This is a genomic window from Povalibacter uvarum (assembly GCF_014202975.1).
GTDB lineage: Bacteria > Pseudomonadota > Gammaproteobacteria > Steroidobacterales > Steroidobacteraceae > Steroidobacter > Steroidobacter uvarum.
Window position 1 is genome coordinate 1 of the sequence record NZ_JACHHZ010000006.1, and the last position, 57,671, is coordinate 57,671.

Annotated in this window: 43 protein-coding genes, 22 tRNA genes and 2 rRNA genes (1 of these 67 running past the window's edge); 41 read left to right on the forward strand and 26 right to left on the reverse strand. The window is 58.4% G+C overall.

Annotated elements, in window-relative coordinates:
* Together HNQ60_RS22265 and HNQ60_RS22270 are read right to left on the reverse strand one after the other, a co-directional pair.
* On the reverse strand, positions 1 to 2,636 hold a 2,636-nt coding region (locus tag HNQ60_RS22265), incomplete at its 3' end, for an ATP-binding protein (protein WP_184335014.1).
* A gap of 126 nt (positions 2,637 to 2,762) precedes the next feature.
* On the reverse strand, positions 2,763 to 3,152 hold the full coding sequence (locus tag HNQ60_RS22270; RefSeq protein ID WP_184335015.1) for a response regulator transcription factor: 390 nt from the start codon (positions 3,150 to 3,152) through the stop codon (positions 2,763 to 2,765).
* Positions 3,153 to 3,344: 192 nt separating this feature from the next.
* Here HNQ60_RS22270 and HNQ60_RS22275 point away from each other — a divergent pair, with 192 nt between their 5' ends.
* The 27 genes from HNQ60_RS22275 (at position 3,345) to HNQ60_RS22405 (ending at position 11,492) form a co-directional block, all read left to right on the forward strand.
* Positions 3,345 to 4,010, forward strand: a complete 666-nt coding sequence (locus tag HNQ60_RS22275) for a response regulator transcription factor (protein WP_407676464.1) — start codon at positions 3,345 to 3,347, stop codon at positions 4,008 to 4,010.
* Positions 4,011 to 4,760: 750 nt separating this feature from the next.
* Positions 4,761 to 4,836 (forward strand) — tRNA-Gly (locus HNQ60_RS22280).
* Between the two features lie 62 nt (positions 4,837 to 4,898).
* Positions 4,899 to 4,975 (forward strand) — tRNA-Gly (locus tag HNQ60_RS22285).
* Between the two features lie 7 nt (positions 4,976 to 4,982).
* Positions 4,983 to 5,059 (forward strand) — tRNA-Ala (locus tag HNQ60_RS22290).
* A gap of 5 nt (positions 5,060 to 5,064) precedes the next feature.
* Positions 5,065 to 5,140: transfer RNA gene (locus HNQ60_RS22295), tRNA-Thr, on the forward strand.
* Between the two features lie 6 nt (positions 5,141 to 5,146).
* A tRNA-Leu gene (locus tag HNQ60_RS22300) sits at positions 5,147 to 5,230 on the forward strand.
* 23 nt (positions 5,231 to 5,253) lie between these two features.
* On the forward strand, positions 5,254 to 6,471 hold the full coding sequence (locus HNQ60_RS22305; RefSeq protein ID WP_184335017.1) for an RtcB family protein: 1,218 nt from the start codon (positions 5,254 to 5,256) through the stop codon (positions 6,469 to 6,471).
* Between the two features lie 49 nt (positions 6,472 to 6,520).
* Positions 6,521 to 6,606: transfer RNA gene (locus HNQ60_RS22310), tRNA-Leu, on the forward strand.
* A 77-nt stretch (positions 6,607 to 6,683) separates the two neighbouring features.
* A tRNA-Leu gene (locus tag HNQ60_RS22315) sits at positions 6,684 to 6,769 on the forward strand.
* 1 nt (position 6,770) lies between these two features.
* A tRNA-Lys gene (locus tag HNQ60_RS22320) sits at positions 6,771 to 6,846 on the forward strand.
* A gap of 14 nt (positions 6,847 to 6,860) precedes the next feature.
* Positions 6,861 to 6,934, forward strand: a tRNA-Lys gene (locus HNQ60_RS22325).
* 5 nt (positions 6,935 to 6,939) lie between these two features.
* Positions 6,940 to 7,013 (forward strand) — tRNA-Gln (locus tag HNQ60_RS22330).
* A 14-nt stretch (positions 7,014 to 7,027) separates the two neighbouring features.
* A tRNA-Asp gene (locus HNQ60_RS22335) sits at positions 7,028 to 7,103 on the forward strand.
* Between the two features lie 10 nt (positions 7,104 to 7,113).
* Positions 7,114 to 7,201 (forward strand) — tRNA-Phe (locus tag HNQ60_RS22340).
* 6 nt (positions 7,202 to 7,207) lie between these two features.
* Positions 7,208 to 7,283, forward strand: a tRNA-Asn gene (locus HNQ60_RS22345).
* A 10-nt stretch (positions 7,284 to 7,293) separates the two neighbouring features.
* A tRNA-Val gene (locus tag HNQ60_RS22350) sits at positions 7,294 to 7,370 on the forward strand.
* A 6-nt stretch (positions 7,371 to 7,376) separates the two neighbouring features.
* A tRNA-Arg gene (locus tag HNQ60_RS22355) sits at positions 7,377 to 7,454 on the forward strand.
* A gap of 16 nt (positions 7,455 to 7,470) precedes the next feature.
* A tRNA-Gln gene (locus tag HNQ60_RS22360) sits at positions 7,471 to 7,545 on the forward strand.
* Between the two features lie 14 nt (positions 7,546 to 7,559).
* Positions 7,560 to 7,636: transfer RNA gene (locus tag HNQ60_RS22365), tRNA-His, on the forward strand.
* A 28-nt stretch (positions 7,637 to 7,664) separates the two neighbouring features.
* A tRNA-Cys gene (locus tag HNQ60_RS22370) sits at positions 7,665 to 7,752 on the forward strand.
* Between the two features lie 10 nt (positions 7,753 to 7,762).
* A tRNA-Pro gene (locus tag HNQ60_RS22375) sits at positions 7,763 to 7,840 on the forward strand.
* 9 nt (positions 7,841 to 7,849) lie between these two features.
* A tRNA-Ile gene (locus tag HNQ60_RS22380) sits at positions 7,850 to 7,925 on the forward strand.
* Positions 7,926 to 7,940: 15 nt separating this feature from the next.
* Positions 7,941 to 8,513 (forward strand): HNH endonuclease, encoded by a 573-nt coding sequence (locus HNQ60_RS22385; RefSeq protein ID WP_184335018.1) that lies wholly within the window; start codon positions 7,941 to 7,943, stop codon positions 8,511 to 8,513.
* A gap of 185 nt (positions 8,514 to 8,698) precedes the next feature.
* Positions 8,699 to 8,806 carry an SEC-C metal-binding domain-containing protein gene (locus tag HNQ60_RS28380; protein ID WP_221304440.1) on the forward strand — a complete coding sequence of 36 codons (108 nt, stop codon included), beginning with the start codon at positions 8,699 to 8,701 and terminating at the stop codon, positions 8,804 to 8,806.
* A gap of 195 nt (positions 8,807 to 9,001) precedes the next feature.
* Positions 9,002 to 9,076, forward strand: a tRNA-Val gene (locus tag HNQ60_RS22395).
* Between the two features lie 395 nt (positions 9,077 to 9,471).
* A complete protein-coding gene (locus HNQ60_RS22400; RefSeq protein WP_184335019.1) occupies positions 9,472 to 10,617 on the forward strand; it encodes a slipin family protein in 1,146 nt (381 codons plus the stop codon).
* A 101-nt stretch (positions 10,618 to 10,718) separates the two neighbouring features.
* Positions 10,719 to 11,492 carry a hypothetical protein gene (locus tag HNQ60_RS22405; RefSeq protein WP_184335020.1) on the forward strand — a complete coding sequence of 258 codons (774 nt, stop codon included), beginning with the start codon at positions 10,719 to 10,721 and terminating at the stop codon, positions 11,490 to 11,492.
* A gap of 901 nt (positions 11,493 to 12,393) precedes the next feature.
* On the opposite strand, the gene HNQ60_RS22410 is transcribed toward HNQ60_RS22405, so the two are convergent.
* The 7 genes from HNQ60_RS22410 to hsdR all read right to left on the reverse strand — a co-directional run bounded on the left by HNQ60_RS22410 (position 12,394) and on the right by hsdR (position 22,972).
* Positions 12,394 to 12,765 (reverse strand): ASCH domain-containing protein, encoded by a 372-nt coding sequence (locus HNQ60_RS22410; RefSeq protein WP_184335021.1) that lies wholly within the window; start codon positions 12,763 to 12,765, stop codon positions 12,394 to 12,396.
* Positions 12,743 to 13,789 (reverse strand): N-acetyltransferase, encoded by a 1,047-nt coding sequence (locus HNQ60_RS22415; RefSeq protein WP_184335022.1) that lies wholly within the window; start codon positions 13,787 to 13,789, stop codon positions 12,743 to 12,745. The genes HNQ60_RS22410 and HNQ60_RS22415 overlap by 23 nt, the downstream gene beginning before the upstream one ends.
* Positions 13,790 to 13,987: 198 nt before the next feature.
* Positions 13,988 to 15,013, reverse strand: a complete 1,026-nt coding sequence (locus HNQ60_RS22420; RefSeq protein ID WP_184335023.1) for a YaaC family protein — start codon at positions 15,011 to 15,013, stop codon at positions 13,988 to 13,990.
* 39 nt (positions 15,014 to 15,052) lie between these two features.
* Entirely contained in the window at positions 15,053 to 16,297 is a 1,245-nt protein-coding gene (locus tag HNQ60_RS28170) for a restriction endonuclease subunit S (RefSeq protein WP_184335024.1), read from the reverse strand.
* The gene (locus tag HNQ60_RS22430; protein ID WP_184335025.1) at positions 16,294 to 17,766 is read right to left on the reverse strand and encodes a class I SAM-dependent DNA methyltransferase; all 1,473 of its coding nucleotides are present in this window, start codon (positions 17,764 to 17,766) and stop codon (positions 16,294 to 16,296) included. Before HNQ60_RS22430 ends, HNQ60_RS28170 begins: the two co-directional genes overlap by 4 nt.
* Positions 17,767 to 17,804: 38 nt before the next feature.
* Complete coding sequence (locus tag HNQ60_RS22435; protein ID WP_184335026.1) at positions 17,805 to 19,574, reverse strand: AIPR family protein; 1,770 nt, start codon at positions 19,572 to 19,574, stop codon at positions 17,805 to 17,807.
* Positions 19,575 to 19,591: 17 nt separating this feature from the next.
* A complete protein-coding gene (hsdR, locus tag HNQ60_RS22440; protein WP_184335027.1) occupies positions 19,592 to 22,972 on the reverse strand; it encodes a type I restriction-modification system endonuclease in 3,381 nt (1,126 codons plus the stop codon).
* 332 nt (positions 22,973 to 23,304) lie between these two features.
* Here hsdR and HNQ60_RS28385 point away from each other — a divergent pair, with 332 nt between their 5' ends.
* From HNQ60_RS28385 to HNQ60_RS22455, 3 genes are all read left to right on the forward strand, one after another.
* Complete coding sequence (locus HNQ60_RS28385) at positions 23,305 to 23,628, forward strand: helix-turn-helix domain-containing protein (RefSeq protein WP_184335028.1); 324 nt, start codon at positions 23,305 to 23,307, stop codon at positions 23,626 to 23,628.
* On the forward strand, positions 23,628 to 24,902 hold the full coding sequence (locus tag HNQ60_RS22450) for a type II toxin-antitoxin system HipA family toxin (RefSeq protein ID WP_184335029.1): 1,275 nt from the start codon (positions 23,628 to 23,630) through the stop codon (positions 24,900 to 24,902). Before HNQ60_RS28385 ends, HNQ60_RS22450 begins: the two co-directional genes overlap by 1 nt.
* Positions 24,903 to 25,135: 233 nt before the next feature.
* The gene (locus HNQ60_RS22455; protein WP_184335030.1) at positions 25,136 to 28,384 is read left to right on the forward strand and encodes an SNF2-related protein; all 3,249 of its coding nucleotides are present in this window, start codon (positions 25,136 to 25,138) and stop codon (positions 28,382 to 28,384) included.
* Between the two features lie 42 nt (positions 28,385 to 28,426).
* On the opposite strand, the gene HNQ60_RS22460 is transcribed toward HNQ60_RS22455, so the two are convergent.
* From HNQ60_RS22460 to HNQ60_RS22475, 4 genes are all read right to left on the reverse strand, one after another.
* The gene (locus tag HNQ60_RS22460; protein WP_184335031.1) at positions 28,427 to 29,434 is read right to left on the reverse strand and encodes a relaxase/mobilization nuclease domain-containing protein; all 1,008 of its coding nucleotides are present in this window, start codon (positions 29,432 to 29,434) and stop codon (positions 28,427 to 28,429) included.
* Positions 29,415 to 29,993 (reverse strand): plasmid mobilization relaxosome protein MobC, encoded by a 579-nt coding sequence (gene mobC / locus HNQ60_RS22465; RefSeq protein ID WP_184335032.1) that lies wholly within the window; start codon positions 29,991 to 29,993, stop codon positions 29,415 to 29,417. Before mobC ends, HNQ60_RS22460 begins: the two co-directional genes overlap by 20 nt.
* 476 nt (positions 29,994 to 30,469) lie before the next feature.
* Complete coding sequence (locus HNQ60_RS22470) at positions 30,470 to 30,697, reverse strand: transposase (protein WP_184335033.1); 228 nt, start codon at positions 30,695 to 30,697, stop codon at positions 30,470 to 30,472.
* 225 nt (positions 30,698 to 30,922) lie between these two features.
* Positions 30,923 to 31,690 carry a hypothetical protein gene (locus HNQ60_RS22475; protein ID WP_184335034.1) on the reverse strand — a complete coding sequence of 256 codons (768 nt, stop codon included), beginning with the start codon at positions 31,688 to 31,690 and terminating at the stop codon, positions 30,923 to 30,925.
* Positions 31,691 to 32,200: 510 nt separating this feature from the next.
* Between HNQ60_RS22475 and HNQ60_RS22480 the strand changes: the two genes are divergently transcribed.
* Positions 32,201 to 32,908, forward strand: a complete 708-nt coding sequence (locus HNQ60_RS22480) for a hypothetical protein (protein WP_184335035.1) — start codon at positions 32,201 to 32,203, stop codon at positions 32,906 to 32,908.
* 104 nt (positions 32,909 to 33,012) lie between these two features.
* Complete coding sequence (locus HNQ60_RS22485) at positions 33,013 to 34,083, forward strand: hypothetical protein (RefSeq protein ID WP_184335036.1); 1,071 nt, start codon at positions 33,013 to 33,015, stop codon at positions 34,081 to 34,083.
* A 311-nt stretch (positions 34,084 to 34,394) separates the two neighbouring features.
* Here the strand turns inward: HNQ60_RS22485 and HNQ60_RS22490 are convergent, their stop codons facing one another.
* The 3 genes from HNQ60_RS22490 to HNQ60_RS22500 all read right to left on the reverse strand — a co-directional run bounded on the left by HNQ60_RS22490 (position 34,395) and on the right by HNQ60_RS22500 (position 37,979).
* On the reverse strand, positions 34,395 to 35,513 hold the full coding sequence (locus tag HNQ60_RS22490) for a TIR domain-containing protein (protein WP_184335037.1): 1,119 nt from the start codon (positions 35,511 to 35,513) through the stop codon (positions 34,395 to 34,397).
* 328 nt (positions 35,514 to 35,841) lie between these two features.
* A complete protein-coding gene (locus HNQ60_RS22495; RefSeq protein ID WP_184335038.1) occupies positions 35,842 to 36,246 on the reverse strand; it encodes an antirestriction protein in 405 nt (134 codons plus the stop codon).
* Between the two features lie 953 nt (positions 36,247 to 37,199).
* On the reverse strand, positions 37,200 to 37,979 hold the full coding sequence (locus HNQ60_RS22500) for an RNA polymerase sigma factor (protein WP_322096894.1): 780 nt from the start codon (positions 37,977 to 37,979) through the stop codon (positions 37,200 to 37,202).
* 411 nt (positions 37,980 to 38,390) lie between these two features.
* Between HNQ60_RS22500 and HNQ60_RS22505 the strand changes: the two genes are divergently transcribed.
* The 5 genes from HNQ60_RS22505 (at position 38,391) to HNQ60_RS22525 (ending at position 43,474) form a co-directional block, all read left to right on the forward strand.
* A complete protein-coding gene (locus tag HNQ60_RS22505; protein WP_184335040.1) occupies positions 38,391 to 38,630 on the forward strand; it encodes a helix-turn-helix domain-containing protein in 240 nt (79 codons plus the stop codon).
* A 266-nt stretch (positions 38,631 to 38,896) separates the two neighbouring features.
* Positions 38,897 to 39,496 (forward strand): NIF family HAD-type phosphatase, encoded by a 600-nt coding sequence (locus tag HNQ60_RS28390; RefSeq protein WP_184335041.1) that lies wholly within the window; start codon positions 38,897 to 38,899, stop codon positions 39,494 to 39,496.
* Positions 39,497 to 39,844: 348 nt separating this feature from the next.
* Positions 39,845 to 40,885 (forward strand): DUF262 domain-containing protein, encoded by a 1,041-nt coding sequence (locus tag HNQ60_RS22515; protein ID WP_221304398.1) that lies wholly within the window; start codon positions 39,845 to 39,847, stop codon positions 40,883 to 40,885.
* Positions 40,885 to 41,889, forward strand: coding sequence for a RelA/SpoT domain-containing protein (locus tag HNQ60_RS22520; protein ID WP_184335042.1), 1,005 nt, complete (start codon positions 40,885 to 40,887; stop codon positions 41,887 to 41,889). Before HNQ60_RS22515 ends, HNQ60_RS22520 begins: the two co-directional genes overlap by 1 nt.
* Before the next feature lie 412 nt (positions 41,890 to 42,301).
* The gene (locus tag HNQ60_RS22525; RefSeq protein WP_184335043.1) at positions 42,302 to 43,474 is read left to right on the forward strand and encodes a tyrosine-type recombinase/integrase; all 1,173 of its coding nucleotides are present in this window, start codon (positions 42,302 to 42,304) and stop codon (positions 43,472 to 43,474) included.
* A 39-nt stretch (positions 43,475 to 43,513) separates the two neighbouring features.
* Here the strand turns inward: HNQ60_RS22525 and HNQ60_RS22530 are convergent.
* From HNQ60_RS22530 to ctlX, 7 genes are all read right to left on the reverse strand, one after another.
* Positions 43,514 to 43,589, reverse strand: a tRNA-Thr gene (locus HNQ60_RS22530).
* An 84-nt stretch (positions 43,590 to 43,673) separates the two neighbouring features.
* Complete coding sequence (locus HNQ60_RS22535; protein WP_184335044.1) at positions 43,674 to 44,420, reverse strand: SPOR domain-containing protein; 747 nt, start codon at positions 44,418 to 44,420, stop codon at positions 43,674 to 43,676.
* 32 nt (positions 44,421 to 44,452) lie between these two features.
* Complete coding sequence (locus HNQ60_RS22540) at positions 44,453 to 44,701, reverse strand: c-type cytochrome (RefSeq protein ID WP_184335045.1); 249 nt, start codon at positions 44,699 to 44,701, stop codon at positions 44,453 to 44,455.
* An 83-nt stretch (positions 44,702 to 44,784) separates the two neighbouring features.
* Positions 44,785 to 45,537 (reverse strand): type III pantothenate kinase, encoded by a 753-nt coding sequence (locus HNQ60_RS22545; RefSeq protein WP_184335046.1) that lies wholly within the window; start codon positions 45,535 to 45,537, stop codon positions 44,785 to 44,787.
* 13 nt (positions 45,538 to 45,550) lie between these two features.
* On the reverse strand, positions 45,551 to 46,573 hold the full coding sequence (birA, locus tag HNQ60_RS22550) for a bifunctional biotin--[acetyl-CoA-carboxylase] ligase/biotin operon repressor BirA (protein ID WP_184335047.1): 1,023 nt from the start codon (positions 46,571 to 46,573) through the stop codon (positions 45,551 to 45,553).
* A gap of 3 nt (positions 46,574 to 46,576) precedes the next feature.
* A complete protein-coding gene (gene plsY, locus HNQ60_RS22555; protein ID WP_184335048.1) occupies positions 46,577 to 47,221 on the reverse strand; it encodes a glycerol-3-phosphate 1-O-acyltransferase PlsY in 645 nt (214 codons plus the stop codon).
* A gap of 64 nt (positions 47,222 to 47,285) precedes the next feature.
* Positions 47,286 to 48,215, reverse strand: a complete 930-nt coding sequence (gene ctlX, locus HNQ60_RS22560; RefSeq protein ID WP_221304399.1) for a citrulline utilization hydrolase CtlX — start codon at positions 48,213 to 48,215, stop codon at positions 47,286 to 47,288.
* 178 nt (positions 48,216 to 48,393) lie between these two features.
* Between ctlX and lexA the strand changes: the two genes are divergently transcribed.
* The 4 genes from lexA to HNQ60_RS22580 are packed head-to-tail and all read left to right on the forward strand — an operon-like array spanning position 48,394 to position 54,262.
* Entirely contained in the window at positions 48,394 to 49,014 is a 621-nt protein-coding gene (gene lexA, locus HNQ60_RS22565) for a transcriptional repressor LexA (RefSeq protein ID WP_184335049.1), read from the forward strand.
* Between the two features lie 6 nt (positions 49,015 to 49,020).
* Complete coding sequence (gene imuA / locus HNQ60_RS22570; protein ID WP_184335050.1) at positions 49,021 to 49,725, forward strand: translesion DNA synthesis-associated protein ImuA; 705 nt, start codon at positions 49,021 to 49,023, stop codon at positions 49,723 to 49,725.
* A gap of 11 nt (positions 49,726 to 49,736) precedes the next feature.
* Positions 49,737 to 51,173, forward strand: a complete 1,437-nt coding sequence (locus tag HNQ60_RS22575) for a Y-family DNA polymerase (RefSeq protein ID WP_184335051.1) — start codon at positions 49,737 to 49,739, stop codon at positions 51,171 to 51,173.
* Positions 51,170 to 54,262 (forward strand): error-prone DNA polymerase, encoded by a 3,093-nt coding sequence (locus HNQ60_RS22580; RefSeq protein WP_184335052.1) that lies wholly within the window; start codon positions 51,170 to 51,172, stop codon positions 54,260 to 54,262. The genes HNQ60_RS22575 and HNQ60_RS22580 overlap by 4 nt, the downstream gene beginning before the upstream one ends.
* 125 nt (positions 54,263 to 54,387) lie before the next feature.
* Here HNQ60_RS22580 and HNQ60_RS22585 read toward each other — a convergent pair whose 3' ends face one another.
* The 3 genes from HNQ60_RS22585 to HNQ60_RS22595 all read right to left on the reverse strand — a co-directional run.
* Positions 54,388 to 54,582: a hypothetical protein gene (locus HNQ60_RS22585; RefSeq protein ID WP_184335053.1), complete on the reverse strand. Its 195-nt coding sequence runs from the start codon at positions 54,580 to 54,582 to the stop codon at positions 54,388 to 54,390.
* Positions 54,583 to 54,674: 92 nt separating this feature from the next.
* Positions 54,675 to 54,790 (reverse strand): 5S ribosomal RNA (rrf, locus tag HNQ60_RS22590).
* Between the two features lie 159 nt (positions 54,791 to 54,949).
* Positions 54,950 to 57,671 (reverse strand): 23S ribosomal RNA (locus HNQ60_RS22595); it runs 184 nt beyond the window's last position.

Consider the following 57,671-nt stretch of genomic DNA (forward strand, 5'->3'; position numbering starts at 1 on the left):
AGCCTCGGCCGGGTGCCGCCCCTCACCTTCATGCCGAGGCGAGCAAGCGCTGGAAAGTCTACTTTGGAGTTGTGTCCTTGACGGGGGAGCTTACGGAGCCATTCCAGGAACACATCGACGCTGCGGTCGCTACGGTCAAGCGTCGTGTAAAGGGTGAGTCGCAATCGCGTGACCACGCAGTAGTCGTGGCGGTTCCGCGCACGACGTGCGAGCTCAGACAGCCTCTCCTCCGCGGCAATCATGTCAGCCGTGAGCAGTTCGCACTCTGCCATCAGGTACTCGATGGCGAAGATGAGTCCGTAGTTCTGATCCCAGGTCTCTTCTCCCAAAAGCGCACGGCCTGCCCTCAGGTATTTGAGCGCCGAGACATAGGCCGTCGATACCTTCGCGCGCCGACCGGCGATCAGGTTGAGATCCGCGACGCGCTCGCGTTGCCCAGTGGAGGCAATCAGATGGGAACCACGGTTCAGCTGGTTGACGATTTCGAAGACGGACTCTTCGACGTGTGCTGCCGGCGTGTGCTCTGCGAGCAGCATGCCGATATGCAAGTGCGCTGCGGCACGCTGCTGCTGCGGGATCAACGAATACGCCGCCTCCTGCACCCGGTCGTGCAGAAATCGATAGGAATCTTCAGACCGGAAGATCAGGCCTGCGAGAACCGCGTCCCAGAGATGGCCATGAAGTCGGTCCACCGATTCCTCGTAGACCATGCTGAGCATGCCGAACTCCGCACGGTTGCCCATGCACGCAAACTGCTGGAGCGCTTTCTGCGTTGCCGCGGGCAGCCGCGCCAGCTTTCCGACCATGAGTTCGACGACATTGTCCGTGTAGCCTTTGGCCCGAATGCTTTCGAGATTCCACTCCCAGCGCCCGCCGACGTAGTCGAAGGCCAGTAATCCTTCATCAGCAAGCGTCCCGATGAACTGGATGGCGAAGAAGGGATTGCCGGTCGTTTTTTCGTGGAGCAGATGCGCCAGTGGCGCAGCTCGCTCGGGTTCGCATCGCAATGAATCTGAGAGAAGCTGCTCCAGATCGTCGCGCGTGAGCGGCGCCAGGACGATGTCCCGCAACGTCGCGCCGCCCTGCCGCATGATCTGAAGCTTGCGCATCAGCGGATGTGTGGCGCTGACTTCGTTGTCTCGATAAGCCCCGATGAGAAGCAGGTTCTGAAGATCCGGCTGCGTCAGCAGGTCTTCCAGCAGGTCGAGCGTCGCTACGTCAAGCCATTGCAGGTCATCCAGAAAGAGGGCCAGAGGATGCTCGGGCGTGGCAAACACGCTGATGAACCGGCGAAAGACCAGTTGAAAACGACGTTGCGCTTCCTGCGGTGCAAGCTCCGGCACGGGCGGTTGCTCGCCCATGATGTGCCTCAGTTCCGGAACCAGATCGACGATCAACGAAGCGTTCGGATCCAGCGCCTCGCGTAACGCATCGCTCCAGATCTGCAGTTCCCGCTCATTCTTGCTCAGCAGCGGCCGGACCAGGCTCTGAAACGCCTGGGCCAGCGTTGCATATGGAATGTCCCGTTTGTACTGATCGAACTTTCCGGAGGCGAATAACCCGCGGGGCGGCACGAGCGGTTTGTGCAGTTCATTCACAACCGCGGATTTACCGATGCCGGAGTATCCGGACACAAGGACCAGTTCGGGACGGCCACCGGCCACGATGCGATCGAATGCAGTGAGCAGCGTGTCGATCTCGACGTCGCGACCGTACAGCCTCTCGGGAATGTTGAGTCGATCGGGGGCTTCGCGCACACCGGGCGCGAAATCGCTGACCAGCCGCTGTGATTCCCACTCCAGCAGACACCGTCGCAGGTCGCCTTCTACTCCCGCCGCCGTTTGATATCGCTCCTCCGCTGTCTTCGAAAGCAGTTTCATCGTGATCGCAGACACGGATTGCGGCAGATCGGCGCGCCGCTCGATCGGTGCCGGCGGTTGCCTTGCGATGTGGCAATGCACCCACTCCATCGGATCCGCTGCAGTGAATGGCAGCGCACCGGTGAGCATCTCGTAGAACGTCACGCCCAGGGAGTAGAGATCACTGCGGGAATCGATCGAGCGATTGACGCGCCCTGTCTGCTCCGGGGCCATATAGGCGAGCGTTCCGGCGATGAACTCGGGCGGCGCCGGCGGCTGCCGTTCGCGCGGCAGTCGGGAGGCAATGCCGAACCCGGTCAGCCAGATTTTCTCTGTGTCGGCGTCCGCAAGCACGTTGGCGAGCTTGATGTCTTTGTGGATGACGCCGCGTCCATGCAATCGGCTGAGTGCACCCGACATGCCGATGGCGAGTCGCAGGAACTTGCCGATCTCCATGGGGCCTTGAACGATGTGATCGAGCGGCTCGCCGCCGGCGTAGTCGACGATCAGCATCGTGCGCCCGTCCGTTCGAACCAGCTCGAGCGGGCGAACAGCCCATGAAGCATCGAGGTGATCTTTGAGTTCGTATTCGCGGGTCAGCCGGCTGAGACCCTCGACCGTCGGATAGTCGGCATCGGGCGGCACAGGAATGAACGCGTACCCGCCACTGCTCCCGCCATCGCCCCGCAACTTGCAGAATGCGCGCTCCGTGTCATGCCACAGGATCTCGGCTCCTGCAGGCACCGACTCGATCAATTGCGGGTTGCTGAGACGCATCGTCCGATCCCACCGCCATTGCTTCGTGTTCGTGTTGTCGCATGGACCAGGGTCGCAGAGCACTGGCATGGTATCCCCGTAGACGCGGGCCAGGAACGCTCCATGAAAGAAGTCTGCCGAAAATCACTACTCTGAAGATGTGCCCAAACGGCGCGCGCAGGCGGACCGCAGGCACCCGATCAATGCGGATTCATCCAGCGGCTTGCGCAGATAGCACTCGACGCCCAGAGTCCGCATGCGTTCTTCGGTGTGAACGTTCGGATAGCCAGTGACGAGAATCGTGGGGATCGACTGCCCGGTAGCCAGCAGATGCTCGAACAGTTCCACCCCTGTCATCAGCGGCATCTGGACGTCGGCCACCAGGCAATCGGTGGAGGCTAGCCGGGACGATGCGAGAAAGTGGGCGGCCGATGGATAAGCAGCAACATCGTACCCCAACGACTTGAGGAGTCTCCTCATCGAGTCGAGAAACGATCGGTCATCATCGACGATCGCGATCAGTGATGGATGGGACAACACGCCCTCTGGCCTCGCAGCCGAAATGCCGCGCAACCGCGGTATGTGCAGAACCTCTGCGTCAAGAATGACACCTGTAACCACAATGACACCCTAAGCCTTGGTTTAGAGCGGCGGCATGGGCAAGGGGCTAAGGTGAAGCTAGACTCATATAACAAGGGCGGGAATGTGCTGGGGATAGAGGGCACCACCGTGGATCTTCGTTCGCGGGCCAAGCCTGCGCCGGATGCCGGCGCATGCGTCGTCGTCATCGACGATGATGCCGAGTTCCGCGAATCTCTCGGACGACTGTTGCGATCAGTAGACCTGCAGCCGCGTCTATTCGCGTCCATCGCCGATTTTCTGTCATCCGAACTTCCCGACGCACCGACCTGCCTTGTACTCGACGTTCGCCTGCCCGGGCGAAGCGGCCTGGACTTTCAGCGAGATCTTGCGGAGGCCAGCATCGATCTGCCGATCATCTTCATCACAGGATACGGCGACATTCCGATGACCGTTCAGGCGATGAAGGGTGGCGCCATTGAGTTTCTCACGAAGCCGTTTCGCGATCAGGACCTGCTGGACGCAGTTAATGTCGGATTGGCCCGCGACAGCTCTCGGCGGGAAAACGAGGAATCCCTGAGCGCCCTTCGAGCGCGATTCGAAGTTCTCACGCCTCGTGAGCGGGAGATTCTCTTTCAGATTGTGGAAGGCCGGCTGAACAAACAGATTGCGAGCGACATGGGTGTCACCGAGACGACCATCAAGGTTCATCGCAGCAATCTGATGCGGAAGATCAAGGCGCCGTCGTTCGCGGAACTCTGCCGGATGGTCGACAGGTTGAAGGTGTCGGCGAAAGGCAAGGATGATGGGAGGTGAGCCATTTCGGCCCACGCAACGAAGGTTCAGCGAGCCGCAGCGATTCAGATGGGAACCACGCTCTACCTTATGTAGCGCTCGCGCTTACCTTGCCTTCTTGAACATCGTCACAACAAAAATAGTTGCGAACGCAACTGTTCGCCGCTAGGCTTCCCGCCGTTCCAGTAGTTTTGTGCGGCGAAAGCTGCAATCGAAGAGAGAAGAGACTTCCATGTTGTCGAACGGCACAGCCATCTTTAGAACGCTACGCGATACGAATCGCGCCGCGCTCGGCTGCCCGTCGATTCTGGGTAGCGGGTCGCTGCCGTTCGCGAAAGATTGTCGCGAACCCGGGACCCAACCCGCCGTCTGACCGCCTTCTGAGCTCCCGAGCCCCGAAGGCATAAGCCGGACGGGGCACTACCCAGAAATGGGATGTGGGAGCCAAATACCACCCGAGATTCATCGGGATCGGTCCAAAACCCCCAAGTGTCCTGTCCGCACGGATTCGCACGTTCGCGCGTGCGTTTCCCCTGCGACGCAAGCTCGTCACAGGTCGCTGTTTAACAACTTGGTTTGATCATGGGCTCTCGCCCAAGGTCTCGCACACGCGCCTGCCCATGTATATCAACTTGGCAGGCGAGCGGGATCGGTCTGCGCGTCAAACACGCGATTGAAGATCTGCGGCGAGTTCGAGGGTGAGAGCCCAGGAGCAAGTGAGAATTTTTGAAGCACGTTCACGCGTGAGGGTCTCACTCGCTTACGAAATTTGCGGAGGTAGCTCAATTGGCAGAGCGCGAGTCTTCCAAACTCGAGGCTATGGGTTCGATTCCCATCTTCCGCCCCATTCCTTGATGCACGTTCTTGCTCCCGATGCGTTGCGAGCGAACGGGCATCTTAGTCGATCATGCGGATGTAGTTCAGTCTGGCAGAACGCGACGTTGCCAACGTCGAGGTCAGGGGTTCGAGCCCCCTCGTCCGCACCAGCCCTTCGGGCCTGTAGCTCCAATTGGCAGAGCCGCTGCTTTGCAAGCAGATGGATGTGAGTTCGAGTCTCACCAGGTCCACCAACTTCGCCCGTGTAGCTCAGCTGGCAGAGCAGCCGCCTTGTAAGCGGCAGGTCGTCGGTTCGATGCCGACTGCGGGCACCAATTTACGCCGATGTGGTGGAACGGCATACACACCAGTTCGAGGGGCTGGCGGCGCAAGCCCTGTCGGTTCGAGTCCGACCATCGGCACCATATTTTTCAACAAGGAGAATGTCATGAGCATCGAGGCAATGACGAAGATCGACAACCTGAAGTCATGGACCTCGGGCGTCGATATCGATTGGGAGTCGGTGAACCAGCTGCGCAACATCGCACGGCTGCCGATTCTCGCCGGACACGTAGCAGTGATGCCGGACGTGCATCTCGGGAAGGGAGCAACTGTAGGTTCGGTGATTCCTACGAAGGCGGCGATCATCCCGGCCGCGGTCGGTGTGGACATCGGCTGCGGAATGATTGCGCTGCGCACGGAGTTGAAGGCCAATGACCTGCCGGATTCGCTCGCTCGCCTGCGTTCGCGCATCGAGGCTCGCGTGCCGGTCGGATTCAACCATCACGATGCACCGGTCAACCCGCTGCATGATGGACTGCGCGGCCGCGGTCTGGTGAATGCAGGCAAGCAGCTGTCTGCTCGATATGACGATCTGTCGATCATGGAAAGGATCGGCAAGTTCGATCATCAGCGCGTCTCCCGACAGTTGGGAACGCTCGGCGGGGGTAATCACTTCATCGAGCTGTGCCTGGACGAGTCGAACGATGTGTGGGTGATGTTGCACTCCGGGTCCCGGAACATTGGCAAGACGATCGGGGAATGTGCGATCCATATGGCCCGAAAGATCGCTGAGGCGAAGGAAACGCACCTCAAGGACAAGGACCTGGCCTGGCTGGACGAAGGAACCGTCGAGTTCAACATGTACATCGAGGGATTGCGCTGGGCTCAGGACTACGCGGCTCACAACCGTGCGCTGATGATGCATGCCGTGCTGCTGGCGCTGCGTGAGGAGTTCGGCCGCGAGGTCGCAACGTTCGAAGGCGCCATCAACTGTCACCACAACTATGCGAATGTCGAAGAGCACTTCGGCCAGCAGGTTTGGGTGACGCGCAAGGGCGCGGTGTCGGCTCGGAACGGCGAACTCGGGATCATTCCCGGATCGATGGGTGCCAAGTCGTACATCGTGCGTGGCAAGGGCAACGAGGACGCGTACTGCTCCTGTTCGCACGGTGCAGGCCGTCGTTTGTCCCGTGGCGCTGCAAAGCGGGCATACACGCTCGCGGACCTCGAAGCGCAGACGGCTGGTGTTGAATGTCGCAAGGACGAAGGTGTCCTGGATGAAATTCCGGGTGCCTACAAGGACATCGATACCGTGATGGCCGCACAGACCGATCTCGTCGAGGTCGTCCATGCCTTGAAGCAAGTGATGTGCATCAAGGGTTGATATCGAGGAAGGGATGCACGGACCGCGTCCCTTCCTCCTTTCTGATGATCCCTTCCTGGCGGAACGGCATACGCGCTGCGCTCAGAACGCAGTGTCCTTGCGGACGTCCCGGTTCGAGTCCGGGGGAAGGGACCACTTTCCTGACTCCTTTCGATAAACAAGCTTCGGTAGCAGAACTCTGCTTCCACCTTCCCCCGCCCACCACATGACTTGCGCCTGTGGCGAAACTGGAAGACGCGCTGCATTCAAAAGGCGGTGACCGAAGGTTGTGCCGGTTCGATTCCGGCCAGGCGCACCATGGATCGTTAGCTCAACTGGCGGAGCATCCGGCTCTTAACCGGCAGGTTGAAGGTTCGACTCCTTCACGGTCCACCAACATCACCTTGAGAGGGCTCGTAGCTCAAGGGCAGAGCATCCGGCTTTTAACCGGACGGCGAAGGTTCGATCCCTTCCGAGCCCACCAGCACTTGGGGCTTCGTCTAGCGGCAGGACATCGCGCTTTGAACGCGAGAAGCCAGGTTCGAATCCTGGAGCCCCAGCCATGAGCGATTGCAGTGCCACGTTAACTCAGCGGCCAGAGTGCTCGCCTGTCTAGCGAGGAGTCACGGGTTCGAGTCCCGTACGTGGCGCCAAATATTTAGCGCACCGATAGCTCAGTAGGTAGAGCGCCTGGTTGAAGCCCAGGCGGTCCCATGACGATGACCTGGGTCGAAACCTGCTCGGTGCACCACTTTCTTGGTCAGTAGCTCAGTCGGCAGAGCGCCTCGCTGTTACCGAGGATGTCACAGGTTCGAGCCCTGTCTGGCCAGCCACCATTTGAACGCACGCATAGCTCAGCTGGCCAGAGCGCCGTTCTTACAAAGCGGAAGTCCTTGGTTCGATCCCAAGTGCGTGCACCAATCGAAGCGACGTTAGCTCAGCTGGATCAGAGCGCCGGTTTACGAAGCCGGAGGTCGAAGGTTCAACTCCTTCACGTCGCGCCACCAAAGTGAAATGAGTTGGGAAGTCGTCTAGTCGGCAGGACACCGGATTCTGACTCCGGCAACGTAGGTTCGAGACCTACCTTCCCATCCAGATCGCTTTCGATGGTGACGTTAGCTCAGTCGGCCAGAGTCCCGGAATGTGAATCCGGAGGTCGTGGGTTCGAACCCCACACGTCACCCCACATCATCATGGACGATTTCGATTTCCATGCACTCGTAGCCAAGCGGCTGAAGGCACTGGTCTGCAAAACCAGTGAGCGCAAGCTCCACGTCAGTTCGAATCTGACCGAGTGCTCCACGCTTTCATTCGGGACTTAGCTCAGCCTGGTCAGAGCACCTGCCTTGGGCGCAGGGGGTCGTGAGTTCGAATCTCACAGTCCCGACCATTTCTATCCGTCCGCTTAGCTCAGCTGGTAGAGCACTCGACCGATAATCGAGAGGTCTCTGGTTCGAACCCAGAAGTGGACACCAACAAAGGAGGGTCCGATGAGTCCGCACATTCTCGCGCTCGACGTCGCCGGCGCTCCGCACCGGTGGATCAACGTGCGCAGCGCCGCGCACTACTACGCCACCGACATGATCGCGTGGGCCATCGGCACGAACGAGTTCGTGCTTCACGGTGGCACACAGCGCTCGACGGGCGTGCAGTCGACGATCTGCGCCAGCTCGATCATTGCCATCAAGGGCAAGGACTTCATGGTCCGTCATTTCAACCAGGTACCGACGCTGACCAAGGAGATGCTGGTTGCTCGTGACCGCTACACCTGCGCCTACTGCGCCCAGCGGTTCCGGTTCGACCAGCTCGACATGGAGCACATCGTGCCGAGTTCGAAGGGCGGCGAAGATTCCTGGATGAACCTCGTCACCGCCTGCAAGGCGTGCAACAACCGCAAGGCTGATCGCACGCCAGAGACGGCCAACATGAAGCTGCACTATGTGCCGTACGTGCCGAACCGCTACGAGGCGTTCATCCTGAGCAACCGCAAGATCCTGGCCGACCAGATGGAGTTCCTGCTCCAGGGCGTGCCGAAGAACTCGCGAATGCACCTGGCAACCTGAGGGCGGGCAATGGGGCCCGCCCTCCCCTGCAAACAATCAAGGAGAAGTGTCATGCGTAACTCCAACTATTTTCCGTCGGAGTTCTTTCGAAGTGATGAGCAAGCGGCGTAACGGCTATCCATCCGAAAGCCGCGTCAAGCGAGGCACGCGCATCGTGCACGGAGACAAGGAGTTGATTCGAGAAGCTGGGTCGCAATGACCCATGCCCTTGCGACTCTGGACAGCGATTCAAGAATTGTTGCCTGAAGTCCGGGCACTTCGACGGTTCCGGCCGTCACCACTATGAGAGATGAAGCGGATGGCTGCAGTCTCTGCCGCCATCCGCAACTGTACTCGATCTTCAAGAATTCTGATGGGCGCCACGCGCGCCCATCGTCACCGAGGTCCTGGCCTACGTTTGACGCCAGCGGTTGTGGTTCGAACCACACTGGCACGCGGCAGCGCTGCTGTCCGGGTGTACCCGCGTCAGACGCAACCACAACCACCACTGCAATGTAGCTCAGTCTGGATAGAGCAAGCAGCTCACAACTGCTGTGTCGAGGGTTCGACTCCCTCTATTGCAACGACCTGATAAGTCGTTACTGGTAAGGCCGAAAGGTCGGGGTTCGAATCCCCCGTGGATGCCAGATGCATCCTCACCGCGAGGCGCAAGCCTCGCATCCGAGGCGCCCCAGCGATCCCTGATCGTGCTCACGCAAGTGGGCATCGATCACATCGCAGCGCGTACCACGCCTGTGCGTCGATGTTCGACGTGCGCCCGGTCAGGCGCGAAGGCGGTCGAAGAAGCGTTCGTGCCAGGCAGGCGCGAACGATGACGATCGTGTTCTCGCCGGCGACGGACACGTTGACCGCGATCCCCGTGCGGTAGGTGCGGGGTGGCTTCGGACCTATTCAAGAATTGCTGTCGCTGGATGGGCCAGTGGCGGCATTGGGCGATGAAACAAGAAGGAGAAACGACATGACAATGAAGCGAATCACAGTCGCCCAGCATGAACGTGCCTTGGTCTGGAAGAACAAGACCTTTGCAGGTGTGCTGGAGCCGGGCAAGCACTGGCTCATCGCGCCGATGAGCGACACCCAGGCGCAGCTCTATGACCTCACGGTCCCGGAGTTCGAACACGCGCGCGTTGACTTCCTGGTGAAGGAAGCGCGCGAGACGATTGAGAAGCACTTCGACATCGTCGAACTGACGGACACCGAAGCAGGCCTGGTCTACAAGAACGGCAAGCTCGCCGGCCTGCTCGCACCGGGCAAGCGTCAGCTCTACTGGAAGGGTCCGATTGAGGTGAAGGTAGAGAAGATCGATCTCGCGGGTGAACCCGAAGTTGCGGCACCGGTGGCCAAGCTGCTCGCTCGCGCGAAGCAGCCGCTACTGGCGCAGGCTACGGAGGCCGTGAGCTCGATCGAAGTGCCGGATACCTCGGTCGCTCTGCTGATCGTGGACGGCAAGTTCGTCAAGCTGCTCGAGCCGGGCCTGCACGTGTTCTGGAAGTTCCAGCGCACGATCAAGTTCGAGCTCGTGGATCGCCGCGTGCAAACCATGGAAGTCGCGGGTCAGGACATCCTGACGAAGGACAAGGTCAGCCTGCGCATCAACCTCACTGCCCTATGGCAGGTGGAAGACGTCATCACGGCCCGTGCGATCCTGCAGAACTTTGTGGAGTACATCTACAAGGAACTGCAGTTCGCGCTGCGTGAGGCGATCGGTGCTCGCACGCTCGATGAACTGCTGGGCGCCAAGGGCGACCTGGATCGCGAGATCCAGGCGTCGGCGCGCGGCAAGATCGAGCAGCACGGCATCAAGCTCGCGAGCGTCGGCATCAAGGACGTGATCCTGCCGGGTGAGATGAAGGAAATTCTCAACCGCGTCGTGGAAGCCGAGAAGGTTGCACAGGCGAACCTGATCAAGCGTCGTGAAGAGACCGCGGCAACGCGTTCGCTCCTGAACACGGCGCGCCTCATGGATGAGAATCCGACGCTGCTGCGTCTCAAGGAGCTGGAAACGCTGGAGAAGGTCACGGAGAAGGTGGACAAGCTCACCGTCTTCGGCGGCCTCGACGGCGTGCTCAAGGATGTCGTGCGAATCAACGTTCCCTCGAACTAAAGAGCGCTCGAGCATCGAAACGGAAGCCCGGCCGATGGTGGCCGGGCATTCCTGGAACAGCGAGGTATCACACTCACAAAACACAAATCATCGGAGTAGTTATGCGTGAAGATATGTACAAGGTCATCGTCGAACGGCCGCGACGCGGCCAGTCTGGCTATAACGCCGCGGCACGACGCCGAAATGACTTCGACGGACCCGCATCACTGGGCATGCGTGCGGGCTACGGCTATCGCGGTCTCAATGAGAACCTCGCACCGCTGCGCAGATACCTGCGGGCGCAGGTGGGGCGCCCATGGAACAAGGTGTTCAGCGAAATCTGCGCCGGCATCGATGGCCGCAACACAGTGCAACAGCACATCCGTCAGCACATCGATGATTTCATCGCAACGAAGGTCGGGTTACGCGATGGAAAGCTGATCGACTTGGCGCAGCGCTACAGGTTCTGGCCGGACGACGGCGCGCTGCACCAGGAACTGTATGTCGATCCGCGATCCGGCCTGATCCGGATCAACAAATGGTATCGCGCCTGGCGCCGTGAACGCCTGGAGGACGTGAAACGCGCGCTGGCTGATATCGCCACGCGCCGTCGCACGATCGACAAAGACACGCAGCTGCATCTCCTCGAGAGGATCTGGTTTCAAGTGACGACCAGCGTCGTACCTCCGGCACGGACCAGGGAGGTAGTGGTCAAGGGTCGTCGGGTGACGCACACGATTCGTGACAAGCGATACGACGCGATTCTGAGACGAGAGGTGTGGCAGGACGATGGGGTCGAGGACGAGCGGGAGCGTGTGTACGGAGTACGCAACAGGTATGGGGTCAGCAAGCGGCAACTTTCCAAGCGCGAGCTCGTTGCCTACGGTCTGCGATGACGTTGGCACGCGGGAGGGACTCGCGAGGAGATAGGGTCCGCGATGTCAGTTCTACTCGAGGCTCGCTACAACTCTGAGGCTTGCCAAGAGAATCCCCAAGGTTGCTAGCTCGTCGAGCGACTGATCTGCTTTGAGCAAATTGTGCAGCTAAGGGACTCGAACCCGACCCTCTGATTACAAATTGAAATCAGGGGATTTTTCGGCTGAAAGTGCCAGAGAAGCTCAACGCGGGCAGCTCGCTGATTCGAATCGATTTTTCAGCAAATCATTCCGCGCGGCGCCCGTTGCAATCGCCCGCTGGAAGCATCGTAAATCAGGGTCGAGTCCCACAATTTCCCCACAAAAATTCCGAGTACATCAGGTGTTCGGTGGCATCAGGTGGTCGGGACTTTGCGTCGGATTGTCTGAAGACTGACGTGCTTTCGCACTTCTCGGTTCCCCTCGTCTCCCAGCTGTAATCACCTGCGGCATCGATCAGGTGGTCGGGAGTTGGTTGCGGCCTCACAGCTGGATTTCTTTGTCAGTCAGCGAATTGGCCGCCACGTGTGGGTGACTGACGTTGCAATCAGGTGTTCGGCACATCAGGCGCTAGGTTCTGGGCTAAATATCAGATGGGCTGTGGGGGCGCCGACCGCTTCAGGCGCTCCTTCGTCTCCTTGTCTGCGCGTCGCACTATCGTTCGAAGTTCTCGGTCGATGCTGCTACTAGATGCCCCGCGCTCTGGTTCTCTTCGTTCCAGACTTAAGGGCGCTTGAACAAAGGGACGATCAGCGTTGGGGCTGAATGAAGATCATCTGAGGGGTGCGGACTTGAGTTTCCATGCTTCTGCTGGTTCCTCACAAGTCGAGGCTGTTCGAACTCTATTCCCGTTTCCCGGCCCGAAATCAGTCGAATCCCCTGCTCACACGTAGCAAAACGATTGCGGCGGAACCGCCCGCTCGATGAGCCTGCTGAGTTCAATAGGCTTCTTGTAGCGCTTCGGCTGATCAACGCCGATCGCATAGGCACGCGTCCTACCTGCGAAGTATTCCTTGAAATACTGCTCTGATATCCCTGCCGCGTGCGACGTTCGCTTCCAAAGGGCACTTGGACGCGCCTCGATGATCGATGACACTCGAAACTCGCCGATTACCTTCCCCACAGGCATGGTGGCGTAGATGACAACCGTGCAAACCCGCTCATTCCGGAAGATGGACTTGCGAAACTCGAAGCGCTTTTCACCGTTCAGAATCTTCTCCGCGTACTCAGGCTTAATCGACAATAAGACTTTCATTCACTTCCCCTAGGTCAGCTATTGCTCTCAGTTGGTTGCCGGTAATGGGCATGAAGCCCCAATACGCGTTCGCATCTAGACCCACTGAATCGATCAATTCTCCTCGCGTTACTCGCCTCGGCATCGCAATGTTGTACGTGAACCGAATGACGTGTGGGTACTTCTTATACTTCCAAAAGGAAGTCAGTTCCTCATCTGTGAATACGCTGTACGACTGGCAGTAACTCAGGAAGTCGTTTTCGTTACGGAACGAGTGAATGGATCTGTATTCCTCCACGACGCATATTGAAGTCGCTACGGAACGGTAGTATGCCGCACCAGCACCATCGTTGGTCCGGTAGATCATCAGCAGATCACCCGCCTTCAGCACGTCCATCCCTTTCATAGCGGCAAGATAAACCTTGTGGATGCTGTTGGTGTGCGAGACATCCTCGATGATCGCTGCCTTCTCTGTCTTCAAAATGGAATCCGGCAACAAGCGTGTGTGCCATACCGGATATAGAGACAGAAGATAGGCCGGAGATGAGAGCGATACCGAGGGATAACGGTAAAGGATGTCTTTGGATTCATTATTGAGGTTACGGGCAAGAACATCCTCGGATCCGTTGGCCGTATGCTTGTCAGCGATCTTCGCAAAGCCGTAGCGGCGAAAGAGTGCCACGAGGGCGGCGTGCTTCGGAAAGATTGTCACATACATCTGTGACACGTTCTCCTCGACGGCGTGATCGAAGATCTTCTTCACCAACCTCTCGCCCATTCGAGTTCCGTGTGGATTGACTTTCATTGTTCCGACCTTCAGGCGACGGGCAGCGGGCAGGCCAGGCGTCAGATCGTCCAGCGCATCCTCTTCCACCTTTAGGTACAGAAACGCTTGGATGGCTTCGTCTTCGCCATGGAAAACGTATGCTGTGTGCTCGCCCTTCTTGGCGAACCACTCGCCGAACTCCTTGTAGTCCGCCTTCAGCGAATCAAAGAACGCATCCGCCAGATTGATCTCTTTGAACTTCTTTCGTTTCAGTGCCATTGCCTACCTTCTCCCAGAGGTTCGGTGACCACACATGCAGACCGAAAGTTCGACCTCGTCTGTCAAGCTGAATTCTCCTGAAAAAACCATCGCGGATCGCGAGCGACATTACTTGCAGCAAGGATCGCAGAGTGCAGAGACCCAACCTCGAAGCGCCTGCATTCAGAAAGCGATCTATCTCCTACCCCATCGCCCATTTCAGAAGGCGTCTGGGCGAATGAACTCCAAACCGGTGATTTCGGAAGCCATGCCATAGACGAACTGTGCGGGCGCCGCACGGATGAACTCAGACAGAAGCCAGTTGTGATTGACATTGAAGTGACCGGCGAATGCGACGGGATCATATCGGCTGAGCTCACTCAGTCTATGCATGGCCGCGAACACAAGGACCATCTGTGAGTTCACAAGCTTGCCGTGACCCGCTACTGACTTCTTTAAGTACCAACGGTTCTCGGATGAATAGATCGGAATGATCCGGCGCCTGATTGTCTTGTGGTACTTCTTGAACTTGGTGATGCTCGTCTCGACGGCGCGGCCCGACCATCTGAATCGACGTTTGCGACGGATATAGTACTTCTGCTCCAGCTCGAAAAGCTCGAAGCCAGGTTGAATCATTCGCGTAGTGTGTGCGTTCACATACCGCCGATCCACTTCCGCCTGAAACCACGCTTCCTTCGAGTCATCCAGCCGCATGAAGCAGTTGTCCTTCAGCGGAATAAAGAGCTCAGTTGCACCTTTGTACGTGAGGCAGTATGCGCGATGAATAAATGGCATCTGCCAAAGTAGATCCTGAAGCGTGAAATCCTTTCCCGCATTATTTGGCTCCTCCAGGTAAGCGCACAGCGCTGGGAGTATCCCGCCTCCCTGGAAGTCGACGATCTCATTGGAGAGTGACTTATGGCCGGCCTTCGATCTACCTCCTACACCGTGGCTTTCGGTGAACACCTGTCCCTTGGATGAAAGCAAGGCCTTCGTCGCGTTCAAGAAGCAGTAGTACGAAGTCAGTGGTGCAGACAAGGCCGGCAATGAACTAGACGCCTCAAAAAAGTGACGTGACTGCTCCCAATAGAACAAGGCGGCCTTCTTGTGCTCGCGCTTTAGCCACAGCGCGACAAAATCCCAGGGATCTGAGCAGAGGACACGCTGTGTTCGGAAATCCGGAGCTGCCAAGGAGCCGTGCAAGCGCACTAGCTTGCCCGCGATGTGCAGTTTATGAGCCGGCATGAACCACCCTGAACGATCTTCTCGGGTTACCTGACGCCCTCATGAGGCGAGGTCTCCGCAGAAGGCTATCCTCAAGAGGCCTTTGTCTAGCCGCTCTGATCGCACACTCCCCGCTGCTGCCTTCGCTTCAACAGCCGCCGCGGATTCCAGAGCGGACGCTACAAATGCAACAATCCTTTGCTGCTCCCTCAACGTCGGAAGTCGAATGGGAAGGCGTTTCAAGTCGGCGCCAGAAACCCCTTTCTGTCCGGCGCTTGATCGAACGAGACTTTCGATAGCCGAACGCTGCTTGGGTGCTGCAAACCACAACTCGACGAACTCGGGCAGTACCTTTCTTGTGTCGACGCGCGCCCGGATCAACTTGTCAGGATAGAGAATCGTCGACGCATGCCTGCGGTACATCGCGCAAACACCAACAAACTCGAGTGTCCCGTTGTATCGCGTGAATAGCAGATCCTTGGGCCGAAGCCTGTAGCGTTCGATGGTTTCATCGTCTGCGTCGAGGTATCTAACATCTGACTGATCTATTTCGCCCGGCCTTACTGAGCTTATCCGCAGGATAGGGGTACCCGGCGGTTGCTCGCGCGGTTTAGGAGATAGCCCGTTTCGCAGTTCAATGAGCACGTCGCCGAATTCAGCCTCTTCCCATTCATCGAGTGACGCGCACCCCTCCGTCAACTCCCCGCTCGTCGCGGCCGAGAGCACCGATTGCCGGAAGCGTTTGAGGATGGCGGGGATGGCGTCGAGGCGGGTCTTGCAGGTGTCGACGGCGGCGAGCAGCCGGTCGAGTTTGTCGGCGATGCGCTTTTGTTCCGCGAGCGGCGGAAGCGGAACCTCAAGGTTCCGCATGATCCGTTGATTGAGATTGACCATCGTCGATCCGACTGATGCGCCCTCCAGGACTGCCACAACCTCAGGACTGGAGAGGAAGCGCTGTAAGTATGGAGCGTAGACATCCCGACTCGGCCTGACGATCAACGAGCCCGTTCCGCAGAGCCAGCCGTTGTTTTCCGTTGTAACAACCGCGCATCGGCCCATTTCGCCCCTCCGCCCGATGACCACGTCGCCCGTATGCAACCGAAAGGTGTCGAGTCGCGAAGCGGTCTTTGGCGACACCGTCATAGCCGGTGTTGGAACGAGCCGACCACGCTCTATGTGCATTGGATTGATGATAGGGATGCCGCCGAGCACATAGTCGTGCTTCTTGAGCGAACTGCCGAACGGCCCAGTGATCAGTTCGGCGACATCCCCGAGTGGTTGGTAGTTCCAGGCAGCCGAACTCACGCCACCACCTCACCCACCTCTGATGCCTCTTCCTCCCCCAACTGCACCAATATTCTCCTCAAATCCCCAATCGCCCCCTCCAGCTCCGCCATCGCCTCGCGCGCCAGCACGGCCGGCTCGGGCAATTCCTCGCCACTGCCTTCACTCTCATCGCGCAGCCACGCGATATCCAGGCTGTCGCCGCGCCTCGCAATCTCCTCGCGCGTGAACTTGCGGAAGCGGCCCTGCTCGCCTTCGTCCTTGCGCTTCGCCAGGCTCTTCGGTTCACCGCACTGATCCTTGCCGAACGCCCTCTCGAATTCCTTGAAGTGTTCGCGCGTGAGCGGCGTGCGCTTGCCGAATGCGGGCATGTTGGCGCGCAGGTCGTAGACCCAGACTTCCTTCGTGCTGTCGACCGCGCTTTCCGACACCTTGGTGAAGAACAGGACATTGGTATTCACCCCCTGCGCATAGAAGATGCCAGTGGGCAGGCGCAGGATCGTATGCAGGTGGCACTTGTTCATGAGGTCGCGGCGGATGTCGACGCCGGTGTTGCCTTCGAACAGCACGTTGTCGGGCACGACGACGGCGGCGCGGCCGCCGGGTTTCAGGTTCTTGTAGATGTGTTCGACGAAGGCGAGCTGCTTGTTGCTGGTGAGGAAGACGAAGTCGCTGCGCGAGGGCACGCCTCCGCCCTTCTTGGTGCCGAAGGGCGGATTGGTCAGGATGAGATTGGCGGACGGCAGGAGCTTTGCGCCTTCGTCGGTGAGCGTGTCGCCCAGGTGCATGCCGTCGACATGCTCGAAGCCGTGCAGCATCAGGTTCATGAGCGCGAGACGATGCGCGTCCTGCACCAGCTCCATGCCGTGGAAGTTGCGTCGCAGCTTCTGGATCTTCTCGACCTTGAGGCTGTCGAGGTCGTGATGCTTGCTGATGTACTGCCATGCCGAGATGAGGAATCCCGCAGTACCAGCGGCGGGATCCTGGATCACGTCATCGAGGCCCGGCTGCATCACGGCGACCATCGCGTCGATCAGAGGGCGCGGCGTGAAGTACTGACCGGCGCCGGACTTCTTTTCGCTGGCGTTGCGTTCGAGCAGGTCTTCGTATAGGTCGCCCATCTGTTCGCGGTCGACGCTGTACCAGTTGAGTTCGTCGATGGCATTGACCAGTTCGCTCAAGGTCTTGGGCTTGCGGATGGCGGTGGTGGCGTTGGCGAAGATCTGTTTGACCAGCACGTTGGTCGTGCGGCCAAGGTTCAGGAGCATTTCCTTGTAGCCGTCGAGGTCAGCGTCACGCGCCTTCTTTTCGACGACGTCCCACCGATACTTCGCGGTGATCTTCTCTTCCTGGCCAGTTTCCTTGGCCATCTTGAGGAACAGCAGGTATGTGAGTTCGGTGACGTACTGGTGGTAGGTGACGCCGTCGTCGCGCAGCAGATTGCAGAGGTTCCAGAGCTTCTGGCCGATGTCTTGGGTGACTTGGTTCATTTCGTCCTAAGTATGTATTGGGAAAGCATGCAAGTTGACTACGGACTGAGCTGGATAGCTCGGGCAATGCGACCAAGCTCTTTGTCTACGCGTTCACTATAGCTCGCAGGGCACGTAGCCCAGTGCCGCAGGAACTCTTTGTCACGTCCCCTCTTACTTCGAAAGAACAACGAGATATCCTGCTCCGAGTCTCCGCTTCCGCGATTCGCCCGGTAGTACGCGATAGCCTGCACATAGGTTAGCCCAATAAGGCGGCCCAGTGGCTTGAGCAACGCTTCTCTCTCACACCGGCACATCTCGACGAACTTCAACATTTCTCTATCGCGTCGAATTTTGCCTCTTAGCTTGTCCCAGACGAACCCAAGCACCATCCACTTCGTGTACCCACGCTGGGGCGCATGGCGGGCACCCTTCGTGACTTCTTTGAACAACCAGTATCGCGGAAGGTAGAACTCAGCTTTCGAGTTTGGGAAGACATCATCGTAGACACCTTCGACAAAAAGATTGTCCTTGCCAGATCGCGCGATGACTGGGTCAAGCTCGCAACCGGCGACCGCTTGCGCCAGCTCCTCCTTGTTTATGACCAAGTATTTTTTGCCTCGAACTTGTGCCCTCAGCTCACCCTTTGTTTGCCGCTTGCGGGCGTACAAATAGTCGCGACGCCTCAATTCCTTCTCAATCTCCAGCTGTCGCCGGTCATTAGCCATCAGGTCTGATGGCTTTATTGCGTTCTGCCAGTTCGTCGCCTGCACGATTCGACCCACAAGCCCATCGAAAGAAGCTCCGTCCTTCAGCGGATCACGAGGCACTTGAATAACCTTAACAAGAACGCTGGCCGCCCGATTTGTAGCTGCCTCCGCCAGCACCCTTGAAGTCTGCTGGCCATTGATGACTTGAGGGTTCCGTACCCGAATGACATCGGTGCCCCGGTGACTAACCTTCTCAGCCCGATCGCAGATGATGGTTATCCCGTTGTTGTAATAGAAGAACTGGTCCGGTTCGGCTGCAAGCGTACGCTTCATTCCTTCATTGACCGACGTCCCTTCCCCGAGAAAGCCACGTATGTTCCGGGCGAACAATCGTCGTCCGCCTACCTCGAATATGTGAGCTATGGCATCCCCCGATGCAGAAAAAACCCAGGATTCCATGTTGTTCTTCGAATCAAACCGCTGCAAAACACCATTGACTTTCACCCCGGGGCCACTTTCGATTGGGACGTCAAGCGTCGGGATGGGAGGCGCTGCTCCATCAAGGTAGTCTTGCAGCAGTACAAGACATCGCGTTCCGTCCAGTATCTCTATGGAACATCCGCCGCCAGCCCTCCTCACGGTTTGCCTCGCATCCCGCTCCGTGGCATCGGAACATTTAGCCAGGGTGACGAACACCAGCACTACGCGATATCCCTTTCGGGCCACCCTCTGACGCGCAGACTTCAGCAACTCAGCGGCGTTGGGCTCCATCCCCTTCAAATAGGAAGAGAACTCGGCAGCATCGGGGTCCGAAACGACACTAGCGAGATTCGCAAAATCGATTACGGAAGCGCGAGACTCAGGGACTCCAAAGTTCTTTCGCCGGTACTTCGCTTGAACCAGGTAAACAACCTGCGCCCGATCATCAATAAAAACCGCATCCACACTCTTGTCGCGAGAGCCGCCGGTAACACTCTCCAAGGCCGCAGGGTCGCTATCCGTGAGATATGCGCGCAGAAACCACGCCACAAACTGGTTGTCAGGAGCAAGCGAAGGATTCTGTGCAGCGAAGTCCTCTATCTCTCGCTCCAGTTTCTTGAGCCTATCTGCAACGTTCATTGCACTCTGACCTCTGCTCATCGGTCCCCCTGATCATTTACGCGGCGCAACTTGGGGGGCGACCATACGGCTTCATTCAGTTCAGCCAATACTTCGGTCAGCCCGCCATTGAATTCCTTGTCGATGCGTCGGAATCCACCTTGCGTGCTCAGTGCGCCCTGATCGATGGTGTCACGATCGAGGACGACGTTCGCTTTCAGCTGCTTGCCCAGCTTGTCGAGCCATTGCGTCTGCATGGGGGTGAGCTGGCGTCTCGAGCGGATAGCGGCGAGCGCATCGTCGACGCGCTGGTCGAATGGTACGAGCGCATCGCCTAACGCCGCCTGTCGCACGAATCCAAGGATACTGGCCGCAATGTCGCGGTTGGTCTTGCGCTTCCAGGCATCGGCCAGCGCGCGTTCATCGAAGCCGTCGATCTGCAGGCGCACGGCCAGGTCCTTCAGGTCGCTGCGCTTCAGCTCGCGAGGACGGGTAGTGAGCGCGATGATCGCAGGCACGGTGTTGCTGTGAGAGCGAACCCATTCGGTGAAGGACGCGAGATAGTCCTCGGCGCTGCCATAGCCGGGCTCGACGGATACGAGTGCGTCCTCGTGCTGAGAGATCACGAGGCGACCTCCCTTCCCAGAACGAACCGCGTCCAGCCATTCGGGAACCCACTGATGATGGCCGAGCCATTCGCGCAACTGTGTCGGCGACCAGTGGTGCATGGCTGTAGCCACCTCGGCGGCGCTCTTGCCTACACGCTCTGTGAATACTTGCCGTTGTTCCTCCGTCAGGCCCCTAGCGCGACGCTGGAGCTTGGCGACGAACTGATCGCGAATCAGTTGCTGCGCGTCCGGTAGTGGATCGGCCTGCTGCAGCTCATTCGCGAGTTGGGCGAAGCTGATCGAGGGATTCTGGACCACCGGCTCCATAGTCGAGACGTGGCGCATGTTCTCGCACACCCCCACCGCGTCGTAGATGCGGAAAGCTTCCTTGCCAATCCTGTCGCAACGCCGCGTGGCGCGGCCCTTCATCTGCTCGAACAGGATGCGGCTCGACACCATGCGCAGAAACACGAGATTCACGATCGGCAACACATCGATGCCCGTGGTGAGAAGGTCGACGGTGACGGCAATCGCGGGGAACGCATCGTTCTTGTAGCGGCGGATCATTTTGAGCGGCTGGTCGATCCTGCCCGTGATCTTCTCCACCATCTCGCTACGAAAGTCGGCGCCATAGTGGCGCGCATAGGCTTCGCGGAACAGCCGGCACACCATCTGCGCATGATCGTCGGTAGCGCAAAAGACCAGCGTCTTGTCAGGGCCGAATGGACTGATCCGTTCCGCCAGCGTTTCGATCACGACCCGGTTGAATGACTCGGTGATGACCTTGCGATTGAACTCCGTGACGTCAAACTTGAGATCGTCAGGCGTATGGAACAGGTCGACCTGGCCGGTCTCGGGCTTGTAGACCTGAACCTGCTCGCCTTGCTTGTACTCGATACCTCGTTGCGAGAGTTCCGTCTGGATGAGGATCGGCGGTTCGTGGTCGACCAGCACCCCATCGAGGACAGCCTCGCGGTATGTGTAGACGTACACCGGATCCCCGAAAATCTGGGTGGTGTGCAGCGCCGGAGTTGCTGTCAGCCCCACTTTGACAGCGTCGAAATGATCGAGGACGCGGCGATAAATCGAGATGTACTCGCTTTCATCGCGGAACGTCAGCTCGGTTTCCGACATCTCCCGATCGAGCAGGTAGCCGCGATGACACTCGTCCACAACGATGCAATCGTACGTATCCACGGACGGAGCCTTGTCGGGATCGCCCAGAACACGCCGCGCCATCCCCTGAACCGTCGCAATGTGAACGCGCGTTGCGGTGTCCGGCGTGGTCGCATCGACCCCTTTAACGCCGAACGTATCCGCGAATGTCTGGACCGTATCTACGCGCGTCTCGCCGAAGGAATCTTCCGCCTGCTCGCCGAGCGCGGATCGATCAACCAAGAACAGCACGCGACGGAATCGCCCCGCCTTGAGCAGGCGGTACACGAGGCCGATGCAGGTCTTCGTCTTGCCTGTGCCGGTGGCCATCGCCACGAGCGCCGAGCGCTTGCCTTCCTTGATAGCGGCTTCGACGCCTTCGATGGCTTTGCGCTGGTAAGACCGGATTTCGAAGCCGAAGTCGAAACCGATGTTGTCGAGTTGGATCTCAGCTTGTTGGCGATTCTGACGGTAGAGATCGCGCAAGCCTTGTGGCGAGTACCAGCCGTTGAGCGCGCGGTCGGGTTCGCCGGTACGCAGGTCAGCGAACCAGATCCCTGATGCTTCCTTGATTTGCTCCAGATACGGCCGGCCGTTGGTTGCGAACGCGAACGGCACTCGATAGTCGCCCCAGGATTCGGGCGCCTTCATGCCTTCGACGAGGCTGATGTGCCTCGCGTACCGCTTTGCCTGATTCAACGCTGATGCAGCACTCTTGCGATCGCGCTTGGCCTCGACAATTCCGATGAGCTGCATGCCGTCGAACAGTGCGTAGTCCGCCGGTCCGCTCGATGTGGGCCACTCCGCAATGGCGAGATAGCGACTGGCCTGCGGGCGAACGCCCTTCCGGAAATCGAGTTCTTCGCTGTTCGCTTCCCACCCAGCGTCGCGCAACTGCTGATCGATCTTGCGACGGGTCTCGAATTCATCGAGCTCGATCTGTTTCGCTGCTGTGTTGGATGCCGCGACCAGATCGCGTACCTGCTGAGCCGGTGCGGCGAAGGCCGCGGCCTGTTGCTCGGCGAACTTGCGCTGCAACGCTGCGTTCGCCCGTTCGGTCTCGGTGGCAAGTTGCTCCCAGATCGATCGATCGGATTCCGCCTGCCTCAGTTGCGCTTCCAGCGACTGGACCTGCGCGGCAACGAGAGTTTGCTGCTCGCGAACTTGCTTCGACTCGGAACGCAGCCGATCGAGCTCCTCGCCCAACGCGGCCGATTCGTCCTCTGGAGCACGCGGAGGGACGAACGGCCCAGACTTGAAGCTGGCACTACCGAAGGTGCGATGAAACCAGACGCTCAGCTGCCAACTGACCTTCAACGCAGCGAGGGCGGTGCCGTGATCGTTGCGCAGGCCGTGACTCGCGTCGTTGCCTGCCTTGCGGATCTGATAGAACAAGTCGCCCACTTCGCGAGGAACAGCGCCAACCGCCTGCAGCCGACGCAACAGATCGACCTGCTTCTCTTCGATGGTTGGCATCTGACCGAACCGGGAAGCAATGTCCTGGGCGAGCAGCTCGCCGAGCTGTCGCAGCTTCAGCAGACAGGTGTTGGGATCGTCAGGGAAGTAGTGTTCGGCGAGCGCGCCCAGCCTCGCCAGCTGTTCGTCATGGACAGCCAGATGCGAGAAGTTCGAGATGTGCGTCTTCGCCCCTGCCATGCGTCCCGTCTGGCCTGGCTCTGGAAGCCTAGGATTCAGCCCGCTTTATCGTTCTAATTCATTGATCCGAGTCGCAAAGATACTTCCATATGGCACTCGAGTCGACCGGGGAAACTGCGCGATTGAAGTAACCGATGCTGGACCAGGCCGCTAGCAGCACCTCCGCGCCAGGAATTGCGAATACCCTTTGTCGCGAGCGGCCCCGACGCCTATCTATATGTCGCTGCAAGGGTGCTGCTCTCACACTCGATCTAGCAGCGCCTTAGGAGCGGCATCGCCAATGGGTTATATATTGGACATCTTAGCTTAATTTGGGTAATTTATTACCCATTATGCCGCGTACCACCCCGACAATCCTGCCCCGTATCCAGCGCGAGTTGGCGACCCTGGGCGATCGCCTACGTCAGGCCCGGCTGCGACGTGCCTACGCCGCTGAAACAATCGCTCAACGCGCAGGCATAACCCGTAAAACACTCGGCCGCGTTGAACAGGGCGACCCCGCCGTGTCGATCGGCATCTATGCACGCGTTCTACAGGCACTGGGACTCGAGACCGACCTCGCCCTCATCGCAAAGGATGATGAGCTTGGCAGACGTCTACAGGACATGGCTCTCAAGCAGCCACGGCGAGCGCAACGGAAGAAAGCGAGTCCGTGATGAGCAGCCGCGGACTTCAGCAAGTCGACGTCATCTTGGATGTCGAAGACCTCGGTCAACGCAGAATGGGTATTCTGCATCGGCAGACTGCGCGCGGCGGCGAAGTGTATTCGTTCGAGTTTGATCCCGACTGGCTCACGCGTCGCGATCCGATCGCCCTCGATCCCGACCTGCTCCCCGCACCAGGCCGAACATATCCATCCGCTGGCCGCGCCCAGTTCGGAATTTTCATGGACTCAGCGCCTGATCGATGGGGCCGCACACTCATGCAACGTCGCGAAGCACTGCTGGCCACACAAGAGAAACGACCCGCACGTACGTTGATGGAATGGGACTACCTACTCGGCGTTCACGACTTCTCACGACTGGGAGCACTGCGGTTCAGAGCCCATCTGGACTCGCCGTTTCTTGATGACTCATCGACAAACAAGGCTCCGCCGCTAGCCTCGCTTCGTGAGCTACAAGCTGCCGCTCGTGTCATCGAGGAGGACCGCGCCCCCGATGACAACAGCCTAAAGGCGGCGCTAGATCAGCTGCTCGCACCGGGCAGCTCGCTAGGCGGCGCGCGCCCGAAGGCATCGGTGCTCGATGAGCATGGCCAGCTGTGCATTGCCAAGTTCCCAAGTGGTCAGGATGAATGGGATGTAGGCGCATGGGAAATGGTCGCCCACGCACTCGCAAAGAACGCAGGCATTCGCGTCCCACCTACCCGGACGGTTCGCTTCACACCGGATGGACACACATTCATTGCGCAAAGATTCGATCGAACACCGAAGGGCAGTCGTCTCGCATTCGTCTCCGCAATGACGCTTCTTCAGCGCTCAGACGGCGACAATGATGCAAGCTATCTCGAGCTAGTTGATCTTATGCAATCTCGTGGAGCGCAGACGCAAGCGGATTGCGAGGAGCTATTCCGGCGCGTGGTGTTCAGCATCTGCATCTCGAACACTGACGACCACCTTCGCAACCATGGCTTTATTGTCGGCGGCACTGGTGTCGTTCTTTCCCCCATCTTTGACATCAATCCAAATCCTCAGCGCCGCCAGCTAAGTCTCGCAGTTGACGAAACAAACGCGACGCTGAGCCTCGACGTCGCCGAATCCGCGGCGGAGTATTACGGACTGCGCATAGATCGGGCCCGCGACATCATTGGTAAAGTCCAGAAGTCAGTGCAGCGCTGGCCGAAGGAGGCAAAGGCACTGGGAATCCCTGAGCGTCAGCAGGAGCTGATGCGGCCCGCCTTCTCGCTCGCAGAGCAGTCACGAGTCCAGTGATCACTTGGCCATCTCAGGATGGCTCACGCCCAATACTCATGCTGACACGCGATGTCGCCGCACTAAGACCATCTGACTTGCTGCGTTCACGTGCAATACGCTGTCCGCATTATGGCTAATTCGCTGTTGACTGTATCAACGGTTGGCTGCAGCCTCGGTAGCGCGTAAATCGTTAGACTCGATTGGCGAACTAAGCGCGCCTTGAGCGCGGCAACGAAAGGAAATCGTGTCAGATGCGGCGGCGATCGCGTGACACAAAGACGTTGTCATTGTTCGCTCCAGGGACTTCTCTGGACGGAGAGTTATCACTCAATTCGCCCACGCCAGGGCGCTTTCCGCTGAACGACGCTGGCGAGCGCGTCGAGAACTGGGTCTTCCAGGACCTGCGTGATTCCGCGCATCCATTGATCATTGCCGGCTACGCGAGCCTAGATAGGTTTCTAGATTTCGCCTCCGGCACAGGTCCAGAACAAGTCCGGTTTCTGATCGGCAACGAACCGTTTGCGTCGCGTCGCACCGAATACTCAATCTCAGATGACGACCTGCCCGCGCAGGCGGAAAAATACTGGCTAGCGCGAGGAATCTCTCTCGTACGTTCGGCCGCGTTGATCCGCGCGATAGACAGTCTGCGCTCCGGTCGTATCGAAGCGAGATACGTGCGTGGCAATCGCATGCTGCACGCTAAAATCTACTGCGGGGACAAGGCTGCGACGGTCGGCTCCAGCAACTTCACAAACCCAGGACTTCTCACTCAGCACGAAGCCAACGCACGTTTTACATTCGACGGTGAGCCCGACAGGTATCGCGAGCTGCAGCAGATCGCTGAAGGATTCTGGAAGCTGGGCAAACCCTACAACGATCGCCTGATTGCGCTGCTAGAGGCACTGCTCAAGCCAGTGTATTGGGACGAGGCGTTGGCACGCGCCTGCGCAGAACTATTGGAAGGCGAATGGGCGCAGGAGTATCTCAAGGAAGACTACCTCAGCGACGCCAGCAGCCTATGGCCCAGTCAGAAACAGGGCATTGCACAGGCACTCGCCATTCTTGATCAACGAGGGAGCGTGCTCGTCGCGGATGCGACTGGCGCCGGTAAGACACGGATGGGCGTCTATCTGGTAGGTGCAATTCATGACCAAATTGTTCGTTCTGGCCGGCTATGGCATGGCAAGGCTTTGATGATTGCCCCGCCAACCGTAGTTGAGAACTGGGAACTTGAGGTATCGCGCAGCGGTGCCCACCTAGATGTGCGGTCTCACGGCGCGCTCAGCCATAGCAAGAGCAAGCACCATGAGCTCCGAGTGGAGGAGCTCAAGCGGGCTCAGATGCTGTGCGTGGATGAAGGCCACAATTTCCTCAACCTGGTATCTCAAAGAACTCAGCTCCTGTTACGCAACATGGCAGACCATGTCGTGATGCTAACCGCCACCCCCATCAACCGCGGAGTCACAGACCTCCTGCGAGTAGCAGATGTACTCGGTGCCGACAATCTCGATGAATCAACGCTAGTCGCATTCAAGCGAATGCTCGGTAGACCCAACCTACGTCGCTCGCTTACGTCATCGGAAGCGGAGCAGTTGCGACTTGAGCTCCGCAAATTCACCGTTCGACGAACCAAACGCATGCTGAATGCCTTGATCGATCGCGAGCCCGATGCATATCGAGACAAGTCCGGCCGCCAATGCCGCTTTCCAAAGCATGACCCCAAGGTGTATGAGCTCAAGGAATCTGCCGAGGACTGCGCCATTGCGACACGAATTGCGCAACTGGCGAATGAGCTCAAAGGCGCCACCCATTTCATTAAGTGCATCGAGATGCCAAAGAGCTTTCGGGCCCAGGGCATCTCTGAAGAGCACTTTCTGAAAGGGCGGCTGGCATCAGCAAAGAAGCTTTCGCGCTACATGATCATGCGCGCCCTCAGGTCATCGAGAGCAGCATTGGTAGAGCATATTGAAGGAACGAAGAAGGCTATCGATGAGTTCGGTCTAACAGAAACCTTCAGTAAGGACGAAACTGGCAACCAGTGCCAGCGCTTGCTGGAGCTCGCAGGTCATCTGCCGGGCACCAACCTCAGTGTCCCTCTTCCCGACTGGCTCGCCGACCCAGAGCTGCACCAACAGGCATGCATAGAGGAGCGTCACACATACGAGCAGATCGCCATTCTTACAAGGCGGCTTAGTGATGGCCGGGAATCCGCGAAAGTAGACTTGTTGATACGGCTACTCTCCTCGCACTCACTCGTCCTGGCGTTTGACAGCAGACCAATCTCCCTCGCTCTAATTCGACGCTATCTAGAGCACAGAAACATGCTTGCATTGCTCGCGTGGGGCGAGGCGGGCTCCGATCGAGAAAAGCTGCTGAGCTCCTTCGGACCGGGTTCTGACGCCAAGGGAATCATTGGTCTCTGCTCAGACAGCCTTGCGGAAGGAGTCAATCTGCAGCAAGCAGCTGCCGTGGTGCATCTCGACATGCCCAGCGTGGTTCGAATCGCTGAGCAGCGAGTCGGCCGAGTAGACCGCCTGGACAGTCCGCATCCATCGATCGAAGCTTGGTGGCCACGCGATGCGCGAGAGTTCGCCCTCACGTCGGATGACAGACTTGTAGAACGATTCGAGACCGTCGATCGCCTAATCGGGTCCAACTTGCCCTTACCAGAACACCTGCAACCCAGTCATGTTGAGCGTTCGACGCCTGTTGAGGTGGAAGACTTGATCAAGGAGCTGGACAACGCGTCGGTGCAACCTTGGGACGGGATCGATGACGCCTTCTCACCTGTGCGTGACTTAGTCACGGGCCAGAACTCGGTTATCTCACCTGATATCTATGAGCGCTTCCGACTCGTGACGGAGAGAGTCCTGTCCCGCGTTAGTCTCGTGTCCGCCACTACGCCGTGGGCGTTCTTTTGCTTGCGGGCCGGCAGTTTGGGTGCTCCACGCTGGATTCTGTTTCCAGCAGAATCGGCGGCACCGGAAACAGAACTTTCAAGGGTTGCATTGGAGCTTCGCGTACGGCTGACATCCAACATCAAGAACCTGCAATTCGATGAACACGCCGTGGTGCTTCTCAACCGGTTCCTTGAACGCCTACCTTCGATCGAACGAAGGCTCCTTTCGAAGCGCAAGCAACGCGCCATCACGCAGCTGATTTTTCTGACGAAGCGCCTGTTCTCGCGACACGCACAGGCAGGTGACACCGCTACCGTAGAGTTCTTGAGAAAGTTACTTGGGGTTCTCGACGATCCCGCATCGGAGCTGATTCCCGATTGGGATGAGGTTGCTTCGCGCTGGCTCGATGTCATCAGACCTATTTGGTTCGAGAAGCTCAAGGAAAAGCGTGCTCGCCCGCTTGTACTCAAGGACATACAGAAGCATCTCGAAGCTAAGCCGGATTGGCTCTTGGCACAGATCAAAGAGTACTTTGGCACGATCCCAGCGCCCCGCCGCCTCGACGAACGTGTGCACGCCTGCATTATCGGTGTGCCGTAGCCAGCGGGATTGAGCACGCCCACAAGTGAGTTTGCCAAAGCGCTATCGTGTGCGCTCTCTATCCCTCACGCGCTCGCGCAGGTGGGCACGAAGCTGTGCCTCGATTCGCTCACGCTCGGTTAACGGCGGCGGCATGCTCTGAACAAATTGCCTAACCGCGCTCGCGAGCGGCAGCTGACCCTGTTGATCGAGTAGCCGGGCGATTGCATGCCAGCCGTCCCTCACGGCGCGGCGCGTAGATCGAAGGGTACCTGTGCTGCCCGAATGCCCCGTACTCCTATTGACCATCGCCGCCGCGACGTCTTGCACCATTGCACGCACGTGCGTCGACTCCCGCTCCGGGTCCTTTGTGGTTCGATATATCGGATCAACCTTCGCCTCAACGACCTGCCCGCGCACCGCACGCTCTGTGGCATTGGCTGCAACCCCGTGCTCGCGCAGATGTCGCGCGAACTCAGCTCGCCATCTCCTCAGGGTCGCTTTGCGGATGTGCAGACGCTCTCCTTGCTCACTCACTGCCTTCACAACCGCATGGACGTGCGGATGAGGCTCATCCGTGTGCAGCACGAACGCATAGCGATGCTTGAGCCCGAACTCCTCCCGAAGAAGAGTTCTTGTCGCCTTCAACACGGCCGACGGTGGCGTCCCGGCTGGCATGGAGAACATGAGTTTATGGACCAGCTTTGCGGGCTTGCGGCCCTTCCCTGCCGTCAGCTCGTTCGTCCGTCGGTGCTGCTCAAGCTCCAAGTTCCAGTCATTGATCAGCGCACGCCCGATTCGCTTGCCACTCACCTGCTCTCCGTCATCGGTCTCAATCTCAAGCTCTCCGTCGCGACCGATGTAGTCGAAGTGTTGAGCTACCGACGACAGGCCGCTCGAGTTCCGAGTGAGCACTTTGACCATCACCTCCGGAGTGCGATTGACCGTCCGCGCGATCTGGGCGATCTGCTCAGGCGACAGTCGATCACGCCGCCCCGAACCGGCACGTCCAAAGCTGCCGATATCCAACAGGGCGCGACCCGCAAAGGGTTCAATCCTGAACGCGGGCATGGCCCACCTCCCATGACTCTTCATTCGCGCGAATCAGGCCCTTCGTGTGCTTCAGGAGAGCCTCAAACGCCCTTAGGATCCCCATCAACGAACTATTGCTTACTGTGATCCGCTGCCCTTGATTCGCGGCTCGGGCGAGCTGGTTGAGGTTGCGGCCGATGGCGGACAGTTCGGCAACTGAGTGTTTGAGCGCCTTGATCTCCTCTCTCGGCAGCGGAGTGAGGTGGCGAAGATGTGCCCGCACCAGGACCGATACGTAGGTGGCGGACGCGAGGCCACGGGCCGCCGAGCGCTCACGCAACAGCAGCTGATCCTCCCGACGCAGGCGTAGGCACACGCGGCCGGTCAGGCGATCTGGGGAGTCCGCCAAGACGTCGACGTCGCGCGCCGAGGAGTTCGATGGTCGCCGAGGCTCGCCCGTTGATGGGTCACCCAATGCAGCGGCCACAACGCGTCGCAGCCAGACTGATTCATTGAGGAGTTGCTGTTCAGCGAGCGCTTGTACGCGCTGCTTCGTCTCCAATGAGACGCGAGCCTTGATAAGGTGCGTCGCAGCCATGGGTCACACTGTGACCCATCAATCGCCGCGAGGCTATCCTGCATATTTGTTGTCTTAGGCTCGAAACAGCGTCTTGACTGACTCTTCAGCCTCTGCATCCACCTCCTTTCTCCGCCGAATGCCGACAGACACACGAGCACGGGCTGACCGAATCGGTTGCAGTCGTACATCCGGCCTCATCGTGGAATCACATGCGTGCGTTCCGGCCATCATGAAATCCGCCGGCAGTGAGCCAATCGTTTCGAAGGCTTCGAACATAGTCAGGCGTGCAGAATATCGGCTTGCACTGCGCCGGTTCGCCCAGCTTCCCACGAAGTCCGTGCATCTGCCGCACCACCTCTGGGGGCTCAATCAGGCCGTAACGGGCAGTGGCGTCGGGACTCCAAGTCGCGCCCGTCGTTACCAGGTGATCTAGACTATTCTCGCAAGCTTGTTCGCGACCGCCGCCTTGTTGTGCCCGCACTCGTCGCGGATCCTCAGCACCTAGGCGCGCAACGCATCGAGCGGTCTGCCGCCGTGCCGCGGGTCGCTGAGAACAAAACGGCACGCCCGCCGTGCACGAGCAGCGTCTTCAGATAGGCGTCTCCTCGTTTGCTGATCGAACCAAGACCTCGAATCGTGCCGGACGAATACACGCGCGGCGTCGGGCCCAGCCAGGAAGCGAAGCGCCGCGGGCTTCGGAAACTGGAGATTTCACCGACCACCCCGGCAAAAAGCGGTCGTTAGAAGATTGGAGTGCCTTGCGATCTCAGATAACTACACATCGGAACCATCAGGGCCGCGCGTAGCGCGCTTGCGAGCACGGCAGCGCCGCGCGCAGGGATTGGCCGGCTCCCTGACCGGCACTACCGCTCTGTTCGCTCAATAGCTATACCCAACTTTCCAGCCGCTTGAGCTGCCTTCATCCAGGCTTGTCCACGTTACGACGCTCATCTTGCCTCTGAGGTAGTCACCAGTAGCGCCCGTTGTACCCGCTCGCCGAGCACGGCTACGTACTGCCGCATGTTCTCGGCAATCAAAGCAATCTCCTCAGGTGAAAATTGCAAAATCTCACCGACTTTCAGTTTAGGTTTTATGTCGCGAGGAGTGGCCGCGGAAACCTGATTCATCATCTTATCGGTGACTTTGGCGCCCACGTGCACAATAACGTGCCGACACGCTTGGGTCGCTATCACGTTATTCACACCGCGATCTCTTTCCATGCTCACACCCAGATACTCTCGGAACGCTCGATGCGTAGAACCCATGTCCTGAAAAGTGAAATCCTTCTTCGCGATCAAGAGGTCAGGCGCAGCGTCCCTAAGGTTCCAATTGAGCTCTCGCAGATCGCCAAACGTCAGCTTTATCTCCTCATCGAGAAGAGAACTTCCTGGGTCAGTAGCTAGCCTCTGCGAGATCCCATAGCGAAATAAGTCCCCTAAGCAGGAGGCAAAGTGAGATACCAATAGAACAACGGCCTGATTGAAGATGACTTGGTAACGGATGCGTAGCGCGTCATTGGTCTTTATTGTCCCAATGAACTCAAGTAGCGAGGCTCCGTTTAGTTGCGGGTTATCAATCTTTTGTTTTTCCTTTAGCCGCCGGCTTAAGTCAGTGAGCCGTTCGATGATGATGCCGAGGAGCTCTCGGTCGAAATCCACGAGCTTCTCCACAGCCCGCACGTTGGCTGAAAATGTTGAAATAATATCTGGGATCACACAACACCATCCCGCTGCTGACTATAGTTCGTCTCGATATTGAACTGCCCGAGTGCACCGCGACGTACCGCGCATTGCATTCCATCCAGGACAGAACTCCCATCCGCGGCAACTCCCCGCAAAAGAGAGCCGCCTATATACCGTGCTGCCAACACATGAATGGCGGCGTGACGACGATACAAAAGCCAGGGATCCGGTCAATAGCTACTAAGCGCTTGATCATCGTCTAGCTGCTGAGATGCGAGGACTCGATCGCTCACGACAGATGGCGCCTCGCTTCGGAAGGCAGCCATCTCTACAAGCATTGCCACCTCAAACGACCGAACACACCCCAGGCGCGACCTATACGCCACTGCAGCTCTTTTGGCCCCATCACAGAACATGGTTTAATGGTGACCGAGGCCTATCGTCTAATTTGGCAAGACCTCCCGCGAGGGAGATCCCGGTTCGATTCCGGGTAGGCAAAGAGCATTCGTGGAGGTGCTCTTTGCCTACCTGAAGCCAGGCCAAATGAAAGAAGAACACAGGATCGCAGTTTTCCGTGCGCAGACAGCCAACACTAGAGAACTTGGTGTGGCATGGACGCACGTTAATCGACAGATCAACGCCCTGATCCTGCGCAAACAAGACAAGTCTGTCGAGGTTACGACTAAGCTGCTAGCCCTTATCTACTGCGCCCTTGCTGAAAGTACATTCTCGAAGCTGATACACACGCCGCACTGCCTGACTCTTGACGAGATCGAGCAGATTAAGCAAGCAACAAGAACAAGCGGCGTTCGAGAAGGGTGGATCAAATGCGCGGAACTTGCAGTGAGGCGTATCGACGGCGCGAAGAGCAATCACGCACAAAACGTTCTCAAGAAGCTGGGCAAGCTCATAGAGATGTACGTTTTCGATCCTAGCCTCATTCGCAACAAGCTCGCTCATGGCCAGTGGTCGGTTGCTCTCAACCGAGAGAACGACGCAGTCAATGATAACCTGACGAATGAGATAACCAACCTGGATGTCATCGAGCTATACAGGCGCAAACACGCCTTGGAAAAGCTTGCGTCCATTTTGGAGGATATCGTTGAATCGCCGAACAAGGCACACAGGCGCGACTATTGGACTCACCTAACCGCGCTCGAAGAAAAGCAAGCTGAATTCGCGACGTGGACCATGCGAAAGAAAGCGGAGCAGTTGACTGCAAAAAGGTCCCGCGCGCCCGAAGGCAAATGACAGTTTGTTGTGTTGGCCGCTCGTGGACTAGACAAGTGTGATGCCCACACACCATTCCGAGAAAAAACACAATCCTCTGACGATATCGCAAAAGTGAGGCTGTCATGGAGATTAGCACTGCTGCGCTTGACGCCATGGGGTTCAAGGATGGATTGGAAGTTGAAGCCACCTTCCATAGCGTCAATGTCTATTCCCTGAGCGGAATAACCTGTTCCCAGCCTACCACCCTCGAAAGCGCCATTGGGAAGACCGCCCAACATAGCGACTACCAGCTGGCCGTGGGACTCTCGGTCAACGAGGCCTGCAAACGTCTCATCGGAGACACGCTGGTAGAGGACGAACTCAAATGGATGGAAGAGCGTGCGTGCTGCGGCCCATATCTATTGGTCGCGATCAAGGTGAATCCCGCCAAGCGCATCGGCAGAGTCAAAGAGGAGATCGCTTCTATCAGTACGTACGGTATGTTCTCGATGGAGAAGGCAGCGATTGCCGCAATCGAGAGCGACGTGCTACCTCGCGCCGTGACTAGCGTGACGCAGTTGATCAGCGCAGCTGGGTATGTATGCGCAGCCCGCCATGTTGCCAGAGAAGTGTTTGGACTTGACCCAGCCCTTCGTCCGGTCCACGACATTCGCTTCAGCCTTTCTGGTACAGGCTCATCTTCGCGCCTTGTCAGCGACGCGATCATCCGAAGCGCAGTCGCCGAGGCACCGGGTCTCGCACATAAGCTCGACCCTAAAGTCGCGCGCTTCTTGCGATTGGCTGAAGACGAGGTGGACTTGCTGCGGAGATTTCTCTTTTTCTTCCTGGCGGTAGAAGTCGAGACCCATAGAGCATTCGCTGCGATCGATCACGCATCTCTGATTCCCGATTTGCTGGATCCTTCCCTGCCGCACAATGCAATCATTCGTGGCTTTCTGAGAGAACAGCCAGAGCGACTAAAGAACCTGAAGGATCGATTTACCTGGTGCGCAATGTTTGCGTGGCCCGCGATGACGGACGTCGATGTTCAGGATTTTGCCAGGCTCAAGTCTGTGCGGGACAAGCTCTCGCACGGCGAGATCACTGCACCGCCGCCCGAAGCGGTAATTTCTGTCGAAGCGCTTGCTCGCAGATTGCAGCACTACCGAATCCCGCCAGAATCGATGCGTAGGATGGTCTCGCCCGACGAGTAAAAATTTGAAACGGCCGCTTCCGCCGGGCGCGCAGTCTTCCTGACGACCAGGCTGCTAACTGCGGACGTTGTAGAGATGGCCACCCGATCGACTGGTAGCCCCGCCGCATGGGGCATTTCTGACGGCGGCGAAGACCCGCGCCCTGATCACAAATGGATTAGGTCGCGAACTCCACAAACTCCGATTGCCGCGTGGTGTGCGGCAATCGAGAGCTCCCGCGGAGCATTTGCATTTGTATGGCGAGGCAAACCCGGAAAGCGGTCGAACAATCGTGTACCGCTCTGCAACGAACGTAGGGCGGATGTTCCCAATCACCGTCCCCAGCGAACTAGGAACTCCAGACTTTCACGCCGAACGAGAACGAGACGAAACTCGATCAATCTCCTTCCGAACCTGGATATCTCGTGCAGCTCAGCGGGCACGCCTTTTGACGTAAGCACCTTGTGAGGAGCGCTCGAAGTGGGCTCAATACTTAGCTTCGAACTGACGCAAGCGCCCGGAAAGATGTCACCGAGTGCCGGCAACAGATGCCGGTATTTGCCTCCACCGAGATTGACCGCCGTTCTCCCTGTGTAATGTTCTAGCACCAATGAGAGCTGTAGCTGCGAGGTGTCGATCACCGCATCTGAGTCATTGAATATGTCCAGCTGACATATACGAACGAGGTTTTTTGAATCGTCGTCGAAATACTCAATGATGTGAGCCTTGGCGTCGAAATGCAGCTGCGTGCCTTGAATCAGGTAGCGAAGGCGCGGATGGTCAGGCACCGTTCCTGTTGAGTGAATCGACGCAACAGCCCAAGCCACGCGTTTCTTCAGTTTCTCGCGCAGCTGACTGATCTTCCCCTCGTAGACGATGTGCGGGAAATGTTTGAGATCGAACGGTATGTCATCAGCGCTTTGGGTCAGTAGAATTGTGCGCTTGCCCAAAGCATGAGCGAACCCGACCTCATAGAAGACGTTCGGATTGCGACCCGTCATGTCTGCGACAATAACGTCCGCTTTAACTATCTGGTTGTAGATTCTGTCGAGGATGCGCTCCTCGAAGATTTGCTCGTCGACTCGCTCACAGTACGCATTGATTGATTCGCACGCTTCCTTGATCCCCACTTTGTACACGTCGTCGAACTGTTCATGGAAAGGCATTAGAACAAACACGAACGGCTTCGGCCCCTGTATGGGCCGTGTCTTGTGTTCCACAACAGGCAGGGGCGCTGCGAGCGCTCGTGCGAGCGCCGCCTCAGCTTCGGCAGCGACAGCCGCAGCTCTCTTCGCGCGCTCAGCAGGCAAACGCTTAGCTAGATTTATTCTGACCCCAGCCAAGTACCTTCGTTGCTCGGGGTCTGATTGCGCGATGCCGACAGTTTCTTTCGCTGCACTTCTCCGCTTCCGGCTCGCGAGCGTCGTCGACTGCTTTGGGCGACCAGTCATCCTTGTCCCTCGTCTGCACTCCCGCCTGTAGGTTCTTAATGACCTGTTCCACGCCAGTATAGGACCTGCTGTTGCTCCGTCAAACTGCATGAGCCTCAGCTGTAAGGCACTTCGACAGCGAACACGTGATTCTCGGCTCCAGGAGAGGCAAGGACCCAGTAGAGTGCAGCGACATGGTTTCGCCGACCTCCTCGACACCATCGAGCATCAGCGGCTGCGACAGCCGGATCCCGCAGACCGACGGACTCCGATACCCCTGCCGCCTCGGATCTCATCAGCAGGGTGAAAGGCGCGCCAGCCCCACGCTGGAGCTGACGCGCCACCGACCTCAATCAATGGCCTCGAATATCAGCGACGCCTCCGCGTGATCCCCCGCGAAGCTGCCCAGCCAATAGAAGTGCTCTACCCACATCGCATCTGGATACTCGAATGACAGGTGGCTGAAGGTGAACAGACACACCGTGATGCCCGCGGCATCGGCACTCATCTGTCCTGAGAACCCATTGCCGGGGATGCTCACGTCGTACACTGCCTCAGGCGGACTCATATAGAACCCGCCATTGCTCAGTTCATAGAACTGCCACCAACCACCCTGATATGTGCTCGAGAACATTCGCATGAAGTCATAGATGCGATCCTCGACGATCTGCATCTTCTGCCCGAAGTGTCGCGGCAGGATGCTGAGCCGTGCGTCCTCGGGGACGATTCTTGCTTCGATACGCTCCGTGTTCATGGTCTTGCTCCGGTATCTTGGGCGGAATTGCCCATGACCCGGCCTCACGGCGCGCGGAGCAGTCAAGGATCGAAGACCGCCACCGGCGGCGAGTGCTCTGCACTCGTCCTTGATTGCGAGCACGCCGTGATAGGCTCAACCTGGCAAGTGCGCCCTCTTCTCTTCTCCGCCGACTTCCGTGCCATACCCAGTAGTCCGCCACTTCGCGAGCACGGGCATGCGAAACGACCACGCGTTCCACCGTGGCAGACCAGAAGAATCGGAAGCGTCGCGCTCGGAAATGAGCCAAAACAGATCTATTTAGATCGATTCAGCTCAGAGGCCTCAACAGGCATCATCGGGCCGTTCGGGATGCATGCATCACTGACGGCCATGCTGAGATCGGACCTCGCAGAAAGGGAGTTGCGGCAGTCACAGCTGATCTATCGGCTGCTGTGCCACGAAGCGCGCACACAAACGATCCGCAGGTTCCTATCGCTATCGGCCCACCAGATCACCAGGTATCGCCATCGATGGGGCTTCAAGGAGCAGGATCGTAGCCGCGGTCCGTCCCCAAACTCATTCGCTCCGTTCTTCCGTTCAACCAGAATGCGTGTCGAAGGCGGGCACCTCGCTCTGATCTGCAAGACGCATGAGCTATGGTCGAAGGACGTAGGTCCGCGCGTGTTCTACACATTGGACCGTGCCGAACAACTCTGCGACGCCCTCGATGCGCATCGCGCGACCTTCTCACAGGCCACGCTCACCTTCGATCAGCTTGTGCTGCTTGTCAGGGGCCTTTGTGCGTCGGTCAGTATCCGCTTGGGATCGTGTAAGTCTTGCGGACGGCCAGTCCTGATCGATCCCTTGGAGCCAGGCAAGCCTGGCTGCAACACGTGCATCACGACGATCGAAGGATGCATGACTGCACCCTCGGCAGGGCTAACAGCACCGTAGCTCTCGAGACGTGCGAGTTAGGGTGTTGCTCGTTTGCTTTTCGCTAGAGCACGCAGCGTCGCCTTGGCGATAACGAGGTACTTCTCAACGGTCTGGACGGTGTACCCGAGACGCTCGGCCACTTCTTGGTATGAGTATCCATATCGCTCGTGCTCGATCAGCACCAGCCGCTGCGAACATGGCAGCTTGGCCAGCAGGCTCTCGACTTGGCGGGCCGTATCGATGGATCGGCTAGCGTCCTCCGTCACGCAGGATTCGGGAACGAGTGCCGAATCTTCTGGCATCTCCACGAAGAGCCTGCGTTCGCGAGCCTTCTGGTTGTAGTAGTCCGCCAAAGAGTTCTTCATGACACCGCGGAGGTAGCCCAGCGGATTCTCTGGGTTGCATGGCGCGGCAAGGTATCGCAGGCATATTTCCTGAGCCAAGTCCTCCACGTCAGGAGACGCGGCCATGCGACGTCTGAGGTATCTCTCAACTTGGAGCCGGTACGCATTGGGAAGCGCTCTAGGCGCTGCATCCCTCGCAGCGCGCACGCGTTGTGGCGTCTCAGCGAAACTAGGATTCTCGCAAGCTGGTTGGAAAGCGAGCATGACTACGCCTTCCTGCCAGCCAGCGGGCGACCGCGAGCAACCTTTTGGGCGCTGGCGACAGCTTTCAACACCGGTCCGATGAACGCGGCGTCCAGACGGTTTGCTGCTTCCGTGACTATGGAGAGTGCAATTTCGGCCGATCGTGAATAGTCGGGATCGGTCTGGGGCCCTCGCTCCCCGGCATGGAGCAGTGCGACGTGCAGACATCCTAGAAGGGACGCCAGCTGCGATAGGTACGACCGCTGGGCGACGATCGCCTCCTCCAATTGAACCCACGCAGGACGCGGGTCAGCCAGAGTCCGTGGCGCAAGTTGGCCATGGGAGGCCAACTCTCGTGCAGATTCTCCCTTCTGATCTCTGCGCGCATGAAACGACCCATCTCCAACGCCGGCCGCGTTGGACGTAGACTGTCGCTTAGCCATAGTCATCCTCTCGTCAGGCTGGCTGTGGTCAGGCGCCCGACGGTGCTCCAACACCATCGGGCGCCGCTTCCTTGATGTCGTCGAACTTTGCGGCTTACCTCTATACTTCGAGCAAGCAATCTAGGGCCTATCCTATCCTGATGTGATTTTCACATCAAGCCCGTGCGACAGCATCAAGGTAGAACGGAGCACCTGCGTGGGTGAACTGACTGTTGAGCAACAAGCACTGTGTAGCGTGCTGGTCGAAGCGAGGACGAACGCAAAGCTCACACAGCGTGAGTTGGCCACTCGGCTCGAGCGAGATCAGTCCGTGATCGCGCGAGTTGAGCTGGGTGAACGCCACATCACTTTGCTCGAGTTCATCGATTACGCGAATGGGGTTGGAGTTGAACCCACGAAGCTGCTCGCGAAGGTGATCCGTGCCAGCAAGCCATGAGGGGCGCGACTAGAGCATCAATCCGATCACCGGCCGCAATGTTTGACCGCCACGGCTCGCTCAGCACCCTCTCACAAGAGCCGGCTCCGCATAGGACTCCACGACCGGGTCACCGTGGGTAAATTTGTCACCACTTGTGAACAAGTGGTGTTGTTTTTACCCAGGCATTCGAAGGCGAGATGCACCCTTTCACCGGGCTTCACAACTAACCGCCGCAGAGTTCATGCTTGCTCCCTGCCCTGCCTCGACTCCTCAACCGAACATCCATGATTCCTCGCTCCGCTCCACCTCGCTTCAGCACTGGTGATGACGGCCGCATCCTGCTGATCCTGGATCTGGATGAAACCTTGGTGCACGCACAGGAACCGCCATTCTCGCTAGATCCGCACTGCGTGCTCTTTGGATACGGCATCCACCTCCGTCCGGGGCTCACTGACTTTCTGCACCAAGTGACGACGGGCTTCCGACTAGCCGTATGGACTTCTTCTTCGCTGGACTACGCCAGCCACGTCTGCAACCTCATCTTTCCAGATCCAACAACTCTCGAGTTCATCTGGGCCCGCGACAAATGCACTCGCCGATGGGAGCCGGAGTCGCAGACGGAGGTACATGCGAAACGCTTGGCGAAATTGACGAGATTCGGGTACGACTTGAGGCGTGTCCTGGTTGTGGATGACTCTCCTGAGAAGCACGAAAAGAACTACGGGAATCTGGTTCGCATTTCGGCGTTCGAAGGCGACCCCGCGGACGCTGAACTCTTGCATCTCGCTAAGTACCTCCACGAACTGTCACAGCAACCCGACATGCGTCGAGTTGAGAAGCGTGGCTGGCGGTCGCGTAGAAATACCGATCGAGGCGCCCGCTAAGCCTTAGATACATCTGGCACTCCAGCGAATCCGGGCGGTACGCAATGTTCCGCGCCCGACTACCCATTCCCCGCCGGCCGGTCCTGGGTTAGATTTGGCACGCGCTAGACCCAGCGGATGCAGACATAAGAACCAGGCGCCAATGCAGGTAAGCACCATGGAGCGAACCGCTCGCCTCGCCGTACTCGTCGATGCCGTCAATGCACGGGCAAGCTCAATCAAAGAGCTGCTCGCAGAGGTGGCTCGTTACGGTACCGCCACGGTTTTGATCGTGTATAGAGAGTATTTAAGTTAGCGGGGCGAGAGGTGCTTTGCACGTCTACTTGCGCCCCAGAAAAGGAAGAACTGATGCAGCGACGCCCAAATTTCCAAACGGTTGCTTGGTTTAACGATCTCAGGCAACGCAACGTGCTAGATCTTGAACCGCCATACCAGCGACGGAGCGTCTGGAATCAGAGCTTCAAAGACTACTTTATCGAAACTGTACTGCTAGGGCTTCCTGCACCCGCCATCTTCCTTTATCAGGACATCTCGCCCGATGGGTTCACACTTCAGCATGTCGTTGACGGAAAGCAGCGTTTGACCTCCATTTTTGAATTCATTGAGAACAAGTTTCCGGTAGCAGAAGACTCGAAACTGCAGAAGCACCAAGGAATGTACTTCAGAAATCTACCCGACGCAGTAAAGAAGGAGTTTTGGAGTTATATCCTTTTGGTCGAGTACGTGCCTTCGGATGATGAAGAGGTGATCAAAGGAATATTTGATCGAATCAATCGAAACACCGTAAAGCTTACGGCGCAAGAGTTGCGTCACGCACGTTTCAGCGGGGAGTTTATATCGACGGCAGAATCTCTTTCGGAGTGGATGGAACTCACGCTTGGCAAGAACCTGCCGCGAATAGTTCAAGCCTCCAGAAAGCAGATGAAGGATGTGGAATTCGTCTCGTACTTGATGTTGCTCGTCGAGGAGGGCGTAAAGGGCTACTCTCAAGAAGATCTAGATACGGCATATGCCAATCGAGACGAGGCCTGGGAAAAGCGAGTTGAGGTTGACGATGAGTTTCGGACGGTAACTCAGATTATCAGAGACATCGCTCGAGCCGGACAAGATGGCTTCGATCTCGAAAGTTCGAGATTGCGCAATCAGGCCGATTTCTATTCTTTGTTCGGTGCGCTTATGCAACTGTACCGAGAGAAAGCAGTACCAACTCCAAGCGAGGTTAGTCAGCGCTTGATGAAGTTCGTAGAGCGGCTGTCGAGCGAGAAGGAACTTGCGGCGAACAAAGAACTTCAGGACTACTTCGATGCGGCTCGGTCGGCGTCGAACGATAAGGGACCACGCGACATACGAATCGCAATCGTGAAAAAGGTCATCCAGGGGTTGCTTTGATGATCGTTCCATTGGCTGTAGACCTTAAGTACAAGCAGTCGAATCCGATCCTTCTGGAAATCGCGGAACGTGCACGCTCAATCGTACTGCGAAAATTGGAAGGCACCGGATACGCGTTCATTGGAAGGCAAAAGGAACCCGGATCTCTAGCAGAGAAGATCGAGAGCGGCCGTTATCAAGCATGGTCTGAACTAGACGATCTCTATGCCTGCACGATCGTAGTTCCTACCAGCGCCGAGGAGCCTGAAATTCTCGAGTTCTTGCGCGGCGCTTTTCGCGAGATCCAAACGAGAAAGCGCGGAAGTGCTCTGAAGGATCCCAGCACGTTCCGCTACGACTCCACGCGATTCATCGCCACGCTTCGCCCAACGTTGATCCCCGAACCTCCGGACGCACTCAGCCGCCAGCGCTTCGAAGTACAGGTCCGAACCGCGTTTGAGCACGCGTGGACTGTTGCGACGCACAGTATCGTCTATAAGGGCGACAGCATTGACTGGCGGCGCCTACGTCTCATTGCGCAGCTTAAGGCCGCAACTGAACAGATGGATAGCTTGATAGCGGGCTTTGATCAAGCAGCAGAGTTAATCACCGAAGAGAACTGGCCGGAGATTTCTCATAGGCGTGCAATCGAACAGATGTTTCGAGCCCGGTTCACGAACGGCGATATCCCTCGTGACTGTGAGCCAGCAAGTTGGGTCAGATTCTCAGAGAACGTCTATACGCTCATTCGCGCGGCGGTTGGTGCGCGGCGCTTCGTCGAGCGAGACGTGATGGACAGGACTATCCAGCTAATTCAGTTGACGATCGATAAGAACAAGGGCGAGGCGTTCCCAAGGAGCATATCGCTCTTACAATTTGTTCTGGGGTCTCTGGCCGCAGGGGGCGCAATTCGCGGAGCGCTAGCTGACTACTGCCCCGTAGTAACTGATCAGCTTCGGTCGGTGTTTCCGGCCGTCGGGGATATCAAGGCGAGCTTCAACTTTGAGTTGCCGGGAGTGGCTTAGCTAAACTCCGGTCATTGACCGAGGCGCACCCTCGATTCACGACTGGGGCCGAATCTTTATCGTGCCCGGTCTGCAGCCGGGTTTCACCCACTTTGCCGTCGAAACTCAACCAGACCCAATTGAATCCTCGCTGCACAATCTCTACCAGGTGACCGCTCGCCCTTAAGGCGGCGGAAGCCACTCTGGATGATCTGTGCATGACCATCACCCCCCGCCTAATCCGCCTCCGCGACGCCCCTGCCTACCTCGGCATGGACAAAAACCGCTTCAACGACGAAGTGCGCCCTCTCTTCATCGCCATCCCCATCGGCGCACACGGCATCGCCTTCGATCGCATTGACCTCGACCAATGGGCGGATGACCATAAGAGCCGCAACGGGCGTTCCGCGGCTTCATCCGAAAGGAGTAAGCCATGGGAAACCGAAAGACGTCAGGTCTCACCAAGCGCGGTGGCATCTGGCATATCGACAAGATCGTCAGAGGAACGAGAATTCGCGAAAGCACTGGAACAAGTGAGATCGGTGAAGCCGAAGCGCTCCTAGCGCGACGCATCGAGGAGGCCCGCAACGCGAGTCTCTTCGGAGTTCGACCCGATCGTACCTTCCGTGTGGCAGCGACCAAGTTCCTGAAGGAGAACCAGCACAAGCGAACCATCGACAACGACGCGATGCATCTGAAGCGCCTCGATCCCTTCATCGGGCATTTGTGGCTGCGACAGGTGCACATGGGAACGCTGCAATCGTTCATCGACAAGCGCCGATCGGAAGGCGTGAAGACGCTGACGATCAACCTGGCGATGACAACCGTGAGAAGAATCTTGAATCTGGCAGCGAACGAGTGGCGTGACGAACTGGGCATGACTTGGTTGCAGCAGGCACCCAAGATCAAGATGCTGCCCGTGACCGACAAGCGCTCGCCCTACCCTCTTTCACGAGAGGAACAGGCGATGCTCTTTCAGCAGCTGCCCGACTACCTGGCACGGATGGCCTTGTTCAAGGTGAACACCGGTTGTCGCGAACAGGAAGTGTGTGGCCTCAAGTGGAGTGATGAGGTTCCGGTGCCGGAGTTGGGGACTTCAGTCTTCATCATTTCCGGCGAGCGAGTGAAGAACGATGAGGATCGCCTCGTCGTACTCAATCGCGTCGCCCACTCGATCATCGAGAGTGTGCGAGGCATGCATTCCGAGTTCGTGTTCGCCCGGCTGCCGACAGCCCGCAAGGGTGCATCGGAAGACGAGCTCGCATCACGGACGCCAGTGCCCATCGTGAAGATGAACACCACGGCCTGGAAGGCCGCCCGTGAACGCGCCGCCAGCGAGTGGGAGTCTCGGCACGGAGAGCCGGCACCGGATGGATTCCGACGGGCGCGGGTGCATGACTTGAAGCACACGTTCGGTCGGCGCCTTCGGTCGGCAGGTGTCTCCTTCGAGGATCGCCAGGACTTGCTGGGTCACAAGAGCGGACGGATCACCACCCACTACTCAGCCGCGGAGGTTTCGAACCTGGTTTCGGCGGCGGAGAAAGCGTGCAGCGACGAGTCCCACAAGGGCCCCACAATCACCTGTTTAAGGAGGCGTTCGAGCTAGTTGCTAGCTCGCTAAGTGACTGTTCTGCTTTGAGTAAAATGGTGCCGGCTGAGGGACTCGAACCCCCGACCCTCTGATTACAAATCAGATGCACTACCAACTGTGCTAAGCCGGCACGGCGGGACTATCGCGGGGGCGGAATTGTAGCGGGGGAAGCGGCGCGAATCACGCCCCCAATCACACCTCGATCGCGCGGATCTCAGGCATTCCCTGCATTTTGCGGGCAGGGGCGCAGCTCCAGCCGCGTAATTTTCCCGGGATCCGTCTGGAAAATGCTGGTATCGACCACCTGACCGGGCTCAGGCAGATCGACGTCGACCCAGTACACCGAGCCGGCCCGTTTGCGGTCGTCGATCCGGGGCTCGAGGCCGAGGATGCGGATTTCCTCGGCCCGGCGCTGGGCCCGCTGGTAGTCGGAAAACACTCCGAGCGAAAGCACGTTGGCGGGTTCCGAACCGGGCATGAGGTAGACATCGGAGACGCCGCTGTCGATCAGCGACTTCAGGGCGGCTTCGGCAGCTTCGCGCGACTCGAAATTCTGCACACTCACCCAGTAGCCGACCCAGAGCTCGCCCTGCTCGAGACGCTGACGCGGTTCGAAGCCGGCACCCTTCAATGCGGCCTGCGCATGAGCAGCGTCCGCGAGATCCTGAAACGGACCAACACTTGTGCAGGCAAGCACATCGGTTGATGGGGTAACCGCCGCAGTTTGCTCCGGAGGCGGCAGCGTCGCGCCAAGAGGAGCTACACGTGGCGGTTGCACACGCTTTACGACACTGGGCTCCGTTGCCTCACTGGCAGCTTCCTTCGCAAGAACGATACGGGGGGGCGGCGTAACTGCCGCAGCGGGTCTGCGGTCGAGATCGCTGACGCGCACATCGATGAGCTGCGACCAGCTCAGAAAGAGAACGTTGGCGAGGAGGAAGGCGAGGCAGAAGGTGCGCATGAATGATCAGCGAGAACGCGACGACGATGTAATCACTTCCCGCCCTTTCCCCAGTAGGCTGCGATATCGGCGATCTCGGCCTCCGACAACTGCAGCTTGCTCTTGTGCTTCACCTTGCCGGCGACGATGTCACGAATGAGCGATTCGAGCGACGCCGCGCTCTCCCCTTCCCAGTCGTCCGCCTCGTGGCATTGAACGCATTTGGACTGCGCTGCCGCCTTGCCCGCGGCTGCATCTGCCGCAGTCGCAATACCGCTGCAGAGAGTCAGACCTGCGGTCACGATACAAAGATCCCTGATCAACGTGCTCTCCTTCGATCCGGCGCCGGCGATGATACACGACCGGGCGGACCGGGCCGACCCGGTCACTCGCGGGATGTACTCAGCCGTGCAAGCCCTTGCAGCACGAGGTCCGGCACAGCCTCATGTGTCCGGAAAATCAAACGCTCGATCACTGGGGCGGCACCTCCGGTCAGCAGCAATTTCGGCTCGGTGCCCGCCGATCGATGCATCGAATCCACAGCGCGTTCGACCAGCGCTGCCAGCGAATGCGCGGCACCCTGGTGAATGGCGCCCAGGGTGTTGTCGGCAAACAGCGCGTCGCCGGTCGAGCCTTGCTGTGCGCGAGTTGCGATATCGCTGGTATTGCGCAGGAGGCTGCCCACCATGAGCCCCGGTCCCGGGACGATCACGCCGCCAAGATGCTGTCCGCTTGCATCGACTCCATCGATCGTCATCGCGGTACCGCAACTCACTATGCAAGAGAGTTGCTTGCTTCGCGAATGGGCCGCGATCACCGCGAGCCAGCGATCTACACCGAGATTCTGGGGAACGGGATAGGCATTCCGGACGCCGCAGGCTTCCGCGGTCGAAGTCACGAACTCCGGCTCGATGCCCCATCGAGTCGAGATTGCCAACTGGACCAGCGAAGCGACCCGGCTGCCGCCGACGTTGCTGACGATCACTCGCGCAGGACGCGTCATTCCCGAAAGAACGACGGCATGCACTCGCTCGTTGTCCCATTCGGCATGAGGCTCGGCTCGCTGCGCACTCAGAACACCGCCGTCGAGCGTTGCCCATTTGATGCGCGTGTTGCCGATGTCGAAGAGAAGGTTCATCTGTATCGCCGGCTCAAGCTCGACGCTCGCTGCGCACGCTCACTTCGCCGGAGACGAAACGGCGAAGCTCGCCTTCCATCTCGACGAGTAGCGCTCCGTCCGTGTCGACACCGCGAGCTGTTCCGAGCAATGTCTGCGTACCGGCCATCACTTTCACTGGCGCGTCCGCCAGCCCATCGAGCTGCCGCCATTCATCCGCGAACGCGGCGAAACCGCTCAGCGCGAAGACACGAAGCATCGCGACGATCTCTTCCGTGAGCGCACCGGCCACCGCGTTGCGAGTCGGTGTCCTGTCGCGAAGGATTTCGTGTACGTCCGCTATGAGCGCTGCCTGCTGCTCGGCGAGCGCAAGACGGGCAGCGGTCGGCATGTGCATGTTTACACCGATACCGATCACGACCGTCGAAGGCCCACCCGATTCGCCTCGCATCTCGATCAGGATGCCGCCGAGTTTCCGGCCGCGCCAGATAAGATCGTTGGGCCACTTGAGCGCGACATCATCGGCGCCGAAGCGCTTCAACGCCCGGATCGCGGCGACGCCCACTGCGAGACTGAGCGCGGAGAAGGTGGGCGGCGCTTCCTGGAACTGCCAGCCGATCGACATGCAGATCCCACTGCCGAATGGTGCGAGCCATGTTCTGCCGCGTCGCCCCCGACCCGCATTCTGCACTTCAGCCACGCAGAGTTGCGCGTGGCCTGGCGCGACGCTCACGTTGTCGTACACGTAGCGGTTGGTCGAATCGACAGTGAGCATCACGTCGACGTGATCAAGGAGCGCTTGCGTGTTCTTCGACATCGCAGCGAGCAGCGCCGACTTGTCGAGCAGATCGACCGCACGCGGCAGACGATATCCCTGACGCGCCACCGACTCTATTTCGATCCCGAGATCCTGGAGGCTGTGAATCAGCTTCCATATACCGGCGCGCGAGACGCGCAGGCGCTTCGCCAGCTTTTCACCCGAATGAAACGCGCCATCGGACAACAGCGACAGCAGTCGCAGTCGTCGTGCCTGGGTCTGGGATCTGCGCTGAACCATCGATCAGCGAGGGCGGAACAGCCACAGTCGCCGCACCCGGTTCTCGGAGCCTTGCAGCATGCGATCGATGTTCGATCGATGGGTGTAGCAGACGAACAGCGCCATCACGCATCCGAAGGTGAGCAACGCAATCGATGGCGTCGGTTCAGCGATGTAGAGATAGGCAGGGAACGATGCAACGGCCAGCATCGTTGCCAATCCAACGAAGCCCGTGATCATCACGGTCACCAGCCAGACGGCGAGCACGGGCAGCAGCGCTGAGATTTTCAGGCCGGCGAGTACGCCGATCAGCGTCGCCGCACCCTTCCCGCCGCGAAAACCGTACCACACGGGATAGACATGTCCCACGACGACCGCGGCAGCACAGGCCACCGTAAGCCAGTCGCGATCGACCGAAGGATCGATTGGGATGCCCGGCATCGAAAGCGATGGCAACAGCGCAACCGCAACCCATCCCTTACCGATATCGATCACCATCACCCAGAACGCGAACATGTATCCCTGCGTACGCAGCGCGTTCGTGCCGCCGGCATTGCCGCTGCCCATCGTGCGGATATCGACACCCCCACGCAGCCGACCCACGATCAGGCTCCCGATGAGAGCGCCGAGCAGGTAGGCGATGAGGGTTTTGACGCCGAGTTCGAGCATATTCTGGATTGTACGGGAACGTTGCGGGGTGCTGAAGCGACAACACAATCACCGGATCACGTGATCACTTTCTCCTCGGCAGATGCACTTCCGCAATCATGCAGCGCACGCTCCCACCGCCCAGCCGCTCGATGGTCGGAATGGGCACACTGACGATCTTTGCGTGAGCTTCGAGCTTCGCGCGCTGATCGCTGTCGAGCACCGTTCTCGCTGCTTCCGACATGGCAAGGACCGGCGTGCCGGAGCGGGATTGCAATTCGAGCATATTGCCGGCGAATGAATTCATCTGCTCCATGCTGAGATCGATGACTTCGCGGCCGCTCTTCGCGAGCGTTTCCATCACCGCTGCACGTCGCTGCGGCTCGATGCTCGCGCTGCAGATCGCGACGCAGCGAGCGCCGACCGACATCAGTACGTTGGTGTGATAGATGGGCTCGCCGCCCGCATCGAAGGCTTCGAATGCAACGATGTCGTAGTCGAGTCGCTGCGCAAATTCACCGAGCACATCCATATCGGTCCGCGGGGACAGGCACGCGTAGGCGATGCGATTGATCCGATCGAGGACCAGGCTGCCCGTGCCCTCGAGGAACTTGCCCTCCGCTTCGCGATGCGTGAGATCGACAGTGCGGGAGACATGGAATCCGTCGTGGAGATCGAGCGCTTCGACGATGTCGAGTCGTCGTTCGAGCCGCCGATTCGCAGCGAGCATCGGATAAAGCACGACGGTGCCATCAGCATGGAAGCTCACCCAGTTGTTGGGGAAGATCGAATCCGGCGTGTGCGGCTCGGGCGTGTCATCGACGATGTGAACGTCAACATCGTTCGCGCGCAGCGCATTCGCGAGCGCGTCGAACTCATTCAGAGCCGCGGCCTGGGCATCAGCGACCGCTCCGTCGAGTTGCTGGAAGCGATTGGATGCTGCGGTCTGAACGTTCCCCGCGAATCGCACCGGGCGGATCATCAACACGTGCGAGGTGGTCTGCGATTCCGTCATGTTCCGGATTCCGGTCGCCTTGGGGCGGCCTTCTAAGTGGCGCGCGAGTATAGCGGAGTGATTCGGGGGCTCCCCGCGGCGTCTGGTAGGGACTTCGGAGCGTTCAGAAAATCTGACTTGCCCGGGTTCGCGAGTGCTCCTAGACTCGATACCAGACATTCGTCTGGTATCTTTTCCTGTGATCGACCTCAGTCCCAAGCAACTGGAAGTATTGGCTTTTATTCGAGAATTTCTCGAAAGCCATGGCTTGCCTCCCACGCGGGGCGAGATCGCGGACGGGCTGGGGCTCAGGAACCGCCAAGGTATCGACCAGCATCTGCGGGCTCTGGCGAATAAGGGCGCCATCGAACTCGCCCCCGGCATTTCGCGGGGAATTCGCCTGCTGCAGAGCCCCATCAACTCTGAAGGCCTGCCCCTGCTGGGCCGGATCGCCGCGGGCTCGCCGATCCTGGCGGAAAGCAACATCGAGGAACGCATCCAGATCACACCGGGACTCTTCCGTCCCCAGGCGGATTTTCTGTTGCGCGTGCGCGGCGACAGCATGAAAGACGCAGACATTCTCGATCGCGATCTGCTGGCCGTGCATCGGACATCGCAAGTGCACAACGGACAGATCGTCGTCGCACGCATCGGCGATGAAGCGACAGTGAAGTATTACCGCCGACTGGATCATCGCGTGCGGCTCGAACCCGCCAATCCTGCTTACGAACCGATCGAGATCGATCTGCGCACTCAGGAGCTCACGGTCGAAGGACTGGCCGTGGGAATCATTCGCACAGGACTCCAGCGCAACCAATGAACGATCATGAATCGTGCGGCCACGCTTCAGCAGCTCACGCAGCTGTGCAATCTCAATCGCGAAGGCGTTGCGCCGCCGGCGATCGAAGCCAGCGGTCATCCGGAACTTGATGCCAGGCTTCCGCACGGTGGCTGGCAGAGCGGCACCATCGTCGAGCTGATGCCGGCAGAAATCGGCATCGGTGAGTTTCGTTTGCTGATGCCGGCCGTTTCGAGAATCACGCAGGGCGAGCGATACGTGGCGCTGGTTTCGCCGCCCTACATTCCATTTGCGCCTGCGCTGAAGAATCACGGCGTTCGCCTCGATCATCTGCTCGTCATCCGCGCAGAGAAGAACACGGACACGCTCTGGACTCTCGAGCAGACCTTGCGTTGCAAGTCATTCGGTGCGGTCGTGGGATGGCCAACATCGATCAGGGATCGCGATGTGCGCCGCCTGCAGCTTGCTGCCGAAGCAGGCCGCAGTACAGGATTCATCTATCGCCCGCCCGTGGCTGCACTTGAGGCTTCGCCGGCAGCGGTACGCATGCGGCTGCAAACGAATGAGCAGGGATTGCTGATCGATGTGCTGAAGTGCCGCGGCACTCGAGGTGGCTTCTCGATCGCTCTGAATCATCAGTCTCTACCCTCAGAGCCTCATGCGCAGCAGCCAGAAAATGTTTCTGGGGCACTCTCCGGCCTTCTGGCTCACTCGCTAGCAGCTAACAGCTAGCGGCTTCTTCCATGCTTTGGCTCTGCATTTCCCTGCCCCAGTTGCCCCTGGAGGCTTTGCAGCCGGAAAAAACGGACTCGGCCACAGTCGTCACGACCTGCGAGGGCAGCACGCGATGGATCCTCTGCTGCAATGAAGCGGCGGAGCGGGCAAATCTGCAGACGCCGATGAACTACACCGTGGCACTCGCGATTCATCCGCAGCTCACGGTACTGAATCGCAAGGTCGGTGCGGAACAGGCTTCTCTCGAACGGATTGCAGGCTGGGCCTACCAGTTCAGCAGCACTGTCATCCTGGGTGAAATCCACGAGGAATTGCGCCTTGCCCGCACGTCGTGCCTCTGGCTCGAAATCGGCGCGAGCCTCAATCTGTTCGGTGGATTCAGGAATTTCATCGAGCGCGTCGAGGCTGAACTGAAGGAGCTCCACTACACCTATCAGCTCGGGATCGGGCCGACGCTCGAAGGCGCTGCCCTGCTCGCCCGCGCGGGCATTCGCGTCGCCATTACTTCTCCCAATGCTCTCTTCATGCGCATCCGTCATCTGCCTGTGGGCAAACTGACCTTGCCGCCGGACATGACGCAGCAACTGCACACTGTCGGCATTCGCACGTTAGGCATGCTGCTGGAACTTCCGCGGGCCGCGATCGCGAAACGCTTCGGGCCGGACACGAGTCATTTTCTCGACCGGCTGATGGGCGAATCGCCTGATCCCCGGATCTCATTTCGCCTGCCTGAAAAATACTCGGCGCATTTCGAATTCGAGTTCGAGGTGCGCAATACGGAAGCGTTGCTGTTTCCATTGCGACGAATGTTGAATGAGTTTGCTGGTTACCTTCGGGGCCGAGACACCGGCGTTCAGCGTTTTACAATTTCGTTCGGACATCGCGACGCGCCGGCGACGCAGGTATCGATCGGCTCGTCGGTTTCCGATCGCAATGCCGATCGATTTCTGTCGCTGGCTCGTGAGCGACTGCAGAACCTCGACCTGCCGGAATCGACCCTCTCATTGAGCCTGCATGCCGCCGAGTTCGCGACGCCGAGCGCGCTGCAGAATGACCTGCTGAATCGTTCGCTGCACGAAGTCGAAGACTTGTCGCACACGCTCGACCGGATCGCGACCCGGTTGGGGAACGAGAACGTTCACAGCGTGCGGCTTGCGGCAGATCATCGGCCGGAATCCAGCTGGTCTTCCGCTGCTCTCGAAGAACCTCTATCGAACCTTCAGTTTCCGGATCGACCTCTGTGGCTGCTGCCTCAACCCCGGCCGTTGCAGCTTTCGGGCGTGCCGAAAATTGCCTCCGGGCCCGAACGGATTGAAGCAGGCTGGTGGGACAGCGGCGATGTGCAGCGCGACTACTACGTCGTGCAGGTCGCGAACGGACCCGACCTGTGGGTCTTCAAGGATCTGAAAAATTCAGACTGGTACCTGCATGGATTCTGGTCATGACGAGGTACGCAGAACTGCATTGCGTCACCAACTTCTCGTTCCTGCGTGGCGCTTCACATCCGCAGGAGCTCGTCCAGCGCGCAAAAGAACTCGAGTACACGGCGCTGGCAATCACCGACGAATGTTCCATGGCCGGCATAGTTCGCGCGTACACCGAGGCGAAGGACCACGGATTGAAGCTGATCGTGGGCTCGGAATTCCGCACCAGCGATGGGCTGCACGTTGTCCTGTTGGCGCCGACGCAGCGCGCATATGCACAGATTTGCGGGGTCATTACCGCAGCCAGAATCGATTCACCGAAGGGAGAGTATCGACTATCGCGAGCCGGTCTCGAGGTGGATCTGAGTGAATGCCTGGCCTTGTGGGTTCCTGGACAGGAGATTCGCACTTCGCATGCGGGATGGCTGCGTGAAAGATTTCCGCAGCGATGCTGGATCGCAGTGGAATTGCATCGTCAGCCGGACGACGCGCAGCATCTGGCGAAGCTCCAGCAGTGTGGCGACGCGCTGGGAATTCCATTGGTCGCCGCTGGCGATGTTCATATGCACACGCGAGAGCGACGAGCTCTGCAGGACACCGTGACAGCGATTCGGCATGGCTGCACGATCGAGAAGGCAGGTCATCGACTCTTTCCCAACGGTGAGCGGCACTTGCGCACGTATGAGGAGCTGCAGGGGCTTTACCCGCGAGAGCTCCTGGAAGAGTCGGCGAGAATTGCGGCGCGCTGTGAGTTCTCACTGAAGAACTTGAAGTATCGCTATCCGTGCGAGCTGGTACCCGCAGGCTGCAATGCCACTCAGCATCTGCGCGATCTGACTGAACAAGGCATTCTGAGACGATGGCCGCAGGGCGTCCCGCCAGGTATCCGCAAGGTGATCGAGAAGGAGCTCGACCTGATCCAGGATCTCGGCTACGAGCATTTCTTCCTGACGGTGAATGACATCGTCGATTTCGCGCGCAAGCGCTGCAAAGGGGCGCCGATTCTGTGCCAGGGACGCGGCTCGGCAGCCAATTCAGTCGTCTGCTACACCCTTGGCGTGACCGAAGTAGATCCTGGAAAGGCAAACCTCTTGTTCGAGCGCTTCCTCAGCAAGGAGCGTGGCGAGCCTCCCGACATCGACGTCGACTTCGAGCACGAGCGCAGGGAGGAAGTCATTGAGTACATTTTCAACAAGTACGGAAGGCAGCGGACCGCCCTGGCAGCCACGGTGATCACGTACAGAAGCCGCAGCGCGATTCGCGATGTCGGCAAAGCACTCGGCCTGGATGCCGATCTCATCGATCGCATTGCGAAGTCGCATGTGTACTGGGACGAGCCGGAAGTCTTTCGCAGGAATCTCGGGGCACTCGGGTTGCATCTGAGCACCGACATCGCGAGGCGCTTTTGCGCGCTGGTGGGCCTGCTGCTCGGCTTTCCGCGTCATCTTTCTCAGCATGTCGGAGGTTTTGTCATCTCTGAAGAACCCGTCAGCGAGCTCGTGCCGATCGAAAACGCCGCAATGGAAGGACGCAAGGTCATTCAATGGGACAAGACGGACCTCGAATCGCTGGGATTGTTGAAAGTGGACGTGCTCGCGCTCGGCATGCTCACCGCGATGCGCAAGGCGTTCGACTTCTCGGCAGCCACCGACGGCTGGCCGGCGCGGATGGACCAGGTGCCCGATGCCGATACTGCTACATACGACATGATCTGTGCTGCCGATACTGTCGGCGTCTTCCAGATCGAATCGCGTGCGCAGATGAGCATGTTGCCGAGACTGCAACCGCGCGACTATTACGACCTGGTGATCGAAGTCGCCATCGTTCGCCCCGGGCCGATCAAAGGCGGGATGGTGCATCCCTTCCTGCAAGCCCGGGAGAAGCATCGATTGGGAGAAGCCATCGACTATCCCAGCGACGCACTTCGCCCGGTTCTGGAAAAGACATTCGGCGTGCCGATCTTCCAGGAACAGGTGATGCAGATCGCCATCGTTGCAGCCGACTACACAGCCGGAGAAGCTGACGAACTACGGCGCGCGATGGGTGCTTGGCAGCGCACTGGGAAGATGGGTGCACAGCGCGACAAGCTGATGAGTGGCTTGCGCAGGAACGGCTATTCGGAGGAGTTTGCCGAGAGAATCTTCAAGCAGGTGGAAGGCTTCGGCGAATATGGCTTCCCCGAATCGCACGCCGCTTCCTTTGCCCTGCTGACATATCAGTCGAGCTGGCTGAAGCGGCATCGACCTGCGGCTTTTTTCGCTTCACTGATCAACAGTCAGCCGATGGGTTTCTATCAGCCTGCACAGTTGCTGGAACAGGCAAAGCGACAGCGAGTCGAGATCCGGCCAATCGATGTCACGATGAGCGATTGGGAATGCACGCTCGAAACCATCGCCCCGGGCAATCATGCAATTCGATTGGGAATGAGATTGGTACGAGGCCTGCGGGAGACGGAAGCGCAGAAGATCGTCGAGGCCCGTCGAACACAACCGTTCGTTTCCATCGAGGACTTTTCTGCGCGATCGCTGATTCCAAAGCGATCGATCAAGGTGCTGGCGAATGGCGGAGCATTTCGCAGCCTGGTAAATCATCGCAACACTGCATCCTGGTCCGCTCTCGGCGTGGAGCGTCTGCCAGGAATGCTCGAGGACGTGCCGACACCCGGCGAATCCATACAGTTGCCGGCGCCGACCGAATGGGAGGAGATTCAGCGGGACTACCAGCAACTCGGCTTCAGCAGCGGGCGTCATCCGCTTGCGCTGATGCGATCGAGCTTGCGGCGCATGGGGGTATCGAGTCGCCGCGAACTTGATTCGATTGCTTCAGGCACGACAGTCATTGTGAGTGGACTGGTCACTCATCTGCAGCATCCGCAGACCGCAAATGGCGTGATCTTCGGTTCGCTCGAGGACGAGACCGGCATCAACAACATCATCTTCTGGCCGGCAGTCTTTGCGAACTACCGGCACCGGATCCTGCAGACGAAGCTGATGATCGTCGAAGGAGAACTACAGAGTCAGGAAGGAGTAGTTCACGTGGTAGCTCAGCGAGTGCAGGATTTCTCGCACTGGGTCAGATCGCTGCCGCGCAACTCAAGGGATTTTCACTGATGGACAGCTCACGCTCTTTGGGGGATACAACTGCGGAAGGAATGCGGCGTTCTGATGCGCTTGCACAAACGCCGGCCGCATGTTCGTGCCTGCATGGACGCAGGCACGAATGCTCGCTCGACCGCTCAACCGTGAGCGTGACGAGGATAGGAAATGGTTTCGGTCTTGATGGTCGATGCGAAGTGGCTGGCAGCCATGGCCTTGCGCAACTTCTTCGTAGCTTCGGCTCGCTGCCGACGTGACTTGCTGACGCCTGTCTTCGCGATCGAGACGTCGATGATCTGAGCCCGTGCGATCTGTCGTCTTTCCAGGGTATTCATCGCCTACTCCGCTGCAGTGCGATTAAATCGATGGCCGAAAACGGAAAAAGCCCTGCCGGATAAATCCGGCAGGGCTTCCTCACGATTTAAGAGCCTGGCAGTGACCTACTCTTGCATGCCCGAAGGGCACACTACCATCGGCGCACAGCGTTTTCACTTCCGAGTTCGAAATGGGATCGGGTGGTTCCCGCTTGCTATTGCCGCCAGGCAAACTGGCTCCGCGTACTGAGCCCGTTGATTGCTCAACGTGCTCCCGGAATTCGAAAGTTGTTCGACGTCATCTCATGATCAAGTCACATTCATGAGTATCCAAGCAACCCATACCTGCAACAGTCGCTTTCGACTGTCCAAGCTGATTGGGTGTTATATGGTCAAGCCTCACGGGCAATTAGTACTGGTTAGCTCAATGCATTACTGCACGTACACACCCAGCCTATCAACGTCGTAGTCTTCGACGGCCCTTTAGGGGAATCGAGTTCCCAGGGAAACCTAATCTTGGGGGGGGCTTCGCGCTTAGATGCTTTCAGCGCTTATCCCGTCCGTATATAGCTACCCGGCAATGCCACTGGCGTGACAACCGGAACACCAGAGATACGTCCATCCCGGTCCTCTCGTACTAAGGACAGCTCACCCTCAAGTTTCCAACGCCCACGGCAGATAGGGACCGAACTGTCTCACGACGTTCTGAACCCAGCTCGCGTACCACTTTAAATGGCGAACAGCCATACCCTTGGGACCTGCTACAGCCCCAGGATGTGATGAGCCGACATCGAGGTGCCAAACTCCTCCGTCGATGTGGACTCTTGGGAGGAATAAGCCTGTTATCCCCGGAGTACCTTTTATCCGTTGAGCGATGGCCCTTCCATACAGAACCACCGGATCACTAAGACCTACTTTCGTACCTGCTCGACATGTCCGTCTCGCAGTTAAGCACGCTTATGCCTTTGCACTCTAGAGCGCGATGACCGACCGCGCTGAGCGTACCTTTGCACTCCTCCGTTACTCTTTGGGAGGAGACCGCCCCAGTCAAACTACCCACCATACACTGTCCCCACCCCGGATTACGGGGCAAGGTTAGAACTCCGAACATTTCAGGGTGGTATTTCAACGTTGGCTCCATCTGAGCTAGCGCCCAGACTTCAAAGCCTCCCACCTATGCTACACAAAAAGGTTCAAAGTTCAGTGTAAAGCTGTAGTGAAGGTTCACGGGGTCTTTCCGTCTTGCCGCGGGAACGCCGCATCTTCACAGCGATTTCAACTTCACTGAGTCTCGGGTCGAGACAGTGTGGCTATCATTACGCCATTCGTGCAGGTCGGAACTTACCCGACAAGGAATTTCGCTACCTTAGGACCGTTATAGTTACGGCCGCCGTTTACCGGGGCTTCGATCAAGAGCTTCGCCTTGCGGCTGACCCCATCAATTAACCTTCCGGCACCGGGCAGGCGTCAGACCCTATACATCCACTTGCGTGTTCGCAGAGTCCTGTGTTTTTGATAAACAGTTGCAGCCACCGATTACCTGCGACCTTCAATAGCTAGAGGAGCAAGTCCTTTCACCATCGAAGGCATACCTTCTTCCGAAGTTACGGTATCAATTTGCAGAGTTCCTTAACCCGAGTTCTCTCAAGCGCCTTGGCAGATTATCTGCTCGCCCACCAGTGTCGGTTTTCGGTACGGTCCAATGTGACCTGAAGCTTAGAGGCTTTTCCTGGGAGCCGGGCGTTATTCACTTCGGTCCACGTGGGACCTCGTCATCACACCTCAGGGTTGAATGAGTCACCGGATTTACCTGGCAACTCCCCCTACATGCTTAAACAGGCAACCAATACCTGCTGAACTAGCCTTCTCCGTCACCCCATCGCAGTCACACCGGGCACAGGAATATTGACCTGTTTTCCATCGGCTACACCTTTCGGTCTCGTCTTAGGAACCGGCTCACCCTGCTCCGATTAACGTTGAGCAGGAAACCTTGGGCTTTCGGCGTGCGGGTTTTTCACCCGCATTAACGTTACTCATGTCAGCATTCGCACTTCTGATACCTCCAGCACACCTCGCAGTGCACCTTCACAGGCGTACAGAACGCTCCCCTACCACCTGCACTTGCGTGCAGATCCGCAGCTTCGGCTCATGGCTTGAGCCCCGTTAAATCTTCCGCGCGGGCCGACTAGACCAGTGAGCTATTACGCTTTCTTTAAAGGATGGCTGCTTCTAAGCCAACCTCCTGGCTGTCTATGCCTTCCCACATCGTTCACCACTTAGCCATGAATTTGGGGCCTTAGCTGGCGGTCTGGGTTATTTCCCTCTTCACGACGGACGTTAGCACCCGCCGTGTGTCTCCCACCGGTTCACTTCCTGGTATTCGGAGTTTGCATAGGTTTGCTAAGTCGGGATGACCCGCTAGCCTAAACAGTGCTCTACCCCCAGGAGTGCTCGATGAGGCACTACCTAAATAGCTTTCGGGGAGAACCAGCTATCGCCGGCCTTGATTAGCCTTTCACTCCTATCCACACCTCATCGCCGCACTATTGCAACAGTGGTGCGTTCGGGCCTCCAGTGGGTATTACCCCACCTTCACCCTGGACATGGATAGATCGACCGGCTTCGGGTCTATTCCCAGCGACTGATTCGCCCTGTTCGGACTCGGTTTCCCTACGGCTCCCCTATTCGGTTAGCCTCGCCACTGAAAATAACTCGCTGACCCATTATACAAAAGGTACGCCGTCACCCGATTGCTCGGGCTCCGACTGCTTGTACGTATGCGGTTTCAGGTTCTATTTCACTCCCCTCTCCGGGGTTCTTTTCGCCTTTCCCTCACGGTACTGGTTCACTATCGGTCGATAGAGAGTATTTAGCCTTGGAGGATGGTCCCCCCATGTTCAGACAGGATTACACGTGTCCCGCCCTACTCTTCGTTGGTCATCGACTTTGCCTTTCGTGTACGGGGCTATCACCCGCTATGGCCGGACTTTCCAGACCGTTCCACTAAGCTCTATCGACTGGTTCCAACTGGGCTGTTCCGCTTTCGCTCGCCACTACTGACGGAATCTCGGTTGATTTCTCTTCCTCCGGGTACTGAGATGTTTCAATTC

Excerpts from the sequence above, each read along its gene's own strand:
- HNQ60_RS22305 (WP_184335017.1), top strand. The coding sequence starts at position 5,254 with ATGAGCATCGAGGCAATGACGAAGATCGACAACCTGAAGTCATGGACC.
- HNQ60_RS22385 (WP_184335018.1), top strand. The coding sequence starts at position 7,941 with ATGAGTCCGCACATTCTCGCGCTCGACGTCGCCGGCGCTCCGCACCGG.
- HNQ60_RS22400 (WP_184335019.1), top strand. The coding sequence starts at position 9,472 with ATGACAATGAAGCGAATCACAGTCGCCCAGCATGAACGTGCCTTGGTC.
- HNQ60_RS22405 (WP_184335020.1), top strand. The coding sequence starts at position 10,719 with ATGCGTGAAGATATGTACAAGGTCATCGTCGAACGGCCGCGACGCGGC.
- HNQ60_RS22410 (WP_184335021.1), bottom strand. The coding sequence starts at position 12,765 with ATGAAAGTCTTATTGTCGATTAAGCCTGAGTACGCGGAGAAGATTCTG.
- HNQ60_RS22415 (WP_184335022.1), bottom strand. The coding sequence starts at position 13,789 with ATGGCACTGAAACGAAAGAAGTTCAAAGAGATCAATCTGGCGGATGCG.
- HNQ60_RS22420 (WP_184335023.1), bottom strand. The coding sequence starts at position 15,013 with ATGCCGGCTCATAAACTGCACATCGCGGGCAAGCTAGTGCGCTTGCAC.
- HNQ60_RS22430 (WP_184335025.1), bottom strand. The coding sequence starts at position 17,766 with ATGAACCAAGTCACCCAAGACATCGGCCAGAAGCTCTGGAACCTCTGC.
- HNQ60_RS22435 (WP_184335026.1), bottom strand. The coding sequence starts at position 19,574 with ATGAACGTTGCAGATAGGCTCAAGAAACTGGAGCGAGAGATAGAGGAC.
- hsdR (WP_184335027.1), bottom strand. The coding sequence starts at position 22,972 with ATGGCAGGGGCGAAGACGCACATCTCGAACTTCTCGCATCTGGCTGTC.
- HNQ60_RS28385 (WP_184335028.1), top strand. The coding sequence starts at position 23,305 with ATGCCGCGTACCACCCCGACAATCCTGCCCCGTATCCAGCGCGAGTTG.
- HNQ60_RS22450 (WP_184335029.1), top strand. The coding sequence starts at position 23,628 with ATGAGCAGCCGCGGACTTCAGCAAGTCGACGTCATCTTGGATGTCGAA.
- HNQ60_RS22455 (WP_184335030.1), top strand. The coding sequence starts at position 25,136 with ATGCGGCGGCGATCGCGTGACACAAAGACGTTGTCATTGTTCGCTCCA.
- HNQ60_RS22460 (WP_184335031.1), bottom strand. The coding sequence starts at position 29,434 with ATGCCCGCGTTCAGGATTGAACCCTTTGCGGGTCGCGCCCTGTTGGAT.
- mobC (WP_184335032.1), bottom strand. The coding sequence starts at position 29,993 with ATGGCTGCGACGCACCTTATCAAGGCTCGCGTCTCATTGGAGACGAAG.
- HNQ60_RS22480 (WP_184335035.1), top strand. The coding sequence starts at position 32,201 with ATGAAAGAAGAACACAGGATCGCAGTTTTCCGTGCGCAGACAGCCAAC.
- HNQ60_RS22485 (WP_184335036.1), top strand. The coding sequence starts at position 33,013 with ATGGAGATTAGCACTGCTGCGCTTGACGCCATGGGGTTCAAGGATGGA.
- HNQ60_RS22490 (WP_184335037.1), bottom strand. The coding sequence starts at position 35,513 with ATGACTGGTCGCCCAAAGCAGTCGACGACGCTCGCGAGCCGGAAGCGG.
- HNQ60_RS22495 (WP_184335038.1), bottom strand. The coding sequence starts at position 36,246 with ATGAACACGGAGCGTATCGAAGCAAGAATCGTCCCCGAGGACGCACGG.
- HNQ60_RS22500 (WP_322096894.1), bottom strand. The coding sequence starts at position 37,979 with ATGTCTGCACGTCGCACTGCTCCATGCCGGGGAGCGAGGGCCCCAGAC.
- HNQ60_RS28390 (WP_184335041.1), top strand. The coding sequence starts at position 38,897 with ATGATTCCTCGCTCCGCTCCACCTCGCTTCAGCACTGGTGATGACGGC.
- HNQ60_RS22515 (WP_221304398.1), top strand. The coding sequence starts at position 39,845 with ATGCAGCGACGCCCAAATTTCCAAACGGTTGCTTGGTTTAACGATCTC.
- HNQ60_RS22520 (WP_184335042.1), top strand. The coding sequence starts at position 40,885 with ATGATCGTTCCATTGGCTGTAGACCTTAAGTACAAGCAGTCGAATCCG.
- HNQ60_RS22525 (WP_184335043.1), top strand. The coding sequence starts at position 42,302 with ATGGGAAACCGAAAGACGTCAGGTCTCACCAAGCGCGGTGGCATCTGG.
- HNQ60_RS22535 (WP_184335044.1), bottom strand. The coding sequence starts at position 44,420 with ATGCGCACCTTCTGCCTCGCCTTCCTCCTCGCCAACGTTCTCTTTCTG.
- HNQ60_RS22545 (WP_184335046.1), bottom strand. The coding sequence starts at position 45,537 with ATGAACCTTCTCTTCGACATCGGCAACACGCGCATCAAATGGGCAACG.
- birA (WP_184335047.1), bottom strand. The coding sequence starts at position 46,573 with ATGGTTCAGCGCAGATCCCAGACCCAGGCACGACGACTGCGACTGCTG.
- plsY (WP_184335048.1), bottom strand. The coding sequence starts at position 47,221 with ATGCTCGAACTCGGCGTCAAAACCCTCATCGCCTACCTGCTCGGCGCT.
- ctlX (WP_221304399.1), bottom strand. The coding sequence starts at position 48,215 with ATGACGGAATCGCAGACCACCTCGCACGTGTTGATGATCCGCCCGGTG.
- imuA (WP_184335050.1), top strand. The coding sequence starts at position 49,021 with ATGAATCGTGCGGCCACGCTTCAGCAGCTCACGCAGCTGTGCAATCTC.
- HNQ60_RS22575 (WP_184335051.1), top strand. The coding sequence starts at position 49,737 with ATGCTTTGGCTCTGCATTTCCCTGCCCCAGTTGCCCCTGGAGGCTTTG.
- HNQ60_RS22580 (WP_184335052.1), top strand. The coding sequence starts at position 51,170 with ATGACGAGGTACGCAGAACTGCATTGCGTCACCAACTTCTCGTTCCTG.
- HNQ60_RS22585 (WP_184335053.1), bottom strand. The coding sequence starts at position 54,582 with ATGAATACCCTGGAAAGACGACAGATCGCACGGGCTCAGATCATCGAC.